The sequence below is a fragment of the Aequorivita viscosa genome (assembly GCF_900106795.1).
Taxonomy (GTDB): Bacteria; Bacteroidota; Bacteroidia; order Flavobacteriales; family Flavobacteriaceae; genus Aequorivita; species Aequorivita viscosa.
The window spans coordinates 57,672-103,102 of record NZ_FNNS01000012.1 but is presented as its reverse complement, the minus strand read 5'-3'; the positions used below and the strand labels follow the sequence as shown (position 1 = coordinate 103,102).

30 protein-coding genes, 1 tRNA gene and 1 pseudogene (1 of these 32 only partly in view) are annotated in these 45,431 nt (G+C 37.0%); 14 read left to right on the top strand and 18 right to left on the bottom strand.

What is annotated here, in order from left to right; all coding sequences use genetic code 11:
- The 3 genes and pseudogenes from BLW28_RS08815 to BLW28_RS08805 form a co-directional block, all read right to left on the bottom strand.
- Positions 1-250: pseudogene (locus tag BLW28_RS08815) on the bottom strand (IS982 family transposase); the annotation flags it as partial.
- A gap of 102 nt (positions 251-352) precedes the next feature.
- Entirely contained in the window at positions 353-3,805 is a 3,453-nt protein-coding gene (locus BLW28_RS08810) for a pyruvate carboxylase (RefSeq protein ID WP_073217969.1), read from the bottom strand.
- A gap of 196 nt (positions 3,806-4,001) precedes the next feature.
- Positions 4,002-5,084, bottom strand: coding sequence for a hypothetical protein (locus BLW28_RS08805; RefSeq protein WP_073217966.1), 1,083 nt, complete (start codon positions 5,082-5,084; stop codon positions 4,002-4,004).
- A 241-nt stretch (positions 5,085-5,325) separates the two neighbouring features.
- Between BLW28_RS08805 and pyrH the strand changes: the two genes are divergently transcribed.
- From pyrH to BLW28_RS08790, 3 genes are all read left to right on the top strand, one after another.
- Entirely contained in the window at positions 5,326-6,033 is a 708-nt protein-coding gene (gene pyrH, locus BLW28_RS08800; RefSeq protein ID WP_073217963.1) for a UMP kinase, read from the top strand.
- 101 nt (positions 6,034-6,134) lie between these two features.
- Positions 6,135-6,689: a ribosome recycling factor gene (gene frr / locus BLW28_RS08795; protein ID WP_073217962.1), complete on the top strand. Its 555-nt coding sequence runs from the start codon at positions 6,135-6,137 to the stop codon at positions 6,687-6,689.
- 87 nt (positions 6,690-6,776) lie between these two features.
- Positions 6,777-8,039: a hypothetical protein gene (locus tag BLW28_RS08790; RefSeq protein ID WP_073217959.1), complete on the top strand. Its 1,263-nt coding sequence runs from the start codon at positions 6,777-6,779 to the stop codon at positions 8,037-8,039.
- 16 nt (positions 8,040-8,055) lie between these two features.
- On the opposite strand, the gene BLW28_RS08785 is transcribed toward BLW28_RS08790, so the two are convergent.
- From BLW28_RS08785 to BLW28_RS08755, 7 genes are all read right to left on the bottom strand, one after another.
- Positions 8,056-9,273: a bifunctional folylpolyglutamate synthase/dihydrofolate synthase gene (locus tag BLW28_RS08785; protein ID WP_073217956.1), complete on the bottom strand. Its 1,218-nt coding sequence runs from the start codon at positions 9,271-9,273 to the stop codon at positions 8,056-8,058.
- Between the two features lie 27 nt (positions 9,274-9,300).
- Positions 9,301-10,128, bottom strand: coding sequence for an energy transducer TonB (locus BLW28_RS08780; RefSeq protein WP_073217953.1), 828 nt, complete (start codon positions 10,126-10,128; stop codon positions 9,301-9,303).
- 71 nt (positions 10,129-10,199) lie between these two features.
- Complete coding sequence (locus BLW28_RS08775) at positions 10,200-10,592, bottom strand: ExbD/TolR family protein (RefSeq protein WP_073217950.1); 393 nt, start codon at positions 10,590-10,592, stop codon at positions 10,200-10,202.
- Positions 10,592-11,290 (bottom strand): MotA/TolQ/ExbB proton channel family protein, encoded by a 699-nt coding sequence (locus tag BLW28_RS08770; protein WP_073217948.1) that lies wholly within the window; start codon positions 11,288-11,290, stop codon positions 10,592-10,594. Before BLW28_RS08770 ends, BLW28_RS08775 begins: the two co-directional genes overlap by 1 nt.
- Positions 11,291-11,337: 47 nt before the next feature.
- Entirely contained in the window at positions 11,338-12,717 is a 1,380-nt protein-coding gene (nhaD, locus tag BLW28_RS08765) for a sodium:proton antiporter NhaD (protein ID WP_073217944.1), read from the bottom strand.
- Between the two features lie 17 nt (positions 12,718-12,734).
- The gene (locus BLW28_RS08760; RefSeq protein ID WP_073217940.1) at positions 12,735-13,961 is read right to left on the bottom strand and encodes a Glu/Leu/Phe/Val dehydrogenase dimerization domain-containing protein; all 1,227 of its coding nucleotides are present in this window, start codon (positions 13,959-13,961) and stop codon (positions 12,735-12,737) included.
- Between the two features lie 127 nt (positions 13,962-14,088).
- Positions 14,089-15,150, bottom strand: a complete 1,062-nt coding sequence (locus tag BLW28_RS08755) for an anhydro-N-acetylmuramic acid kinase (RefSeq protein ID WP_073217936.1) — start codon at positions 15,148-15,150, stop codon at positions 14,089-14,091.
- A 180-nt stretch (positions 15,151-15,330) separates the two neighbouring features.
- Here BLW28_RS08755 and BLW28_RS08750 point away from each other — a divergent pair, with 180 nt between their 5' ends.
- Both BLW28_RS08750 and BLW28_RS08745 read left to right on the top strand, forming a co-directional pair.
- Positions 15,331-16,473, top strand: a complete 1,143-nt coding sequence (locus BLW28_RS08750) for an acyl-CoA dehydrogenase (protein ID WP_073217933.1) — start codon at positions 15,331-15,333, stop codon at positions 16,471-16,473.
- A 315-nt stretch (positions 16,474-16,788) separates the two neighbouring features.
- Complete coding sequence (locus tag BLW28_RS08745; RefSeq protein WP_073217930.1) at positions 16,789-17,094, top strand: monooxygenase; 306 nt, start codon at positions 16,789-16,791, stop codon at positions 17,092-17,094.
- A 174-nt stretch (positions 17,095-17,268) separates the two neighbouring features.
- On the opposite strand, the gene BLW28_RS08740 is transcribed toward BLW28_RS08745, so the two are convergent.
- The gene (locus BLW28_RS08740) at positions 17,269-18,453 is read right to left on the bottom strand and encodes a porin family protein (RefSeq protein WP_073217927.1); all 1,185 of its coding nucleotides are present in this window, start codon (positions 18,451-18,453) and stop codon (positions 17,269-17,271) included.
- Between the two features lie 167 nt (positions 18,454-18,620).
- Positions 18,621-20,504 carry a putative porin gene (locus BLW28_RS08735; RefSeq protein ID WP_073217924.1) on the bottom strand — a complete coding sequence of 628 codons (1,884 nt, stop codon included), beginning with the start codon at positions 20,502-20,504 and terminating at the stop codon, positions 18,621-18,623.
- 151 nt (positions 20,505-20,655) lie between these two features.
- Between BLW28_RS08735 and BLW28_RS08730 the strand changes: the two genes are divergently transcribed.
- The 5 genes from BLW28_RS08730 (at position 20,656) to BLW28_RS08710 (ending at position 28,117) form a co-directional block, all read left to right on the top strand.
- On the top strand, positions 20,656-21,237 hold the full coding sequence (locus BLW28_RS08730; protein WP_073217921.1) for a ribonuclease HII: 582 nt from the start codon (positions 20,656-20,658) through the stop codon (positions 21,235-21,237).
- A gap of 131 nt (positions 21,238-21,368) precedes the next feature.
- Complete coding sequence (locus BLW28_RS08725) at positions 21,369-23,807, top strand: NHL repeat-containing protein (protein ID WP_073217918.1); 2,439 nt, start codon at positions 21,369-21,371, stop codon at positions 23,805-23,807.
- Between the two features lie 103 nt (positions 23,808-23,910).
- Positions 23,911-25,059: an alpha/beta hydrolase gene (locus BLW28_RS08720; protein WP_073217917.1), complete on the top strand. Its 1,149-nt coding sequence runs from the start codon at positions 23,911-23,913 to the stop codon at positions 25,057-25,059.
- Positions 25,060-25,259: 200 nt separating this feature from the next.
- Positions 25,260-26,630, top strand: a complete 1,371-nt coding sequence (radA, locus tag BLW28_RS08715; RefSeq protein WP_073217914.1) for a DNA repair protein RadA — start codon at positions 25,260-25,262, stop codon at positions 26,628-26,630.
- 122 nt (positions 26,631-26,752) lie between these two features.
- The gene (locus BLW28_RS08710; RefSeq protein WP_073217911.1) at positions 26,753-28,117 is read left to right on the top strand and encodes an acyl-CoA dehydrogenase family protein; all 1,365 of its coding nucleotides are present in this window, start codon (positions 26,753-26,755) and stop codon (positions 28,115-28,117) included.
- 115 nt (positions 28,118-28,232) lie between these two features.
- On the opposite strand, the gene hflX is transcribed toward BLW28_RS08710, so the two are convergent.
- Positions 28,233-29,444, bottom strand: a complete 1,212-nt coding sequence (hflX, locus tag BLW28_RS08705) for a GTPase HflX (protein WP_073217909.1) — start codon at positions 29,442-29,444, stop codon at positions 28,233-28,235.
- Between the two features lie 351 nt (positions 29,445-29,795).
- On the opposite strand from hflX, the gene BLW28_RS08700 reads away from it, so the two are divergent.
- Genes BLW28_RS08700 through BLW28_RS08690 form a run of 3 tightly spaced genes read left to right on the top strand, consistent with a single transcriptional unit; the run spans position 29,796 to position 35,166 of the window.
- Entirely contained in the window at positions 29,796-32,294 is a 2,499-nt protein-coding gene (locus tag BLW28_RS08700) for a T9SS type B sorting domain-containing protein (RefSeq protein WP_073217906.1), read from the top strand.
- 38 nt (positions 32,295-32,332) lie between these two features.
- Positions 32,333-33,250 (top strand): PorP/SprF family type IX secretion system membrane protein, encoded by a 918-nt coding sequence (locus BLW28_RS08695; RefSeq protein WP_073217903.1) that lies wholly within the window; start codon positions 32,333-32,335, stop codon positions 33,248-33,250.
- A 23-nt stretch (positions 33,251-33,273) separates the two neighbouring features.
- Positions 33,274-35,166 carry an OmpA family protein gene (locus BLW28_RS08690; RefSeq protein WP_073217900.1) on the top strand — a complete coding sequence of 631 codons (1,893 nt, stop codon included), beginning with the start codon at positions 33,274-33,276 and terminating at the stop codon, positions 35,164-35,166.
- Positions 35,167-36,159: 993 nt separating this feature from the next.
- On the opposite strand, the gene BLW28_RS08685 is transcribed toward BLW28_RS08690, so the two are convergent.
- Both BLW28_RS08685 and BLW28_RS08680 read right to left on the bottom strand, forming a co-directional pair.
- Complete coding sequence (locus BLW28_RS08685; RefSeq protein ID WP_083540709.1) at positions 36,160-37,536, bottom strand: DUF5689 domain-containing protein; 1,377 nt, start codon at positions 37,534-37,536, stop codon at positions 36,160-36,162.
- 120 nt (positions 37,537-37,656) lie between these two features.
- Complete coding sequence (locus BLW28_RS08680) at positions 37,657-40,416, bottom strand: TonB-dependent receptor (RefSeq protein ID WP_073217893.1); 2,760 nt, start codon at positions 40,414-40,416, stop codon at positions 37,657-37,659.
- Between the two features lie 123 nt (positions 40,417-40,539).
- On the opposite strand from BLW28_RS08680, the gene BLW28_RS08675 reads away from it, so the two are divergent.
- Positions 40,540-41,580: an endonuclease/exonuclease/phosphatase family protein gene (locus tag BLW28_RS08675; protein ID WP_073217889.1), complete on the top strand. Its 1,041-nt coding sequence runs from the start codon at positions 40,540-40,542 to the stop codon at positions 41,578-41,580.
- 801 nt (positions 41,581-42,381) lie between these two features.
- On the opposite strand, the gene BLW28_RS08670 is transcribed toward BLW28_RS08675, so the two are convergent.
- From BLW28_RS08670 to BLW28_RS08660, 3 genes are all read right to left on the bottom strand, one after another.
- A tRNA-Ala gene (locus BLW28_RS08670) sits at positions 42,382-42,455 on the bottom strand.
- 82 nt (positions 42,456-42,537) lie between these two features.
- Positions 42,538-43,377, bottom strand: coding sequence for an alpha/beta hydrolase family protein (locus BLW28_RS08665; protein ID WP_073217884.1), 840 nt, complete (start codon positions 43,375-43,377; stop codon positions 42,538-42,540).
- Positions 43,374-45,431: the 3' portion of a PD-(D/E)XK nuclease family protein gene (locus BLW28_RS08660; RefSeq protein WP_073217880.1), read on the bottom strand. The gene runs 672 nt beyond the window's last position; only the last 2,058 of its 2,730 coding nucleotides appear in the window; its start codon lies beyond the right edge, outside the window; the stop codon is at positions 43,374-43,376. The genes BLW28_RS08665 and BLW28_RS08660 overlap by 4 nt, the downstream gene beginning before the upstream one ends.

The window sequence follows — 45,431 nt, the reverse complement described above, 5'->3', positions numbered from 1 at the left end:
GCTCATTGGCGAGCCTTCGCCTTCGCCTGTTGTATACACTTCGCTCAATTTTTGTATATATCATTTCGGGAAGTTTTCTGAAAAGATCGTTTTCACTATCTCTGCCCATAAACTCAGCCGTTAAACTCAAACTTATCAGTTCCAAGTCACAGAGCTTTGGTTCTCGCCTTTGATAGGGTAAAAGTTGATCTTTTGATATTTTTCTTAAAACTTCCAATATTCTTTCGTAATTTGCACTTAAGTTGTTCATATATAATGTTTTATAGCTAAAACAAGATACTGATTATCAGTAATATGGACAACTTTTTTCTTTTAAATCATAATGCACAACGGGTTAGTTAAAATATAATTTCTATTCTAAGGTGACCACTAAATCCCCTTTCATTACCATAGAACCAGGTTTTAGCGACACAGATTTTACCTTTCCATCTTTATTTGCAGTTATCGTGGTTTCCATTTTCATGGCTTCAATAATAAAAAGGTGATCGTTCTTTTTAACCTTCTGCCCTTTTTTCACTAGGACCTTATAAAGACTTCCCTGCAGCGGAGTTCCGTATTGATTCGAATCCTGTTCATCGGCTTTTACGTTTATTTCTTTACTTACAATAATGGATTTATCTTTAATTTCCACAAATCGGTTTTCTCCATTTACTGAAAAGAATACAATTCTAATTCCGTCTTCGTTTGGAATTCCAACAGAAAGAAGCTTAACAAGTATGGACTTGCCCGGCTCCAATTCAATCGTAGCTTCTTCTTGAAGTTTCATTCCATAAAAGAAATTTTCTGTAGACAGAATAGTTGTATTTCCGTAAAGTTTATATTTCTCGTGGGCATCTTCAAAAACCCTTGGATACAGTATGTAAGAAAGGAAGTCTTCAAACTCGAGAGATCTTGAAAATCCTTTCTGAAACTTTTTCTTAAAAGCATTAAATTCTACATCAAAATCTATCGGATCTAAATGCGCATTAGGCCTTTCGGTGTACGCTGACGTGTTTTTAAGAATTATGTTTTGAAGTTCTTTTGGAAATCCGCCAATGGGTTGCCCTAAATCGCCTTTAAAAAAGCTAATTACCGATTCTGGAAAAGAGAGCGATTCGCCCCGTTCCATAACATTTTCTGGCTGAAGGTTATTCGTTACCATGAAAATAGCCATGTCTCCCACCACCTTTGAACTCGGTGTAACCTTGATAAGGTTTCCGAACATTTCATTAACCTTTTCGTACATTTTTTTCACCTCATCAAAACGATCTCCTAGCCCTAAAGCTTCAGATTGCGGTCGAAGGTTTGAATATTGTCCGCCAGGAATTTCGTGTTGATACACTTCTGCAGTTCCCGATTTAAGGCCAGATTCAAAAGGATAATACTTTTCACGAACGTCTTCCCAATAATTGGAAAACTGATTCAATTTATTAATTTCGAAATCGTGCTCACGCGGTTGGTTTCGCATCATCTCGACAATAGAGTTGAAGTTTGGTTGCGAAGTAAGACCCGACATTCCGCCCAAAGCAACATCAACAACGTCTACTCCTGCTTCAATTGCCTTTAAATAGGTTGCAGATTGAACAGAGGAGGTATCGTGCGTATGCAAGTGCACAGGAATATTCAAGATGTCTTTTAAAGCAGCGACCAGTTCACTTGCAGCGTATGGTTTTAGCAACCCTGCCATATCTTTAATACAAATAATGTGCGCGCCGGTATTTTCAAGGTCTTTTGCTAGTTGGGTATAGTACTTTAAAGTGTATTTTGTCTCTTTTGGATCTAAAATATCTCCTGTATAACTAATAGCAGCCTCGGCTAATCCGCCCGTTTTCTCTCGAACAAAATTAATACTAGGCTCCATAGCTTTTACCCAGTTTAGCGAATCGAATATTCTAAAAATGTCGATTCCGTTTTCCCAAGATTTCTCGATGAATTTTTCGATTAAATTATCTGGGTACGCTTTATAACCAACGGCATTTGAACCACGAAGCAGCATTTGGAATAATATATTCGGAATTCTCTGCCGTAATTCACGAAGTCGAGACCAAGGGCTTTCATTTAAAAACCGAAGGCATACATCGAAAGTAGCACCGCCCCACATTTCAATACTAAATGTGTTGGAATGGTTTTTAGCAAAACTTTCGGCTACCTCCAACATATCATAGGTGCGCATTCGCGTTGCCAATAAAGATTGGTGCGCATCGCGAAATGTAGTGTCGGTATAATGAATTTTCTTTTCGTCCATTAACCATTTGCTAAACTTTTCCGGACCCAATTCGGTTAACAAATCTTTCGTTCCTTTTGGGTAATCGCCCAAAATGTCAAATTTTGGGACTTTTGGTGTTCTAAAAACTCTGTTTTTATCAATTGTCTTCACGTCTGGATTGCCGTTTACAATTACTTCACCTAAATAATTAACAATTTTTGAAGTACGATCTTGCGGAAGTTTAATCTCAAACAAGGATGGGGTATTGGCTATAAAATTAACGGTAGCCTTTCCGTCTTTAAACGTTTCGTGTTGAATTACATTTTGAAGAAAATGGATATTTGTTTTAACTCCGCGAATACGGAATTCTTTTAAGGCCCGTATCATTTTTCGTACCGCTCCGTCTAAAGTTCTTCCGTGGGCCGAAACTTTTACCAACATGGAATCAAAAAACGGACTTACATTATAGGATTGATATATACTCCCAGCATCCAATCGAATTCCCATTCCAGAAGCACTTCTGTATGTGGTTATTGTGCCGTAATCTGGCGTAAAGTTGTTTGCTGGATCTTCAGTTGTAAGGCGACATTGCATTGCAAAACCATAAGTAGCAAGTGTTTCTTGATCGTATATTTTAATTTGTTTATCAGATAATTTATAACCTCCCGCAACGAATATTTGAGTTTTTATTAAATCAATACCAGTTACCATTTCTGTAACAGTATGCTCTACTTGAATTCGGGGATTAACCTCTATAAAAAAGACATTATCTTCTTTATCGACTAAAAATTCAACAGTACCTACGTTGTTGTATTTAACTTCGGTGGCGATTTTAACTGCATATTCGTAAATAGCATTCTTAACTTTTCCAGAAACATTAAAAGAAGGTGCAACCTCAACAACTTTTTGATGTCTACGTTGTACCGAACAATCACGTTCAAATAAATGTCGGATATTACCGTGGTTGTCAGCAACTATCTGAACTTCAAGATGCTTTGGGTCTTCTACATATTTTTCCAGAAACATGGTGTCGTCGCCAAATGCGTTTAACGACTCGCTTCGAGCAGAATCAAAATTATTGCTTAAATCATCATCATTTCTAACAACGCGCATTCCACGCCCGCCACCGCCAGAAGCAGCTTTCAACATTATAGGGTAACCAATGGTCTTAGCTTCTGAAAGGGCAACTTTTAAAGATGTAAGTTTTTTGGTATTGCTTTTTATGGTTGGAACATCACATTTTTCGGCTATTTTCTTAGCAGTAATTTTATCGCCCAATGCGTCCATTACTTCAGGATCGGGTCCTATGAAAATAATTCCGTTTTTTGCACAATTACGGGCAAATGCTGAGTTTTCGGATAGAAAACCATACCCAGGATGAATGGCATCTACATTTTTTGCTTTTGCTATTGCAATAATTGCATCCCCGTCTAAATAAGGCTTTAACGGCTCATTATTTTCACCAATTTGATACGATTCATCCGCCTTATATCTGTGCTGCGAATAGCGGTCTTCATGGGTGTATATTGCAACTGTGGTAAGGTTAATTTCGGTACAGGCACGTAAGATTCTGATAGCAATTTCGCCTCGATTGGCAACTAGAACTTTTTTAATTTTCATGAAGACTTTTATTAAGGTTTATAAGATAAAGTCGTAAAGATAGGGAACACAGACAAAGGCTTAATATAATTTTCCAAATTTTTAAAATAAATATGCTAGCATAGGTGTAATTTAGAATACCTATACTTACATAAATTAAAAATTTGGCAGTTTGTGTAGAGTATTGATAATTTCAATAAAAAAATTAACAATCTAATTATGAGCCTGTTCTGACTCTGCGTAAATGAGGGTTTTCATTTTTATAGTTTCGAATTACAAAATCTAAAGCACTAGTAAGTACTTCACCCATATTGGTAGATTTTTTAAAATTCACATCGCCCGTTAGTTTAAACAAATCCATTTTTAATTGTTTTACTTTTTGAGGAGAAGAAACGCTATCGTTTCGTAAGCAGTTCATTAATCGTTTTAATCGTTTCCGCTCGCTTACCGCACGTTTTGCCAATAACGACCTTTCTTCATTTTCGTATTGATCAATGGATGCCTTTTGAAGTAAGCTCAAAGTCATTTCTACAAGTTTAAAGTTTTCTTTAAGAAATTGTGGTTTATATACTTTTACGTTTCCCTCATAACATTGTTGGTCGAAATCGATGGCGCGAATTCGATATTGTATTCGGTCAAAATCGTGGGTAAGTACTACAACATAGTTATAAGATCGCATATCGCCTAATAGCCGCACAAAACAACGTTCATTGAATTTCACAAATTCCTTGGCGATTTCCATTTTATCTCTTTCGTTACAATTATCCAAATAGTTCTCGATAAAATCGTCTCCCGGGATGCCTATAATATGTTCTTCGATTAATGTGTTTTTGTGTACGAGAAAATTAATGTTGTTTGGAGAGAGGATGCTTTCTAGCTCTAACCCGTAAATACGAGAGGCATCGGCTGTTTTTATGTATAAATAAATGTAGTTGTCGTTAAGAACATTTCGGACTTTAACACGGAAAGGCTTTGAATTTCCGAAGGTGCAAAAATCTACACTGTCAATATTTAGGTAAGGCAGAATAGTATCGCTACCGTCGGATTGTAAAATGGAATATATCTTTTTTAAGCTGTGATTTATTTCCTCAGTTTCAAATTCAGAATAATACACACTAACCCACAGGGTGTCTTTTCCATTTTTGTCATAAATAGAAACAGAGCCTTGAAAACGAAGTAAATCGTCATAATAAACCGGAATTTGAATCGTCCGGCCGTGACGGTTAAGATATTTTGAAAGTGCTTCGGTAATGGGATACGTCGGCTTTTTTTTTGAAATGAGTTTGTTTGACTTGTCCATGAAATAATCAAATAAGCCCTAAAGATACAGATTTAGAGCACGGATGCAATTTTAGTTTAGGATAGCCGTACCTTATAAAAAAGTGGTTCAGCCGAAATGACCTTAGAAAACGTGAAAAACCCGCATCCAGAAATTATCCCGCAATAATGTTGAATATAGTTAAACGCTTCGAAGTTACTTTTTTCAATAACCCGCACCGCATCAAAATTTTTCTTTATTTTTGCCACAGCAAACCCAAAATATGCAATACAAAAGAATTCTTTTAAAACTATCTGGCGAAGCCTTAATGGGCAATCAGCAATATGGAATCGATCCTATTCGCCTTAAGGAATACGCCCAAGAAATAAAGCAAATTACAGATAAAGGTGTAGAAGTAGCCATTGTTATTGGTGGCGGTAACATTTTTAGAGGTTTAGCAGGAGCCAGCAGCGGTATGGATCGCGTACAAGGCGACAATATGGGAATGTTGGCAACCATTATCAACGGTCTAGCATTACAAAGCGCCTTAGAAAACGAGGAAGTACCTACTCGTTTGCAAACTGCAATTAACATTAACGAAGTAGCAGAACCTTTTATTCGTCGCAAAGCAATACGTCATTTAGAAAAAGGTCGTGTGGTAATTTTTGGTGGCGGAACTGGAAATCCTTATTTTACTACAGACTCGGCTGCCGTTTTAAGGGCTATTGAAATAAATGCCGACGTTATCCTAAAAGGAACCCGTGTAGATGGCATTTACACTAGCGATCCAGAAAAGGACAAAATGGCGACAAAATTTGATTTTATAAGTTTTGAAGATGTTCTGCAAAAAGGTCTTAAAGTAATGGACACAACAGCCTTTACACTAAGTCAAGAAAACGAATTACCAATAATTGTGTTCGATATGAATACGAAAGGAAATCTTTTGAAAGTAGTTTGTGGAGAACGTATTGGAACCAAAGTTAATTTGTAATAAAATACTATTTTTCCCGAGTATTTAATGATTTTTACTCGCGATAAAATTATATTAAACTTGTAACCTTAAGCGAAGACGAAGCTTGAATTTTTAACCTTATGGAAGACGAAATAGATTTTATAATTGACGGTACCCGTGAAGCAATGGGTAATGCTCTTAAGCATTTGGAAAAACAATTTGCGAACATACGTGCAGGTAAAGCATCACCAGCAATGGTGGGCAGTGTAATGGTAGATTATTACGGCAACCCTACTCCGTTGAGCCAAGTGGCAAACGTAAGTACTCCTGACGGCATGACTATTAGTATTCAGCCTTGGGAAAGAGGAATGATTAACGAAATTGAACGCGGAATCCACCTTGCAAACCTCGGATTTAACCCAATGAACAATGGCGAAAGCGTAATCATTAATGTACCACCACTTACCGAAGAACGCAGAAGAGATTTGGCAAAACAAGCAAAAGCTGCCGCAGAAGAAGCCAAAATTGGTGTCCGTAATGATCGAAAAAATGCAAATAATGACCTAAAAGGACTCGATATTTCTGAAGATCTTAAAAAGAATTTAGAAGATGATATCCAGAAAATGACCGATAAGCACATCAAAAAAATTGATGACTTCTTGGCTGTAAAGGAAAAAGAAATAATGACGGTGTAAGCTATGCTTCCGTTAAACTTATTACAATAAAGCGGCTATTATGCCGCTTTGTTTTTACCTTTAAAAACACACTCCCTACGTTCCAATATGCAAAAAACCCTCTTTTTTGTTTTCTCGCTCATCGGACTACTTGCTTATGCTCAAACTCCAGCCATAAAGACAAGTGATACGATTATTAATGTTGAAAATAAGAAAGAACACCCGCTTTCAACAGGTTATTTCCCAATAGGGTTTTTCGATATTGACCTCAAAACACTTGTAAAATACAACAATTACGAAGGGGTACGATTGGGCATAGGAGGTCTTACGAACGACAAACTTTTTGAAAATTATAAACTAGGTGGATATGTAGCGTACGGGTTTATCGATGCCAAAGTAAAGTACGGATTGGGAGCCAGTGTGCGAGTCAATAAAGAAAAAAAAACCTGGATTAAACTCTTTTATGCCGATGATATTAAAGAAATTGGCACATTCGATTTTCTTACCGATGCCCGCGTATATTCCATCTTCGAACCACGTTTGATAAATATTATTCAATTTTATAAATATCGGGAATACTACGCCAACATTACAAGCGAGCTCTCCCCGAAACTACTTTCCGAATTCCGTATAGCACATAGTAATGTTGAAAATATAGAAAACTATTTTTTTATAGATAATAGCAGATTTTATCACAATTACAAACTATCGGAAGCGTCCTTTTCTTTTCGGTATAGCCCAAAAACAAACTTCTTTACCAATGAAGATGGGACTCGTGAGTATTTTGACGGTCTTCCAAAAATTAGTGGACAAGTTACTCAGGGATTTAAAGGGGTTGGTGAAAGTGATTTTAATTATACCAAAATCGGACTTAAATTCGATTATTTCATAAAACGAAAAGATCTTTCTTCAACAAATATTCTCTTAGAAGGATTATTGGCAATTGGCGATGTTCCGCTTACCCATCTCTTTCATTCATACCCTAACCAACCTAATAAATTAGATTGGACAGGGCGTTTTTCTGTTGCAGGGGTGCAGAGTTTTGAGACGATGCATTTTGGCGAATTCTATTCAGATAAGTTATCGATGCTACAAATAAAACACAGCTTACGCCGTTTTAAACTCACTGAAAAATGGAAGCCTGAACTCGTTATTATCACGCGACACGCAATGGGTGATATAAGCAAAATCGATAAGCATTTTGGTATTCCTTTTAAGTCTTTAAAGCACGTTTATAACGAATCTGGCGTTGAATTAAATAAAATTATTTTTGGCTTCGGACTGAGTTTCGCATACAGATACGGGTATTACCATTTGCCTTCCTTTGAAGAAAATGTATCGTTTAAATTCACTTTTAATTTGAAGGTATAAAGAACGAATTTTTTACTTAGACAACCTCAGCAACAACAAAGGTGCTTCCTCCAATGTATATAAAGTCGTCATAAGAAGCCGCCGCTAAAGCAGACTTATACGCTTTTTGAACCGAGATATATTCCTCTCCCTTTAGCCCAAATTCCAATGCTCGAACCGTTAATAATGATGCGTCTAGTCCGCGAGGAACATCTGGCTTACAGAAATAATAAACAGCTTCTTTCGGGAAAAAAGGCAAGATAGAAGCAAGGTTTTTATCATTTACAACTCCAAGAACAATGTGTAGTTGTTTGTAGGTTTCCTTTTTAAGTTGATTCATTACAATACGCAATCCGACTTCGTTGTGCGCAGTGTCGCAAACCACTTTCGGATTCTCATTTAAAATCTGCCAACGCCCCATTAAACCTGTATTTTCAATACTTTTTAACAAGCCATTCTGTATGTTTTCTTCAGATATATTCCATCCATTTTGCTGTAAAACTCGTATTGAAGTCAAAACAGTACGGATGTTTTTTTGCTGATAAACTCCTTTTAAATCTGAAGGATAATTTGGAGTATCATCTTTTTCGGCAAAAGCTATCGGCGCATTTTGTTCTAAGGCTTTACGCTCAAAAACAGGTTTTGTTTCGGGAAGGGTTTCTCCAATGATTACTGGCACTTCTTTTTTGATGATTCCAGCCTTTTCAGCCGCAATTTGACTTAGGGTGTTTCCCAAAAACTGTGTATGGTCTAAACCGATGTTTGTAATTATTGAAATTTCGGGAGTAACAATATTTGTGCTATCTAACCTACCACCCATTCCTGTTTCTATGATTACAATATCCACTTTTTCACTTCTGAAATAATCAAAAGCAAGTCCTATTGTCATTTCAAAAAAGGAAAGTTGATTGCGCTCTAGATATGGTTTATGTTTTTCAACAAATTCGCAAACAGTCTGTTCGGGAATCATTTTTCCGTTAATTTTTATCCGTTCACGAAAATCCTTTAAGTGAGGCGAAGTGTAAAGCCCAGTTTTATAACCTGCTTCTTGATAAATTGAAGCCAATAGATGGCTCGTACTTCCCTTGCCATTAGTGCCGGCAACATGCACACTTTTAAAGCTTTTTTCAGGATTGTTTAAATAACGGGCAAGATTAATCGTTGCTGATAAATCGGCTTTGTAGGCAGATTGCCCCACCCTTTGGTACATTGGGAGTTGCGCAAAAAGCCACTGTATTGTTTTGGAATATTTGATGAGAATAGAATTAGAGCTACAACAAAATTACTCTGAAAGGCTGAATCTATAAACTATTTTACCGATTTGTTTTGCTGGTGCTTTATCGTCGGGATTAAATTTTGTTGCCATAGCAGCACGTTTTGCTGGCTCGGTAAGACATTTAGAGTTGTTTGTAGTTCCACGAACTCCTGGAGTAGCACTGGTTACGTTTCCGTTTCTATCCACTTCAATACTAACTACCACAATACCAGCTTCGTTACATTCTTGCACAAATTTTTCCTTGTTCAGTGCTTTTCTTCCACCTAACTGATAGTTACCATCGCCATCCAAACCTTTGCCTGTACCGTAGTAAGCACTTGCGTTAGGGTCGCCATCTGGATCTCCTTTATCTCCAGGCTTACCGTCATTTCCTTCTCCCCCTTTTGCCGTTCCATCGCTCTTAGGACCATTCAAAAAACTGGAAAGCGCATCTGTGGTAGATTGATCTGGCTTTGGATCTGGTTTTTTTTCTTCCTTTTTAGGTTCTTCTTTTACAGGCTTTACAGGAGTTTCAGTTTGTTCCTTTTTAGGTTTTTCTTTTTTAATTACAGGAACATCTTCAGCATCCTGAGTCACAACTTCTTCTTTAATTTCAGATTTTGGTTGTGAAACTGGTTGCGAAGTAGTTTTTTGAGGTGCTGATTGTATTTTTTCGGTTGGCTGAATTTTTCCACTACCTACGTCAGACGTTCCAAAATTAACCGCAATCCCCTGCTCTATTGGAGGGTCGAGATATCTCATTCCAACAAAAAACAACAAAATAAGAAGAATGACGTGCACGATTACCGTGATGGTCATACTTTTTCGTTTATGTTCTGTGTCTAAAAGTTTCAAAGGTTTGCGGTTTGTGGTTTGAAAGAAACGGGGTTAATGGTACTGCGATAAACGACTTTACTTTATCAACTTTATTTGGGCCTAACGGCTAGTACTACTTTAAACTTATTTTTATTTGCAATATCCATTACAAAAACAGCGTCTTCAATTGGTACGCCTTCTTCGGCACGCAAAATAATTGTGGGATCATCTTGGCCTGCTAAAATACGTTTTAGCTCCTTTTCTATATTGTATTCGCTTGTTCTTTCGTTGTCTACGTAAAAAGCGCGATCTTTTGTAATACTCACCGAAGCTTTCTGTACACTTGAAGTCTTTCCGCTTGCTTTTGGAAGTATTAAATCCAAAGCATTTGGCGTTATTGTTGGCGAAGTAAGTAAGAAAAACACCAGTAACAGAAAAACAATGTCTGTCATGGAGCTCATACTAAACTCGGCACTTACTTTATTTCTCCCTCGTAAATTCATTAACTAGGCTCGTTTAACATATCAAGAAAATCAACTGCGGTAGCTTCCATTTGGTGCACTACTTTATCAGTTTTAACTACTAAATGGTTGTAGCCCATATAGGCAATAATCCCGACGATTAGACCCGCTACTGTTGTGGTCATTGCAGTATAAATACCTTCTGCCAGTCCGCCCATTTCAGCTTGTCCGCTACTTGTTGCTAGTTCGTGGAAAGCCAAAACCATACCAATTACGGTTCCCAGGAAACCAATCATTGGAGCTGCTCCTGCAATAGTTGCAAGAACGCTCACATTTTTCTCCAGCTTATACACCTCAAGACGTCCTGCGTTTTCAATTGCTGTATTAATATCTTCTAAGGGGCTGCCAATTCGGGAAAGTCCTTTTTCTGTTAGATGCGACACAGGAGTGTTGTTTTGCGAACATAGCATTTTTGCTGCTTGCAGATTACCTTTAGACACGTGATCGTGAATCTGGTTCATAAAATTAGAATCCATTTTACTTGCAGCTTTTATGGCAAATAATCTTTCAAAATAAATATAAACCGCAACAAAAAGTAACACAAACAGTATTGCGATTATAATCTGTCCCGCGATTCCCCCGGTCATTAGGAGATCCATTATTGATAGGGTTTTTTCTTCGACAATTGGTTCAAGGTCTTGTGCTACTTCAGCACCATCCTGAATTAAGAAGTTCAACATAAATACATTTTGTTTAAGTGAATAACGAGATTGATTTTTAAAAATTGTTATACGTGATGAAATATGACTCTTTCAACCAGTAAAAATACTCCTGCTCCTGCAATAAACCCAACAAATGCGAGCCAAGTAATGTTTTTTAGATACCAGATAAAGTCGATGCGCTCCATTCCCATGGCTGCTACACCTGCTGCCGAACCAATAATGAGCATACTTCCTCCTGTTCCTGCAGCATAGGCTATAAAATGCCACAAAACAGAATCTACTGGCGAATCGTACATTCCCATTGAAGCCGCAACCAAAGGTACGTTATCAATAATTGCAGACAACATTCCTAGAAGTATTATAACGACGTCTTGATTTGGAATAGTTCTCTGCAAAACTTCTGCCATATATCGAAGTGTTCCTACTTCTTCACCTTTTACAACACCATATACCAAAGCTTCTAGACCTGCAACAGCCATTAAAATTCCGAGGAAAAACAAAATACTTGAAATTTCTATTCTGGCCAACGCTTTATGAGTTGAGTAAAGTTCTCTTCTTTCCCTGCTAAAATCCTCTTCTGGATGGATGTATTCCGAGACTAACCAAACCACTCCCAAAGCGAGCATCATCCCCATATATGGAGGCAAATGAGTTAAAGTTTTAAACACAGGTACCGAAACAATCATTCCAAGCCCTAAAAACAACATTGTTTTACTGCTTAATAGTTTTGTGGCTTTGCTGCTTTCTTGCGGCTCTACCTCCAACGTTCCTTTAAAGACGGGCAGATAACTTGCAATTAAGAATGGAATAACAAACGAAACAATAGAAGGAAGCACAACAAACTCAATTAAACCTCCGGCTGTAAGTTTCTTTGCAATCCATAACATAGTTGTGGTTACGTCTCCAATTGGAGACCAAGCTCCACCTGAATTTGCTGCAATAACTATAAGGGCAGCATACCACAACCGATCTTCTCGTCTGTGAATTAACTTTCTAAGGAGTGTAATAAGTACAATAGTTGCCGTTAGGTTGTCTATAATAGCTGAAAGAAAAAATGCTAAAATTCCAATTATCCAAAGTAGCTTTCGTTTGCTTCGAGTATGGACCACGTTTTTTAGAACTTCGAAACCTTGATGAAGGTCTATTATTTCTACAATCGTCATTGCGCCGATCAAGAAAATAAGTATTTCACAAGTTTTTCCAAAGTGATGAAGCAAGGTTCCTTCAAAACCTTCTAAGGCGTGTTCGCCACCCGATAGAAAGTTAAACACCTGCCCTTCAGTATTTATGATATTAAACCAACCATTGGTGAATCCAATAGCTAAAACAGCCCAAATAAGTGAAGCCATTACGAGTGCTGGAACAGTTTTATCCAGTCTTAAGGGGTGTTCTAGTGTTATTGATAAGTACCCGAGAACAAAAATTAAAATGATGATCGATTCCATTTACTCCTAAATATGCTTTATAGCAATTGTTTCAACGCGATCTCGAATGAGGTTTTGCTGATATCTGTTTTACTGTTGTTTCTATCGAAGGTGCTCTGAATTGCATCTTTTATAGTCGAAGAAGTATCCTTAAAAATTGCCTCATCTGTCAATTCAGCTTTACCCTCCATTAAATAAGCAAAAACCCTTGCCATTCCGCAGTTACTTATAAAATCTGGAATTAAGCTTATATGTTCGTCGGTGTATTCCATAATGGGACCGAAGAAAATTTCTTTATCTGCAAAAGGAACATTTGCGCCACAGCTAATTACTTCAAGTCCGGTTTCAATCATTTGAGAAACTTGTTCTTTAGTAACGAGCCTTGAAGCTGCGCACGGAGCAAATATTTCGGTTTCGAGCTTCCAAATTTGATTGTTTATTTCTTCAAACGACATCATATTATCAGCTACAAGTTCATTTCCGTTTTTATTCAGAAAAAGTTGTTTTACTTCTTCAAACGAAAAACCTTCTTTGTTTATAATTCCTCCATTTCGGTCTATTATTCCAACTATTTTAGCACCCATTTGGGCGAGATAGAAAGCGGCTGCCGAGCCTACATTTCCAAAACCCTGAACAACGGCACGTTTTCCTTTTACACTACCTCCGTAAATATCGTAATAATGCTTCACAGCTTCAGCTACGCCAAAACCGGTAACCATATCGGCAACTTTTAAATTTTGGCTAACATCTGGACTATATGTCGCACTTTCCAAAGTTTTTCCAACTCCATCTCTCAATTGCCCAATACGCTGAACTTTATCTGCTTCCGATGGGTTAAAATGACCATTAAAAACACCTTCTTGTGGGTGCCTAATGCCGCATTTTTCAATAAAAGGAATCACTTCTAGTCGTTGATCCACGTTCATATCGCCACCAGTGCCATAATAATTTTTAAGTAACGGGGAAACAGCTTTAAACCAACGTTCCAAAACACCTCTTTTTCGAGGGTCGGCAGGGTCAAAATTTATACCGCTTTTTGCACCGCCAATTGGAGGGCCCGCAACGGTAAATTTAACTTCCATGGTTTTAGCTAAGGAAAGCACTTCGTTTTTATCAAGTCCTTTTCGCATTCTTGTTCCGCCACCAGCAGCTCCTCCTCGTAAGGAATTGATTACTGTCCAGCCTTCAGCCTCGGTTTCAGGGTCGGTCCAATGGAATACTATTTCGGGGGCTTTTTCTTCGTACTTTTTGAGTAAGTCTTTCATTGATATGATTAGTTAATCTCTAAATATCCAAAGCTTTGGAGAATGATGAGTTCTTCGCTAACAGCTTCAAATTTGCTTGGCAAATATAGAAAACTTAGAAGGGGATTTGTTTTATTTTTAAGAAAAATTACGGCGAGAAAACAATCCCTGAAGAATGGTTAGACTTTGCTCCTGTGACACTTGCCAAGCAATTTACTTCGCCCCGCATCTTTAAAATACCTAAAAGTCCGAAAATCAACGCTTCTTTATACTCAATTAATTTAGAAGATGGAACAATTACCGTTACCGCACTAAGGTTTTTTAGTCTTTCAATTAAAAAAGAGTTATAAACACCACCACCCGTTATTAATACTGAAGCGCCTTCGGAAAATTGGTTTGCCAGTTGCATTGCAATATGTTCTGTAAAAGTTCGTAAAATATCTTTGGAAGAACTATTGACATCGTCTAGTATGGGAAAGATGTTTTTATTTACCCACTCCAAGCCTAGCGATTTTGGAGGTGTTTCAGAATAAAAAGGAAGTGCGTTCAACTTTTCTAGCAATTTAGAATTGACTGATCCGCTTCTCGCCCAATTTCCATCTTCGTCAAAATCCTTCCCAAGTTTTTCGGCATATCGATTTAACACGATATTTACAGGACAGATATCATAAGCAATTCTGTTTCCATTTACTTCTGAAGAAACATTCGCGAAACCTCCGAGATTTAAACAGTAATCAAATTCTGAAAAAAGTAGTCTGTCACCAATCGGAACCAACGGCGCTCCTTGTCCGCCCAAGTTAACATCTTGCGTTCTAAAATCGCAAACAACGGTTCGAAAAACCAATTTAGCCAATCGCGGCAGATTTCCAATTTGAAGTGTAAATCCTTTTTCTGGTTGATGCAAAATGGTGTGACCGTGACTGCAAATAGCATCTATTTCCTGAATATTATTTCTTCTTATAAAACCTAAGATTTCTTCAGATAGCTTTTCGGTATATTTAAAATCAAGTCGCTCTAATTGTTCTTGTGAATAGTTGATTGCTTCTCGAAGTTCGTTTTTCCAATATGAAGAATACGGAATCGTTCGGGCTTTAAGGATTTTAAAATTCCATTTCCCTTCAGAATAATTAAAGGTAGCCTCTGCCAAATCGATACCATCTAGGGAGGTGCCACTCATTACTCCGATAATATGATAATTGTCTTTTTTCAAATTTATATAATTGGATTTGGATTAAAGATAGTTAGGAAGATTTGAAATAAAACGAAAACAAGAATCAAATTTTAAAATCTGATTGCGGATTTTGGGATTTTAAATTGGTGCTTTGGGATTTACTTTAATTTTAAAGTACATTTGCAATTCTTAAAAACGATATTTTCAAAAACAAAGCCTATGGATTTCAGTCTATCCGAAGAACAGATAATGATACGCGACGCTGCTCGCGATTTTGCACGTACCGAATTACTTCCGGGCGTAATTGAGCGTGACAACCTGCAACAATTCCCTGCCGAACAAGTCAAGAAAATGGGCGAACTCGGATTTTTAGGAATGATGGTAGATCCAAAATACGGCGGTGGCGGTATGGATGCAGTTTCCTACGCTTTAGTCATGGAAGAGCTTAGCAAGGTAGATGCATCTTGTTCAGTAATTGTTTCTGTAAACAACTCCTTAGTCTGCTATGGTCTCGAGGCTTACGGAACTGAAGAACAAAAACAAAAATACCTAACTAAATTGGCTACTGGTGAAAAGCTTGGTGCATTTTGTTTAAGTGAACCAGAGGCGGGAAGTGATGCTACTTCGCAAAAAACGACCGCGATTGAAGATGGTGATCATTATATCCTAAACGGAACAAAAAACTGGATTACCAATGGCGGTACCGCTGATTATTACTTGGTAATTGCTCAAACCCATAAAGAGAAAAAACACAAAGGAATTAACGCCTTTATAGTTGAAAAAGGCTGGGAAGGCTTTGAAATTGGCCCAAAAGAAGATAAATTGGGAATACGCGGAAGCGACACTCATTCTTTAATTTTCAATGACGTAAGGGTTCCAAAAGAAAACAGAATTGGCGAAGATGGCTTTGGATTTACTTTTGCTATGAAAACGCTATCTGGTGGCCGTATTGGTATCGCGGCTCAAGCTTTAGGAATTGCTGCAGGAGCTTACGATTTAGCTCGCGAATATTCAAAAGTGCGTAAAGCGTTTGGAACAGAAATCTGTAACCACCAAGCTATCGCATTTAAACTTGCCGACATGCACACGAGCATTGAAGCTGCGAGACATATGGTATTAAAAGCAGCGTGGGACAAAGACCAAGGCAACAATTACGATATGAGCGGCGCAATGGCTAAACTATATGCTAGCCAAGTAGCAATGGACGTAACAGTTGAAGCAGTTCAAGTACACGGCGGAAACGGTTTCGTAAAAGAATACCACGTTGAACGTTTAATGCGTGATGCCAAAATTACCCAGATTTACGAAGGAACTTCAGAGATTCAAAAAATTGTAATTTCCAGAGGACTTTTAAGAGACTAGTCTTGGTATAATTCTTTTTTGCCAAAGCAAATAGGAATCACTCGACTACCATTAATTGTGCGGTCATTTAACAGTTCGCATTTTGTGAAGTGAATATCACTTCAGAATATTCACATTGAATCTCTATAAACACTAAGCAAGGCTGATAATGGTCTTGCTTTTTTGTTTTAGAGGGAAATTATCTCTTAATAAATGACTAAGTAGTTATTTAGAACAATAAAAAGGCTTCAAAATTAATAGTTTCTTGCAGGAAACTGATTACTAAAAAGCAACTGCGAATGACTAACTTTACACTTAATTTTCAAACTAAATAATATGGCTGTAATAATACACGTAGATTTTCCACACAACGATGTTTGGGGAAAAGAAATGGCAGTTCAAATGAATGAATTGGCTCAAAGCATTAACAACGAACCTGGTTTTATCTGGAAGTTTTGGACAGAAAGTAAAAAAGATGAAATGGCAGGTGGTGTTTATATGTTCGATTCAAGGGAAAATGCAGAAAAATACCTCAAAATGCATTCTGAAAGATTGGCGCAATTTGGATATTCAAATATTAGAGGAAAAGTTTTTGAAATAAATGAAGAGCTTTCTGCTATTTGTAAAGCACCCCTGCAGTAATTCAATTTTTAAAAACCGAAATCGCAGGCTATTTCGTTTGGAATTGTAATAGTTACGAATTTTTAAAGAAACTTCAATAAAGCCACAAACAGCGGCTTGAGTAGATTGTATTTAAATTATTGAATCATTTATCATTCTATTTAATTACATGAATTGTTATTCTTAAAATGGATTTTAGAACAATGTATACCCCAATAAAACAGCCACCGATTTATATTCTGAATCATAGTTTACATACGATTCTATAATATTTCTATTTGTAAAATACCTCAACTCCAAACTATATCTATCATTAAACTTGTAACCTAATCCAAAAGCAAAATTAAGATTGGATTTTATATTAACATCGGGCATTGTTTCAAACTCGATTTTTGAGTTGCTTATATCAAAAACCAAGGATGCATTAACAAAAACTTTCGACTTTGGGCTTATAAAGAAATAGTGCCTTCCTCCTATGGGTATTTCCAACGATTTATAATCCAACTTAAGAGTTTGATATCTCGACTCGCCCTCTGCTTTATAATATTGGTAAGTAGGCTCCAATAAAATTGCCCATTTATTTTTATTGAAAGGTAAAATAAACTCTGCCTCGAGACCGATGGTAAAACCAACCTGACTTCCAAAATCTGCATTTCTAGAGCTTAAAATATTGTTTTCTAAAGAATAACTAGAGCTTCTTATACCTGGACGAATACTTAAATTTAAAAACTTCGTTTTTCGTTTCTCTCTAAAATCGGTATACGCAGCATTACTACATTTGTTGTATTCAATAAAAAATCGAGAGAGATCTGACTCTCTGTAATTTAAATTTTCAATCTTTTTTACATTAATGCTCGAACATTGTAAATCATTATGTAACTGTTGTTTATATTGATTGTTTTTACCCACTTGATTTAATGGCGCTCTGTAACTTTTAAAAACCAACTGTTCGATATCCGAATTATCAACAGTGTAAAAATATCGAACCAAACCCGTGTCTACATATTCATATAAACTCGCTTTTCCTTCTACCAAAACTTTTAAAAAGAGCCTTTCTTCTTGAAACTCTGGGTTTTTGTTGTAGGTTAAATTTCGAATTCCTTCTGCTGACCTATCAATATCTACTGTTTTTCGCACAAACTTACCAATATTGTATAAACCGAATTCTTTAATCAAATTGATAGTCCCTTTTTGGGTAGGACCATCTTCGGAAGTTTTATAAACGAATTCAGTTGGCGTACCACCCCAATCCATGTTTTTAATTAAACACTCTACTTTTTGATTGGCATTATCTATAAAGTAGCCCTTTTCAAAAGTTATTTGAGAATACCCCTGATGACCTAGAATAATCGTTAAAATAATGAATATAAATCTTTTCATTTCTTTCAGTTTTAGTTTGCGAAAAAGCTAAATAATACGGGGTTTGCTGTATTTTTTTAGCTGTAAAATCAAATGTAATAAATAATATAATCTCAACAAAAGTAAAAGCTATAATAAATAAGTGTTGCTAGAAACAACCGTATAAAGGTACTTTTAAAAGCTAGTTACTACAAAAAGAAATTCCAAACCAATCCAAACCGCAAAACATTGTCGCGGTACGGATAACCCGGTGCTGCGAAGTATTCATTTTTACTACTGAAAAGCGCAGTGAAATTTTCGTAAACAAAATAGATTCGGGTCTGCCTGATTTTTGCGTTAAAGAAGAGGTCTACCAACGGGAAACCACCTAATTCCTGATTGTTCTGTACGTAAAACTCGGCTAAAACTGGATCGTAGGCATTCATATTATACTTGGTGAAGTATTTAAAAGTTACTCCCGTTTGTAAAAACAAAGCTTTCTTAAATAGATGGTTTTGATAATAAAGTGAATTTCTGGTAATAAGCTGTGGCACATTAAACACATTTTCCCCGCTTAAAACCTGTTGGTACATTATGGTATTTTCTAATGCAAACTGTCCGTAGGTAAATTCCTTTTCGGCTTTTATCTTTAAATAATCCACTCGTTCCGAAGCTTGTAATGGCGATGGAGTGCTTTCATTTGCTTTTATTCCGAAGTAGGTGTAATCGTCAATACCTGTATAACTAACCGAAGCATTTCCAAATTTTTTTGTGTCGATTTCAAACTTGAGTTCTTGGCTTTTTACATTGTTCAAATTGGTTTTCCAATTGTAGTTTTTGTAATCGCTTTGGTTTAGTTGAAAATTAAAGTTGGGCGCCACAGAATGAATCGTTACAGAGGCTTTTGCTGCCAAATCATCATTCAAATTGTACGAGGCCGCTCCTTGGAGGTAGTTACCGTCAAAATCGCCAGCTACGTTAACAGCTCCCTTCCCCGAAAGTTCAAATCCGCGATATTGCTTTTCGTACGCAGCTCCCACTTCAACCATATTGCCAATAATTCGGTCAGGAATTATACTATTGTCCAGAATAAGCACAGAATTATAGCCGTAATTTAAATCGGTATATCCTGCCCAACCCGTGATTTTTCCTAAAAGCGAATTGTTATAATCTACAAACCCCTTCACGTTAAAATCTTCAAGTTTTGTTCTGGTAGATAAGTCCGTTGCCACATAAGAAGGCCCAAAATCCTCGAACGCTGTTGTCTGATTGTAGCGATAATCTTTGTGTTCAAAAGAAATGACATTTCCAACGGTCAAGACCGTATAGGCCGTACTATCGCGTTCACTAATTAACTCGTAATAATGATCCCCGTAAAACCGCAGCCCTTCCAGTTTATTGTCAGCATCTTCAAATAGAACATCCATTCTACCGCGATCCCTAAATTCGGAATCGTTATTTATAAAAAGTGCCAAGGAAGATTCGTTCAATCCACCATTTTCTTGATTCATTATGTCCTGCGCCGCCACATGGGTGCGTATAGCATAACGATTATTCTTAGTGTGATAATTTGCCGTAAAAAGGAAGTTTCCTGTACTGGTTAATATATGCTGATATTTCCCTAAAGAGCGAACGCCTTTATAACCGATCGAAAAATTGAGTTGTGGAGACGTGTTTACCGTAAAAAACGCATCCATTTGCTGTCCTTGCTCATAGGCAGTTTTAAAATACAGCTCAGTAAGCGGCGTGGGGACCCTAAAATAATTTACATCTTCAATTTCTTTGTAATTAAAATGATGCGATTGCGCGGCAAACAACGGTTTTAAGTGTAATCGATCAAAAGAATAGGCTAACGAATTATAAGTCTGACCTACGTTTGAAAACTGTAAAAGTTCAAAATTATCTTTCCGAAGGTAGTTGAATTTGTATTTTTTACGAATTGAAAGTGTCGTGTCTACAAAGGTCGTGTCGCGATCAAATGAGATTATCCTATAATCGGTAATCGGTGGTTTTTCTTTTTTCGAAGAAGGAGCTTGCGAAAACACAGTTGCAGTGACCAACGAAACCAACAATAGCAAAAGTATTTTCTTCATACTGAAATAGCTTTTCGGCAAAGATAATTTATTTTTAAGTTTAATGCAGGATTACCTATTGAATTGGGCATTTGATTAGTTGTACTGAATCAATTATTATTCGTTATTTGAATTGGGTTCTTGCATTTTTATATGGAGTTTTGCATCTATTATGTTGAAATTAAAAATAAATCCGAATCTACTAGAATGTGGCACCGATGAAGCGGGTCGTGGATGTTTAGCAGGCCCTGTTACGGCTGCTGCTGTAATACTTCCCAACAATTTCAAGCATCCCTTTTTAACGGATAGCAAACAACTTTCAGAAAAAAAGCGAAACAAACTTCGTGAAATAATTGAAAAAGAAGCAATTTGTTATCACGTGGTACACGTAATGATGCACGAGATAGACAAAATCAACATTTTAAACGCATCTATTTTGGGCATGCATCGCGCCATTGAAGGACTTTCACAAACACCCGAATTTATAGCCATAGATGGTAACCGTTTTAAACCTTTACATCAAATTCCGTTTGAATGTGTGGTGAAAGGAGATAGCAAATACTTGCATATAGCCGCAGCTTCTATTTTAGCAAAAACCTATCGCGACGAATATATGGCGGCACTTCACCAAAAATTTCCGGCATACAATTGGAAACGAAATAAAGGCTATCCTACTAAAGAACATCGGGAAGCTATCCGTAATTTTGGAAGTACTGATTTTCATAGAAAGAGTTTTAATCTAGTGCCTGTTTAATTCACAAGCAGCTTTTAACAGCTCAATACACACTTATTGGCAATGATTAATTCGGAATCTGTTGAAAACCCGTCAATAAACATTTTTAAAACTGCTTGAAACCAACGCCTTTCCTTGCTACATTTGTCTATATGGAAAAAATTTCGGGAAAACTGATTTTGCTTTTACTTTTCGTCTCCTTTTTGAGTTGTGAACAAACAACCCAGAAAACAGGAACGTTAATGGACTTTGTACCAGAAAATGCAGCTGTGGTTCTAAAAATATCAAATTGGGAAGGCCTGCAGGCAGATATTAAAAACAATTCCCTGCTTTCAGAATTTGATAAAACCATACCGTACCTATTCTTTTCAGAAGAAGCACCACTTCTTAAAAATTTGCACCCCAATTCACCAAGTTTATTGAGCATCAACAAAGTAAACGATTCGCTTTCGGCTTATACTTTTATATCAAAACAAGCTGCTACCCTTTTTCAACCAGATTCTATTAAAAACAAAACAGTTGAAACTTTACAAATAGACAAACAGTCCATACAACGAATTACAATCGGTAAAAAAACAGCTTTTGCGACCGTAGTAGATAGCATATTTGTCGCTTCTTCTTCGCAACAAATTTTGATGGATATTTTAAAAGGAAAAACCGAAAAACAAGAAGCTTTTAAAAAAGTATTTCAACTGCCAAATACTAGTGAATTTACAGCCTTACTCCGCGGAAATAAAGTTGCCATAACCGATTCTTCAAATGTTGATTTTACTTCGTGGAGCGCTTTAGACATTTCGATTAAACCTGAGTCGTTCGTAGCAACTGGAATTACGTTAGCTACAGATAGCATTCCGCAGTTGCTCAACATTTTTGAAGGACAAGTGCCACAACAGAATAATCTTGCAGCATTAGCACCAATGGATGCTATTGGAGCCATGAGTTTTACTTTTGACGATGCCGAAAACTTACAAAACAAGCTTCGTGGATTTCGCGGGGAAAAAGCAGGAGCAAAAACCACTGGTATTTTCGATTCTACAAGCGAAATTGGCACCATCGACCTTAAAAGTGGCTCTGCAATTTTCATAAAAAGCATTGATGCATCTTTAACAAGCGATGCATTGGCGCGTTATGTTACAACAGAAAATTCATTTCGCGATGTAGAAATAAAAAGTTTTAGTGAGCCCGTATTATTCCAAAAAACATTTTCCCCACTTATCAATTCACAAAAAGCAAACTATGTTTTTCAACTTGAAAATTTCTTTGTTTTTACAGACACTGAAGCTTCTGCCCAAGAAATAATTGTTTCATTTCAAAACAATACAACTTTAATAAACACAACCTTTTTTGAAAATACCGCTTCAAATTTAAGCGCGGCATCTTCGCTGTTGGTTTTAAAAATGAGGGGCAATTTTGCGAAAACGATCGCAGGCTTTTTTAATGCAAATTCGCGAAATAGCTTTAATAATATTTCATTGACAAACTACCCTTTAGCAGCACTTCAATTTAGTTTCGACAGAAATTTTGCCCACGTTACGCTAAGCTGTAAAGAAGGTAAAACTGAAACTAAAAGTATTTCTAGCGCGGTTTCGGAAAAATTTAATACCAACCTTGAAAATACCGTTTTGGGTAATCCTCAAATAATTGGCGATGGCGGCAATGTAGCGGTTCAAGACGTTAGTAACAAACTGTATTACATATCTGAAAGCGGAAAAATTCTTTGGACTCGAAATCTCGATTCGCCTATTTTAGGTCAAATTATAGAAGTAGATATTGCAAACAACGGCAAAAAACAAATGGCTTTCGCTACCAAAAGCACAGTTTTTATAATTGATAGGAATGGAAAAGACGTGAAATCATTTCCAATAAATTTCAAGGACGAAATCACCAAACCGCTTGCTGTTTTCGATTACGATAACAACGGTAAGTATCGGTTTGTAGTGGTTCAAGGAAAAGAAGTATTACTTTATAACAAAGATGGAAAAATTGTAAAAGGCTTTAAATTCCCTAAGGCGAAAAGCAACATTGCCCAATCTCCCGTACACATTAGAATGGGAAATAAAGACTACATTCTAATTGCTGAAGAAAACGGCACATTAAATATTTTAAGCCGCATTGGAAAACCTAGGGTTTCCGTTTCAAAAAAGTTTAATTTCTCTGAAATTCCAGTAACAGCCGAAGACAATACTTTTGTTGTAATTACTAAAGAAAACACCAAAGAACGTATTGCTGAAGATGGAAAAGTTAGTTCGCAAAAACTAAATGTAGGAATTGGCTACTGGTTTGCTATTAACGGTAACACAAAAGCAACGTTAGACAATAATTTATTACGAATTGATGGAAAATTAGCCGAACTCCCTATCGGACTATACAGCAAGCCCAAATTATTTGAAATAAATCGAAAAGTCTACGTAACCACTACCGAAACCCAAGAAAACAAAGTCTATGTTTTTGACACGAATGCAAATTTGATAAATGGATTTCCAGTATACGGAACTTCAGAAGCATCTATGGGCAAAAGTAGCTCTCGAAATGGATTTAATTTAAGTGTAAAAGGCGATTCTAAAGACGTAATCGTGTACGATGTGAATTAGGAATTGAGACTTACTTCACACTTTTGGTTTTTTTATTACTATTGCCTGAAAAATTATTTCATTAGAAATTTCACTATCTTTCGGTAATTTAAAAGGACTAGATATGAAAAAATACGTACTACTCGTCTTAATAATTCTATTTAACTACACCTCACAGTCTCAAGTTATTTATGAAGAAATTAATTCAAAGAAAATAGGTGCCACACAACGGATAAAAATCCAACTTCCAAGAAATTACGAAACCAATAAAGACAAAAGATACCCCATCGTTTTGGTGCTAGATGGTGATTATCTGTTCGAACCAGTAGCTGGAAATGTTGATTATTATAGCTATTGGGAAGACATGCCAGAATCTATTGTTGTTGGAATTATTCAAGGTGAGAATCGTTATTTAGATTGTTCGTATGACAATATAAACTATTTACCCGATGAGGATGGTTCGAAGTTTTTCGAGTTTATTGGCTTAGAACTAATCCCGCACATAGACAAAGAATACCGCACGGCAAAATTCATTATTGGCGTAGGCCACGATTTTACAGCAAATTTTATAAATTATTATCTCTTTAAAAGCCCGCCTTTATTAAACGGATACATCAACTTAAGCCCAGATTTTGCACCTATGATGGAGCAGAGAATAGCCGATAGACTGGCTGCCATTCCGGGGAGGATATTTTATTATGTTGCTACTGGAACAGATGATATTAAAGGACTAAGAGAGTCTGCCGAAAGTTTAAACAATCAATTAAAAGAAATAAAGAGCCCTACATTAAATTATTATTTCGACAATTTTGAAGGTGCCACGCATTACACATTAGTTGGTAGAGGAATCCCACATGCTTTGGAAAAAATATTTTCTGTGTATAGACCAATCAGCAAACAAGAATTTAACGATGTATTGCTAAAAATGGAAACGCCAATTTCTGAATATCTTCTAGATAAATATAAAGTCATCGAAGAGCTTTTCGGAATAACCAACAATATTCGTGTTAATGATTTTCTAGCAACCCTTGCAGCTTCAGAAAAGACTAAGCAATGGGAATCTGTGCGAGATATCGCTGCTCTTGCCCAAAAACAATATCCAAAATCGGTTTTAGGCGATTATTATATGGGACGCTATTATGAGGAGTCAGGCAATGCACGAAAGGCAATGCGAATTTATCAAAGCGCCTTCGATAAGGAAGAAGTGGATTTTATAACCGTTGATGTTATGTTAGACCGAGCAGCTAAAATAAAAAACGATTTTGGGTATTAATTCCGTTAATTTTCAAAGCCTTTACTGAAGTAAATATCGACACTTAAATTCCATTTCTATTGAATTGTTCTAGCTGATTAAATTGAATCGGATAATGCTATTTATAAAATCAATTTTTAATTAAAAGAAACCCGTATTCAAAAGCCTATTCGTTAAAAAGAAGGTGCTATTTTCGCAGAACAAAGATTAAAACAAAACCATTGGCTAAAACTAAAACAACCTTTTTCTGTCAGAACTGTGGCGCTCAATTTGCCAAATGGCAAGGACAATGTACTTCTTGTAAAGAATGGAATACCATTGCCGAAGAAGTAATTCAAAAAGCTGAAAAGGTAAGCTGGGAAAACCAGGATTCATCAACATATGGACGGAATAGAACCGCCAAACCGCAACGAATCTCGGAAATCTCGACTCAAGCCGAAGCTCGATTAAACACCCAAAACAACGAATTAAACCGAGTTTTGGGCGGCGGATTAGTGCCAGGGTCTTTAACGCTTTTGGGAGGAGAACCAGGAATTGGAAAAAGTACGTTAATGCTGCAAATAGCACTTCAGCTTCCCTATAAAACCTTATATGTTTCGGGCGAAGAAAGCGTACAGCAAATAAAAATGCGGGCAGAGCGCATTCAGCCCATTTCAGAAAACTGTTATATTCTTACAGAAACAAAAACTCAAAATATTTTTAAAGCTATAGCAGATCTCGACCCCGATATAGTTGTGATCGATTCTATACAAACCCTTCATACAGATTATATTGAAAGCAGCGCAGGAAGTATTTCCCAAATTCGCGAAACCACAGCAGAATTGATAAAATTTGCAAAAGAAACCGCAACACCTGTTATTCTTATTGGCCATATTACCAAAGACGGAAATATTGCTGGCCCTAAAATCTTAGAGCATATGGTCGACACGGTTTTGCAATTTGAAGGCGACCGAAACCATATTTACAGAATTCTACGCGCCAATAAAAACAGGTTTGGTAGCACGAATGAACTCGGAATATACGAAATGCAAGGAAGTGGTTTACGTGAAGTGTCAAATCCTTCAGAAATACTTATTTCGAAAAATGATGAAGATTTAAGCGGAACCGCAATTTCTGCCACGCTTGAAGGCATGCGCCCATTGATGATCGAAATACAAGCGCTGGTTAGCACAGCGGTATATGGAACACCGCAACGAAGCGCCACTGGTTACAACGCCAAACGCCTAAATATGATACTCGCCGTTCTGGAAAAAAGAGCCGGATTTAAATTGGGTTCTAAAGACGTCTTCTTGAATATAACGGGCGGAATAACAGTAGACGATCCGGCTATCGATTTGGCCGTTGTTGCTGCAGTACTTTCTTCAAATATTGATATTGCAATAGACAAACGAATGTGTTTTGCAGCCGAAGTTGGACTTGCAGGCGAAATAAGACCCGTGACCCGAGTTGAGCAACGTATTCTCGAAGCCGAAAAACTTGGATTCACTTCTATTATTGTATCAAAATACTGCAAGATTCCAAAAGACACTTTCAGCATTAACATTATAAAAGTAGCCAAGGTTCACGATGTTGTACATCATTTATTTGGATAGGCAGAACACTTCAATGGACTAATTCACTAGTAGTCATTGTAATTTATGCAAATTAACTTTTTTTTGGCCAATTACAAATCAGCTTAACGGTATCTTTAGGATTCACTTCTAAAAATACCCGTATGTCCATCTTCTCAAAAATAAAGCAAACGTTTCGTCTAATGAAAGACATTGACCTCGATGCGTTGGGCGAACTTTCGCAAAAGGTAGATCTTTCTGAAATAATGAAAACTGTAGGCGAACTCGACGATCGCCAATTGCAAGGGCTGATGAAAATGCTAAAACACAAAAGCGGAAAAAAAGGTCAGCATAAACTACCTCCCATCGATGGTGATTTTTACGACCTGAGTTTAAAACTAACACCACAACAAAGAGAACTACAGCTAAAAGTTCGAAATTTTATGGAAGATGAAATTCGACCTATTGCCAATGAATACTGGAATAAAGCTGAATTTCCATTTGAAATCATTCCCAAAATGGCAGCGCTAAATATTTGCGGACTCACTATTGAAGGGTATGAAACACCAAATGAAAGCTCCGTTATGGAAGGAATCATCGCTATGGAAATGGCAAGGGTAGATGTTTCTATTTCCACATTTTTTGGAGTACATAGTGGTTTGGCAATGAGCTCTATAAATATTTGCGGAAGTGAAGCACAGAAGCAGGAATGGCTTCCAAAAATGGCTCGAATGGAAGTAATTGGCGCCTTCGGACTTACAGAGCCAGATGTGGGTTCTGCTGTTGCTGGAGGAATGGGAACCACTTGCAGACGAGAAGGCGACGAATGGATTTTAAACGGACAGAAAAAATGGATTGGAAACGCCACTTTTGCCGATGTAACCGTTATTTGGGCGAATGATGAAGAAACTAATCGAGTAAAAGGTTTTTTAGTAAGAAAAGGAAACCCAGGATTTAAAGCTGAAAAAATTGAAGGTAAAATGGCTTTACGAACAGTTCAAAATGCATTGATTACCTTAACAAATTGCCGCGTTCCTGAAAGTGATCGACTTCAAAAATGTGATTCATTTAAAGATACTGCAAAGGTTTTAAAGGTAACCCGGGCTGCCGTGGCTTGGCAAGCAGTAGGTTGTGCGCGGGGAGCTTATGAAAGCGCTCTTAAATATACTAAAAAACGTGAGCAATTTGGCAAACCGATAGCCTCTTTCCAACTGGTACAGAATCATTTAGTCGAAATGCTGGCCAATTTAACCGCAATGCAAACCATGTGTTTCAGGCTTTCCGAACTGCAAGACGAAGATTTATTGACTGATGAACACGCTTCATTAGCAAAAGTTTTCTGCAGTCTTCGCACCCGAGACGTTGTGCGTAGTGCCCGTGAAGTAATGGGCGGTAACGGAATTTTATTAGAGTACGATGTAGCCCGATTTGTTGCCGACGCCGAAGCAATTTACAGCTACGAAGGCACCAAGGAAATTAACACACTAATTGTAGGAAGGGCAATTACAGGATACGGTGCTTTTGTTTAGAAAGATATTTTCCACAGAAAACCTCCTTATTAAACCATTCTTAATGTCACTTAAAAAAACTGCTTCCAAAAGGTTGCATTTTTGGAAACAGTTAACAATTGTACCGTATTAAATTTTACTCTTCTCCGTCGTATTCGGAATAAAGAAAATCATTGTAAGGAAAGCGTGTAGTATGTATTTCCTTAACTTTTTCATAGACCATTTTTCGGAACTCATCAAAGTTTTCTTTGTTTAGGGCAGAAATAAAAATGGCATCACCGTTTACTTTTGCCATCCAGGTCTGTTTCCATTCTTCTAATGTATAATGAGCCGTGGTCTTTTCGGTCATTAAATCGTCTTCATCAATTTCTTCAGGTTTATAAGCGTCAATTTTATTAAAAACCATAACTGTTGGTTTATCTGCGCTTCCTATTTCTTCTAAAACTTTATTCACCGAGTCTATATGATGCTCAAATGAAGGGTGTGAGATATCGACTACGTGCAACAACAAATCCGATTCTCTAACCTCGTCTAATGTTCCTTTAAAAGACTCAACAAGTTGGGTAGGTAATTTTCTGATAAACCCTACCGTATCGGTCAATAAAAATGGAAGGTTACCAATTACAACCTTACGCACTGTAGTATCTAGCGTGGCAAAAAGTTTATTTTCGGCAAAAACTTCACTTTTACTAATGGCATTCATTAATGTAGATTTTCCAACATTTGTATACCCTACCAAAGCAACACGAACTAACGATCCGCGATTGCCGCGTTGAACATCCATTTGGCGGTCAATTTTTTTCAATTTATCCTTTAGTAAAGATATTCTGTCGCGTACAATTCGTCTATCTGTTTCAATTTCTCGCTCACCAGGCCCACGCATTCCAATACCACCACGCTGTCGTTCTAAGTGAGTCCACATTCCTACCAATCTTGGTAACAAATATTCGTATTGTGCCAATTCTACCTGCGTTCGTGCATAACTGGTTTGTGCTCTTTGGGCAAAAATGTCTAATATTAAATTAGTTCTATCAATAATTTTGCATTGTAGGATGCGTTCAATATTTTTTTGTTGGGCTGGTGAAAGTTCATCATCAAAAATGGCGACTCCAATTTCGTGTTCTTCTACATATTGCCTAACCTCTTCCAATTTTCCAGTTCCAATAAAAGTTTTAGGATTGGGCACTTCCATTTTTTGAGTAAACCGCTTTAACACCTCACCACCTGCCGTAAAAGCGAGAAACTCTAGCTCGTCTAAGTATTCATCACTCATCTCCTCATTTTGGTATTGTGTAATTAGTCCAATAAGTATTGTTCTTTCGTAGGAAATATCTGTTTGATCTATCATAAGCTTAATATACGTTATATATAGGACAAATGTACAAAACCCTGAGGAAGGTATTTCTGTTGTTTACAGCATTTGAATATATTTAACTAAAACAACCCATTCACTATTAATCATTAAAAAGCAATCAATGATAATGTTAATTTAAGAGGTTTTTAACACCACTCTCAGGATATTTAGTCTTTTATCATTCAATAAATCGCGTCTTGATATTATTTTAAAAATCGTGAGCAACCTGATTATCAACAAAAATTAAAAGTTAACACACAATTCCTAGCGATGATTACTATAAATTTATTATATTCGGCTGTTAAAAATTTTAACTTAAATACGATAATTTTCAACCAATGCTTTATGAAGAAAAAATTACCCCCTTGTTTACGAAGTTGCCTCAATTTTCTTAAGGTGAACTTTGCAAGAAACACTTTCTTGCTATTCAGTTTCGTTGCGATATCTCTACAGGCGCTTGCTCAAGGGCCAGGGCATCCAAATGTAGATGCAGGAGAAGATATTGAGATACCTTGTAATGAAGACTGTACCGAACTTAACGCCAGCTACCTATATACTGGTGACACTAGTGACTATGCAGTTTCATCTATTCCCTACGCACCACCGTTCCCTTTTACAGGAGGAACGCCGGTTTCTGTGAATATTGATGACAGATGGTCATCTGCAATCACCTTGCCATTTGATTTTTGCTTTTACGGTGAAACTTATACAGAAATGGTTATTGGTTCAAACGCAGTTGTTTCTTTCGACTTGGCACAAAACACTCCTGGTGGTTTTTGCGATTGGTCTTTTGACGAATCAATTCCAGACCCTAACCTATTCCACACCGCTATTTTTGGACCTTATATGGATGTGAATCCAGCAGTTGGAGGCTCAGGAAATATAAATTGGACAGTTTTTGGTGATGCACCAGACCGAACTATGGTTGTAAACTTCCCTGGCATTCCTTATTTCGGTAGTGCTTGTTCTGGTTCAAGCCTTACTTCACAAATAGTAATGTATGAAACAACCAACGTTATTGAAGTATACATTCAAGACAGACCAGGAGGTTGTACTTGGAACGATGGAAATGCTGTAATAGGTATTCAAAACCAAGATGGTACTATAGGAGAAACCGCACCTGGTAGAAACACAGGTAACTGGTCTGCCACAAACGAAGCATGGAGATTTACTCCAAATGGCCCACCAAATGTTGTGTTTTCCTGGTTAGATGCTGATGGAAACGAGATAAGCACAAACCCAACCATTACTGTTTGTCCAACAGATCCGGTTACTGTTTACACAGCACAAGCTGTTTACACAAACTGTAATGGTGATGTTGTTACTGTAACCGATGACGTTCAAGTTTCTTTAGATGGAGATTTTGATTTAACTCTTGATTTAGGTCCAGACTTAGCACTATGTGATGTTCCTTCATACGAAATAGTTCCTACTATTACTGGAGATATTACTGGCGCAACCTATTTATGGAGTCCAGGAGGAGAAACAACCCCTACAATAACTGTTACCGATTCAGGAATATATACGCTAGAAGTTACAAAAGGTGATTGTAGTATAATAGACAGTGTTGAATTATCTTTTGGCGAAACAGTTGATCTTTCAAATGATTTGCCTACTGAGCTTCAAATCTGTTCAATAGACCCAATACCGGTTCTAGACGCTACTCCAACGACCCCAGGAATCGACCTTACTTTAGTAACTTATGAATGGACAGATTCTTCTGGAACAGTAGTTTCAACTGATGCCACTTTTACTCCAACCGTAGGAGGCACCTATAATGTTACTGTAACCTACGCTCCTTGTAGTCAAGAAACTTTTACTATAGATATTATTATTTCAAACCAACCTATCTTAGACTTGGGTCCAGATAAAGTTGTTTGTGCTGGTGGTACTTTCGAAATTGTTCCTACTATACCAGGCGGAACAACAGGTGTAACATTTTTATGGAGTACTGGAGAAACCACACCTACAATTACTGTAAGTGAAACTGGAACCTACACCTTAGATATTTCAATTGGTAGTTGTACTGCTACAGATAGTATTGTGGTAACATTTACCGAACCAATTGTTGTGAGTTTAGGAGATGACTTCGAAAGTTGTTTTGAAGCTAATACCACAATTACTGCAACTGTAAATGATGCTTCAAACATGACTTTTGAATGGTTTATGAATGGTGTATTACTAGCTGGTGAAACAAATCAAACTTTAGAGATCTTTGAAGTAGGCGAATATTCAGTAATTGTAACAGATGCGAATGGCTGTACAGGTGAAGACTCTATAATTGTTAGCGGCCGTGATGATCTTGAAGTTACACTTGGCGCCGATTTCCAAACGTGTCCTAATGAAACTCAAACCATAACAGCTACTACTTCAGAAGAAGGTGTAACTTACCAATGGTTATTAAATGGTAATGTAATAGCAGGTGAAACAAACAGTACTTTAGATATATCTCTAGACGCTGGTTTAATGGGAACTCAAACCTACAGCGTTATTATTTCTACAGGCGGTTGTACCGGTGAAGACTCTATCGACGTTACCCTTTACCCTGTTGGAAACTGTGTTATTTCTCAAGGAATTTCACCAAACGGAGATGGGTTTAATGATGTTCTAGACCTTACTTTCCTTAATGACAGAACTGGAATTAAAAAACTACAGATTTTTAACCGTTACGGTGCTATAGTTTTTGAGCAAGTTAACTACACAAATCAATGGAAAGGTCAATCTAAAAATGGAAATGATTTGCCAACGGGAACGTATTTCTACGTAATCGACCTTGCAGGGAACGATAGTGTCTATGGCCAACAAGCTACAGGTTGGATCTATCTTAACCAAAAGGCTAACTAAAAATCATGAGACACTTTTTAACTACCAAAAAGATAAAAATGAAAAAACATATATATATCCTAACAGTGTTAGTAACGGTTCTGCTCTTTCAGGAGTCGCAAGCGCAACAAGATCCGCAATACACTCAGTACATGTACAATATGAACGTAATTAACCCTGCTTATGCGGGGTCGAAGGAAAGCCTTTCCCTTACAGCACTATACCGTAACCAGTGGAGTGGCATGGACGACAGTCCAGTAACCTTCACTTTTGCAGCACATACTCCAATTAGTGAAAAAATAGGTATCGGTTTATCTGCTATTAGAGATGAGTTAGGTCCTGTAACAGAAACAAATGTTTTTGCAGACTTCTCGTATACATTACAAATGTCAAGCAGTATTAAATTGGCTTTAGGTATTCAAGCGGGAGCGACATTTCACGATGTAGGGCTTTCTAATTTGGATTTACAAGATCCAAATGACCCGTTTTTTGCAGAAAACATTAATAATACCTATCCTAACATTGGAGCTGGAGCTTTTCTTTACGGAGATAAGTTTTACGTAGGTATCTCGGTTCCAAATATGTTAAAGTCTGTTCACCTTGATGAAAACGGAATGAAATTAGGTTCTGAAACCAATCACTTTTTCGGAACAGCTGGATATGTATTTCAAGTTACAGACAATTTTAAGTTGAAGCCTTCTGTAATGGTAAAATCTGCGTTTGATGCACCAGTTTCTTTTGACGGAAACTTGAATGCACTATTCTATGATAAGTTTGAACTTGGTGCGTCTTATAGAGTAGACGACTCCTTTAGTGGTTTGGTTGGATTTCAAGTAACTCCCAACGTGCGTATTGGATATGCATACGACCACGTAACGTCGGATATTAAGACTGTTGGACCAGCTTCACACGAAGTAGTACTTACTTTTGATGTGTTCTTTAAGCCACGTATTTTACGTTCACCAAGATTCTTCTAATAACCTAATTAATTTCATTTAAGATGAAGAAAATATATACTATACTACTAATCCTCGCGGTCGGTACCACAATGGTTACCGCTCAAAATAGTAAAACCAAAAAGGCCGATCAATATTACGATCGCCTTCAATATACTGACGCCGCAGAGGCATATCAAAAATTGTTAAAGAAAGGTGAAGCTAGTGCCTACGTCTATGAACGTTTAGGCAATAGCTATTACTTTGTAAATGACACAAAACAAGCCGAGACCTACTACAAAAGAGTTGTAAAAGGGAAAAACGTTGATCCTGAAATAGTCTATAACTATGCACAAACATTAAAAGCTAATGGCAAGTTTAGCGACTATAATACTTATATGAAGCAATTCTCTGAAATGAAGCCATCAGACTCTAGAGCCATTGCTTTCATGAAGAACCCAGATTATTTACCAAAAATTATTGATGAAAGTGCACAAAAATTTACTGCGACAAACCTTGAGGCTATAAACACGGAGTACTCCGAATTTGGCGGAACAGTTGCTGGAAATGACTTTTACTTTGCATCAGGTAGAAATACCAATCGTAAATCTTCAGGATGGAACGATGAGCGTTATTTTGAAATCTACCAAGCTTCTATAATTGGTGGTGTTGAAAAAGACGCTGAGCTTTTAAAGGGTGATGTAAACACAAAATATCACGAAAGTACACCAGCCATTACTCCAGATGGAAAGCGTATGTATTTTGACAGAAGCGGTCTATACAAAGGGAAACTTCAAAAAGATAAAGAAGGTGTAAGCCAATTAAACATCTATTACGCAGAGAACATTAACGGAAAATGGACAAATATTCAAGCAGTACCTTTCAATAATGAAGAGTACTCTACGAGCCATCCTGCTTTAAGCCCAGACGGTAGCACTTTGTATTTTACGAGTGATCGTCCAGGAGGTCAAGGAATGGCCGATATCTATAAAGTTTCTATTTCATCTAATGGCACTTTTGGAAAGCCTGAAAACTTAGGAGATAAAATCAACACCGAAGGAAAAGAAGGCTTCCCTTATGTTGATTCAGACGGAACATTATACTTCAGTAGTGACGGACACTTAGGAATGGGTGGCTTAGACGTGTTTTCTGCTGAAGCTAAAGGATCTGGGTTTGGAAAAGTAACCAACTTAGGGCTTGGAGTAAATAGCAGTGCAGATGATTTTGCATTCCGTTACAATCCAACTACAGGAGAAGGATATGTATCTTCAGACCGTAAAGGTGGAAAAGGAAGCGATGACATTTACAAAATAAAGAGAATTGAATCTTGTGAAGTTAACCTTATTGCTCTAGTTGTTGATGCTAATACCAACAAGCCTATTTCTGGCGCACGTTTAGACTTATTTGACAATATGGAGAATAAGCTAAAATCGAAAAGCACTAACGCGAGCGGAAATGGAAACTTCGAACTTTCTTGCGACCAAGCTCACGTAGTACAAGCATTTAAGGAAGGATATGAAAGCAATGCAGCATCGATTGGTGCTTCTAAGAAAGGTGATAAAAACATCACTATAGCTTTACGTCCAATTGAAGAACTTATTGTTGATGAGAAGGTTGTCTTAAATCCAATTTTGTATGATTATGACAAATCTAATGTTAAGCCTCAAGCTGCTTTCGAATTGGATAAACTGGTAGAATTAATGAAGCGAAACCCTTCAATGGTTGTTAAAATTGAAGCACATACAGATAGCCGTGGTAACCACACTTACAACAAAGCGCTTTCTGAAAGACGTGCACAAAGTGCTGTACAATACATAATGACCAAAGGAATTGCGGGAGACAGAATCAGTGGCGAAGGCTTCGGATCTACTAAACCTGCTGTGGACTGTGGTGGAAAATGTACAGACGCTCAACACCAACAGAACAGACGTTCAGAATTTATAATTATTCAAAGATAGTCAGTTTTAAAAACTGCTAATCAACCAAGAAAGCCCTCGCTTTTCCAAAATGGAAGTAGCGGGGGTTTTTGATTATAATAAGGACGATTTTAAACAAACAATAAAAAGTAAACCCTCTACATACATAGCAATAGTTTTTGACCCTCAAGGAGCTTTTAAATACATAATATTAAAGTTGCTTTGACTACGCTTCGGATTATATAAATTGAGGCTAAAAAGCTTTCTAAACGCCTTAAGCATCATACTTCCATTTTTGGTTTATAGGGAGATTTACTTCAATAGTAGTTTTATAGAATAGAAAACTCTAAGAAATGCTCTTGAAAACATTGAGAGCAGACTGTGAGCTATTCTGAAACTAAACCCCAAGGGTCTTAAAGACCTTTAAGGTTTCTTATAATTACAATCAGTATTGTCCGAGAAAAGAAACAAGACCCGCCCGTACCGACCGTTTGAACGTATTCATTCAGGTTGGAATTGGCGTCTTTGAACGGGCCGCTATCGCTATAAGAACCAAGCCAGCCTGTCGTAGAAGCGCGAGCCAAGACTAGATTGTACAATACTGAAAATGTATCTCTTAGTATTTAAAGATAGAAAAGATTGAAATATTTCGGTTTTGATACTGAACAAAATGAAAACGAAGGTCATATGTAAGAAGCTTCCCGAAAGTCTATGTTGACTTGATTTATAAGAGATCATAGAATCTTAATCGGACAACAATGAATTACGATTCAAAAAAGGTCAATTTCAACTAAAGTAAATTCTTAGCAGAAAACAAAGCGACTTTCAACTATCAAAATAACATCAGAAAACCATACTAAACTACCACGTTATATATAATTGCAAAAGCACCTTAGGTTTGCCTTTTAAGAAAGGGTGCATTCATATAAAGGACTATAGGCAGTTGTAAAAACAAGCTTGCTATTTCATTAATAACCTAAAAAAAAACCGCCTCACAAGGGAAGCGGTTTCAATATAACAGTAATGAACCTGTATTTATTCTACTACAGATACATTATCAATTTGATAAGTAGTTGTTGTACCGTTTGAGGCACCAACATAATGATAAGCTACATAAACAACTTGTCCAGCGTATGCAGAAAGGTCGATGTCTCCAGAAGGAACAAAACTATCACCATATCCACTAGTGTTGCCTGTAGAGATAGTAGCGTTTAGCGGGCTCCAAGTAGCAGCAGTTACATCGCCAGTAAAATCTGTTGAAATTTTAATTGTAAGCGCGTTTCCATTATTAAAACCATCTTTAGTTCCAAACGAAAGTTTTGGAGATGTACCTTCGGGCAATATTAAACCTGGAGTTACTAACCAAGTTTCGTATGGGTTTTCGTTAGAGCTAAATGCCGAAGTTTGAGCATATTTATTACCGTCAAATTCTCTCACTTCCCAAACGCGTGTTCCTCCATTAACGTTTACGTTAGTCCATCCTTCAATGCTTACAGCACTTCCAGTACCAGAGGCTTGTCCTTCGAAATCTTGTGAAAATGGTAATGCCAAAGCATCTCCAGGACCATCACCACCACCGCAACGTTCACCGTTCATTTGAACATCATCGGTATTGCGTAAAAACAACTGGATATCGCTATTAAATATGCTTAAGATAGCTGTTACGCTTCCGTTACCTGAAGGCAAAGTCATATTTTTAAAATCGGAATATCCACTTGTACGCATCATTATAACGCTTCCGTTACAATCTTCGATAGGTCTGTTAACTCCGAAATTATTGTCTAGGTTACCATACGCCTCAACACCAGCAAGACCATTTGGAAACTGAACATCTTCAAATTTCACTAATGTACTTAAACGTGCAGGGTTACTAGCTTCAGAAATAGACATAACTCTAGGAACCAGCTCTTCGCTTACTGTAGATCTTAAAATACGCTCTTCAAAATCTTCAACACCAATTCGCCCTATTTCGTCGCCTTGTTGCACACCGATCGTTGGCAAACCTGCATATTCACCAATGTAAAGTCCGTCCACACGTAAATAAATTTTACGACCTGGCTCTAACTTCGCATATAAGTCTGTAGCGTTTGTAGAAATTGAAACTCCAGCGGTTGGGTTTTCAGGAGAATCTTGTACAAAAAGTTGCTTATAGATATTTCCAGACTCGTCGCTAGAAATAACATATGCCTCTAAATACATTTCATTAGTTGAACCATCGCCTGCTTCAATTTTAACAGGATTAAATCCATCGTACATTGCTTTTACAGAAGCGATACTAGTATTAACATTTACGTTTGGTTCTTCAACTATAATCTCTGGCACACTAAAGTCGTCGTCGTGTACACAAGAAGTGGCTATCATTCCTAAAAAGAATAGGAAGCTTAAAAGTTTAATGTTTTTTAATTTTTTCATCTGGATATAATATTTGTTTTTTTATTGGAAGATGGAATGCTTGTTTATGCTTCGTCGCCTTTTTTCAGATTATTCAAAGGCATTTCATCTTTATATAAAATTAATTCTTTTTTTTCTTAATTAAAATCGAACGTAAACATTCAGGTAATATGCAGCACCATATCCGTACCAGTACTTAGGTCCAAATACGCGAGTGTCTTTAGAAGCATCGGCAGATAATGTTCTGTAGTTAGCATTTCTACCTTGCTCAAATCCACCAGTCTTGTATTGCTTGTCGAAAACGTTACTAATTGTAGCAAAAAATCCAACATAGTAATCTCCAACTCTCCAGGATTTACCACCTACTACGTTCACAAGCATATAATCATCAAACTTTTCTTGCTTTAACAATTCTCGTGCAACTTCTGGGTCATAGTCGTTAAATGGAACTCCATCGTTGTCTGTATAAAAGTTTTTCGATCTAGCCAATGGTGAAACATCAACATAGGCATTCGAGAAGTAGTTTGCAGTAGCACCAAACCACCAGAAGTTTGGATCACGATATTCGAATCCAAGCTGATACGCCTGTTGTGGCCCTCCTGCTACTTTATAATCTTTCATATATGATTTTCCAAAAAACTGTGGGTCAACAAAATCATCTGAAGTAATGTATAAATCAGGATTGTTATCATAAGTGTTTTGACCATAAGCGGCAGCACCTTTCAACTTGATTGTTGGTGTTACTTGCGCTTCTATACCAAGTTCTCCTCCAATGTTTCTTTTATCAACATTTGTAAGCACTTCCTGAACGAAAGCAGTTGTTGCGCTTCTTCCTTGTACTGAAATACCATCGGCATAAAAGAATCCAATTTCTGAAGCATCTTGTAACAGTGTATAATACCCTGTTAATCTCGCCTTAACTTTTGATGTACGGAAGATATAACTAGCATCTACATTCATTGTTTTTTCTTCGGTCAACCCAATTACAGTGGCATTAGTTTGACGTGAGTTAGAGAATGAATTTCGCAAAGATGGAGGATCGGTAAAGTAAGATCCGTTAATTTCTAATGCGTGCTTACCAGAAATTTTATAAGTAGCTCCGGCCTTAGCACCATAGGTTGTGAAATCTAATTTTTCACTTTTCCCAAAAGATTCGTTGTCATTAGCATACGATCCGTTTCTGTACAATCCATTTCGTTGATACGTCATTTTCCCAGCCTTTCCAGCTAAATAGAAATCGACCGCTGCATACGAAAATTGAGCTTGTACAAATCCGCCGTATTCAGTGGCGTCAAATTCGTAGTTGTATTTAAAAGTGTCTCCTTTACCTACTACTCTATCAGGATTGTTCAAATCGTTTTGCGCTGCATCTCCTTGGTTGAAAGAATCAACATCCAAGTATCCATTTCCTCCAAGCAAATCTATCATATTTGCGTAGTTATGAGAGTTTAGATTCTTATAATCTAGGGAGGCAGTAAGTGAAATGCGATCGGTCAACCTTGCATTCAAAATGGTATTAGCCATTAACTGATTGTCGTCATTACGATCTTCGTATAAATAATACCTTGAAGTTCCTCCGTAAAAAATATTCGTTTCATAAATATCTTGCCAGTTAATCTGACCGTCGTTTACAAAAGATGAGTATGCTTTGTATGCGCCTGCGTAGTCTGGTCCATTTGGATCAGACAAAAAGAAGCTAGGTAGTTTTTGGTAATAAGATGGGTCAGGGTTTGGAGCATTATCGTACCCTAAACGGCTGTTTCCTACTTTTCCAAACTGGTACCCTACGTTAGTATTCAATTCTAAATTTTGAGAAATGTCCCAATAGTGGTTCAGCATAATTACTGGTTCTTCCACTTCTTTAATACGCGAGTTACGCATTTCGCCATCTTGGTCTCCCCAATATGAATTATAACGAGTTCCTTTTAGGTCGTACACTTCTTGCGTATTAGCAGAAGATTTACCTCTTCTATTAGGAGTGTAGAAAGCAGTAAGGTTAAGACTGTGCTTTTCGTTCAATCGTTTTTCTACAGAAGCAAAGAATGAATTGGCATCGTATAACGTTCCTTCATTAAATCCTTCGTCGGCAAAACGTCTAGATACTAAAACAGAATATGCCCAGCCACTGGCTAAAAGTCCACTGTTATAAGATCCCATAACTCTTCCTCGGTAGCTCCGGTTACTACTCGCGTATGACACTCTACCACCTTTACGGTATTTAGAAGCTCTCATAATAATGTTAGTTGTACCTGCAAGATCTCCAAAGTTGTATTCGTTTGCCGAAATTCCCATAGAGAACATTTGGTTACGCATTACATCATTTAAACCTCCCCAGTTACTCCATTGTGGTCTACCGTTGTAAAGCTTGTTCATTTCCAAGCCGTTAATCAACACTTTTCCATCTTCGGAGTCGTAACCTCTTGGCCTGAAAAACGTCGCGCTAAAGTCGTATGAAGCAGCATTCAGAAAAACATCTTTGGAAGCTTGAAGCAAACCAGAAACGTTGTCGGAAGTACCTTCATCTTCATCCAATTGATCGTCGGACAGACTAATTACACCAATTTGAGATTCCATATCGGCAACATCCACTTTAAAAAGCACAGGAGCTACTTCAGTATGCTCACCGTTTTGAATAGTTACTGGAATTCTTTGCGTAACATATCCTGTTTTCGAAAAAATCAGAATTTGGTCTCCTTCAGGTAGTTTATTACCAGAAATAGTAAAAACACCATCACCGCCTGTTAAGGCATTAAATTTACTTCCCTGAAGATTAACCTCAACTCCGGGAATGGGTTCGCTGGAATAAGTATCGAGTACCTTTCCTTTTACAGCAGTATTTTGAGCAACAGTCGTAAAACCAGCCAAAAACACTGTGAAAATCACTAAAATGAATTTGTTCATTCTCTTCTTAAAAATTTATATGATAAAATTGTTTAAAATTGCAGGGCAAAACTACATGTTTTAAATGAAAGAAGTACTTTTGAACAAGAATTTGTTAAACGTAACCCAATTATTCCCTCCGAAATGAGATTTACAAGACTGTCATTATTCTTTATTATATTTTCAAGCTCAATTGTTGTTGCACAAAAGCAATACAAAATAAACACAATTGCTTTCTACAACGTGGAAAATCTATTCGACTACGAAAAAGACCCAATTACTTTTGACGAGGATTGGACTCCTGAAGGCAAAAACGGCTGGACAAAAGAGTTTTATGAAGATAAACTCTCTAAACTAGCCCGCGTAATGTCAGAAATAGGATCAGACATGGCAGGCACTTCTCCAGCTATAATTGGAGTTTGTGAAGTTGAAAACCGTCGCGTATTGGAAGACCTAGTAAACGAAAAGCAATTAGTAAATCACGATTACGGTATTGTACAGGTTGATAGTCCTGATCGTCGTGGTATTGACGTAGCTTTACTATATAAAAAGAAACTCTTTACACCTACAAGCTATAAGAATTATGAGTTAATTCTATACGACAGCCAAGACAGAACTAAGCGAATTTATACCCGTGATCAATTGTTGGTTAGCGGTATGCTTGATGGAGAAAAAATTCATATAATAGTAAACCATTGGCCATCTCGTTATGGTGGGGAAGAACGAAGCAGACCAAACCGTATGAAGGCTGCTGAGCTAAATAAAAAAATAATGGATTCGTTGTTTAGTGAAGATCCGTACGCAAAAATCTTGACTATGGGCGACTTTAACGATGACCCATCAAGCCCAAGCATAAAAGATGTTTTACAGACTAAAAAAAGTCGAGAAAACATGAAAATGAAGGAGCTTTTCAATCCTATGGAAGAAATGCACAAAAAAGGAATGGGGACTTTAGCCTATCGTGATGCTTGGAATTTATTCGATCAAATTATTATTTCCTCAGAACTAGCAAAAAAAGACTATTCTTCATATCGCTTATATAAAGCGGGGATTTTCAACAAAAGTTACCTGCAAAATCCAAGAGGACAATACAAAGGCTATCCGTTTAGAATGTTTGCCAATGGGTATACAGGTGGTTATAGCGATCACTTTCCAGTATATGTCTATCTAATTAAGGAAAAGTAGAAGACAAATAATCGTATCAACATTTTTGTAGTATTAAAAAACCGAAGCGAAAGCTTTGGTTTTTTTTATTGCTAAGAATTCTACTCAGAACCATTTTTAGGCTATGAATTTAAACTTACAAATTATTAGGGTTAGCCTTTAGGCTGCGCTAGGACAAACACAATGTTTTAGTTTCAGCCCTATTTCGGAACGTTCTTAAAAACAATGGATTATTTAAAAATGAGAAAACCTTGAAACAATGATTTTGACGTTCTAAGCCCTCCATTAGCAATGGTTTAATCAACTTTAATCCCAACAGCAATCTAGAAGCGTCCAAAAGTTGTGCGCACCAGATATTAGCAACTTGACTTCAATCGATTATTGAACTTTAAAGTGAAGGAGAGAATCGGTAATATTACAGCGGAATAATAGGTTACCAATGGTGTAACGTAGAAGTATCTATGGAGTATAGTCGGCATTGAGTCGGCATTGAGTCGGCATTGAGTCGGCATTGAGTCGGCATTGAGTCGGCATTGAGTCGGCATTGAGTCGGCTTTAGGTCGGCTTTGAGAAGAAATAAAGGAGTGTTTTACTTAAGGTATTTGAGCAACTAGCTTAACCTTAACACTCTTATTGTTAGTCTATAACAGAGTTCTAATATACAACATTTAGAAGGTGAAATCAAGTGAATTTGAAAAATTTAGGATTTTTCTGCATAAACGCAATAATTGTTCTTGATCCTTATTTTCGAGTGATTTATTCTTAATTCAGGTTCAATTATTGAGCATAAAAAAACCACCGAGTTTTCGGTGGTTTGGGATGTGGAGAATATCGGAGTCGAACCGATGACCTCCTGCGTGCAAGGCAGGCGCTCTAGCCAGCTGAGCTAATCCCCCAGAATTAATCCTTTTCTCGAAGTTTCAGTTGAAACCCTAAAGATTAGGACGGCAAAAATAATAAATTTTTAGATACCACGGTCTATTTTAAAAAATCTATTGTTATTGCTACAACATCAGCTAAACTATCGGGAAGCGAATCTTCCAACCAAGGATGACTTGCTCCAAATACGTGGTCTCCATTTGGAATAATTACCAATTTGCTTTTAGGATTCCACGAATGTAGCGCCTTTGCTTCTTTAATATCGACTGTTGGATCATTATCGCCGTGAATTATTAATAATGGAACATTTAGATTTTTCGTCGCACGGCTAATAGTAAACCGTGTTTCATTAGCTTTAAAATCTTCATAAAACTGAAAATTATGAGGAAGTTGCTGTTTGGTTCGGGCGTTTTCAATATAAATTACACCGCTTTTCTTCCACTCTTCAAATTCACTCGTGTTTTCTTGAAACCTTGCTTTAAAATCGCAAACGCCAGCCCAAGTTACCACCTTTTTTACGCGTAAATCTTCTTCCGCTTTTATTAAAACAGTTCCGCCACCTCGGCTATGCCCAATCAAGGAAATTGTTGAAATTTGTTGATTCAGATTTTCATTTCCTGCTTCAATGCTATTCAAAACCCGATTTAAATCATCGAGTTCTAAACTGAAATTGTTTTCGGCAAAAGCTTCTAAATCTGGAAAATCAATTGGCTGATCGACAGTTCCGCCGTTATGTGAAAAATTGAATTTCAAGAAACAAAACCCAGCTTCTGCAAAGGCCTTTGCAACTAAATGCCAAGCACCCCAATCTTTAAACCCTTTGTAACCGTGACAAAAAACAACTAACGGAATTGGCGACCCAAATTTTTTATAATAGAGATCGTATAAAATTGGTTTTTTACTTTCGGCTTCTAAGATTACGTTTTTCTTTATAATCATCTTTCTATTTCTTTTTCAATAAATGGCGTGTTTTGATCACAGATTTCCAAAATAAGTCTTTTCAATTCAATAAAAAAAGTTGAAAGCACTTCTTGCGAAATATTAGTATCCTTTGCACCTCTCGACGAAGCTTTTGTGGCAAACTTCAAAAACCCATTATTTAAGTTTTTAAACGAAATTATTCCTCCCTCAGCAGTATCAAGCGGAACCTCCTTAGAAATCATGGCAGCATATGCAAGAACTTGGAAAGCTTTACTATACTTATAATCTTGAGTTAACGATTCCCATTCGATTATCTCTAAGTCTGTTTGTTGCACGCTTCCTGTTTTATAATCAATTATTCTGAGTTTTCCATTATATCGATCTACCCGGTCTACTATTCCACCAATATTTACCTCAAAATCCAATTCAGGGATGGGAATATTAAGCGTAAGTTTAGTTTCAATTTGTTCAATTTTTATTTGATTGCCAGCTTTTACATCAGCTATTTCAAGAGTAATAAAATTTAGGATGTAGCGTTTAGCAACTTCAAAAACTATAAGGTTTTTACCCTTTGAAAATGTACCACCCCGAAACGTTTTTTGAAACTGCTTGGTTACTTCTAGCGGAATATTGCCCTTCATTTCTTCTAAGTGGGCAATACTGAGGAGCTGCCCTTCCAAAGGCTTGTAAAACGCTTCTAAAGTGTCGTGAACAATGGTTCCTAAGGTATTTGCTGCAATATTTTCTTCAACTTCCTCATACTCGCTAAGTTTTAAAATCTTCTGAAAATAGAAGTCTATCGGGTTTCGTATATAGGACGTGAGCGCAGAAGGGGAAAATCCTTTTTTAGCGATTTCTTTTAGTCGGGTTAAAACCTGTTCTGTTTTTTGGATTTCTTTCAGAGCAGTCGACTTAATCGTGACGGAAGGTGAAAGAATTATTTTTTCATAATTGTGATTTGGGTTATTTTCAAATTCCAATTGTCTGACAAATCGGCTTTTTTCTCCAGAATTTATACCATCGGAATGAGCATTATACAACAGGGTTACGGTTTTTGCGCGCTGTAACATACGATAGAAGTGATAGGTGTATATTGCGTCCTTTTCAGTATAAAGCGGCAGCTGGAACTCTTGTTTTAAATCGTATGTAATGAATGATGTATTCGATTTACCTGAAGGAAAAACCCCTTCATTAACTGATGTAATAACCAGGTGTTCAAAATCGAGAACACGAGTTTCTAGCACTCCCATTATTTGGGGGCCGTTGTAGGCATTTCCTTCAAAATCTAAGGTGCTTGTGTTGGCCAATTCAGAAAACAAGTTTAAAACTGTTTTTACAGAATTTAAATAAGGGTATTTTTCAGCCAATGCACTTATGTTTCCAAAAACCTCCATTAGTTTTTGAATAACTAAGTGTTCTATTTTATCTGTTTTGATCCTGATATTGAGTTGCTTAAGAATTTTCAAGCAATTATCCATTGCTTTAATACCGTCATCATTCCAGTTTTCAAAAAGAAGTTTGACAGGGTCGTTTTCATTTGTTTTGGAAAATGAAAAAAGAATCTCGGGAGTAGGGTGCGTGATATTTTCGGAAGTTAATTTGTTCGATATATCCTTCGCTTTTTCTACCAGAATGCTACCAATAGGGTGACTTAGCAACGACAAAACATCTTTGTAGTAGATTGATCCTTTGGAGCGCAGTTGTAAATTGAATAATAACTCAAAAAATACGGTTGCGGGAAAGTTCTTTAAAGGCACGCCCATCGTCACGTTTATACCGTTAACATTTGAAGGCAATGAATTCAATACAGGAACCAATAAATTTTCATCTCCTAGAACAATTGCGGTTTTATTGAGTTTGTCATCCGAAAAATTAGTCAGTAGTTCGCCAACATATTTAGCTTGTCCTACATTTTTCTGAACCTCAACTATTTTAAAATCTTTCTCACTGGTAAAATTAGCTGGAAATTGTGGCTTTTCTTTCCCTTCATAATAGCTCCATTCCCGAATATATTTCCGGATAAAGTAAGATGCACTGTGCTTGGAATCTTCATAAAAATGTTGGTCGGTATC

What these genes read in the sequence shown, in the direction of transcription:
- BLW28_RS08695 (WP_073217903.1), top strand. Translation starts at nt 32,333, where the DNA reads ATGAAAAAACATATATATATCCTAACAGTGTTAGTAACGGTTCTGCTC.
- BLW28_RS08700 (WP_073217906.1), top strand. Translation starts at nt 29,796, where the DNA reads ATGAAGAAAAAATTACCCCCTTGTTTACGAAGTTGCCTCAATTTTCTT.
- BLW28_RS08690 (WP_073217900.1), top strand. Translation starts at nt 33,274, where the DNA reads ATGAAGAAAATATATACTATACTACTAATCCTCGCGGTCGGTACCACA.
- BLW28_RS08760 (WP_073217940.1), bottom strand. Translation starts at nt 13,961, where the DNA reads ATGAAAGACTTACTCAAAAAGTACGAAGAAAAAGCCCCCGAAATAGTA.
- BLW28_RS08770 (WP_073217948.1), bottom strand. Translation starts at nt 11,290, where the DNA reads ATGTTGAACTTCTTAATTCAGGATGGTGCTGAAGTAGCACAAGACCTT.
- BLW28_RS08720 (WP_073217917.1), top strand. Translation starts at nt 23,911, where the DNA reads ATGAAAAAATACGTACTACTCGTCTTAATAATTCTATTTAACTACACC.
- BLW28_RS08725 (WP_073217918.1), top strand. Translation starts at nt 21,369, where the DNA reads ATGGAAAAAATTTCGGGAAAACTGATTTTGCTTTTACTTTTCGTCTCC.
- BLW28_RS08675 (WP_073217889.1), top strand. Translation starts at nt 40,540, where the DNA reads ATGAGATTTACAAGACTGTCATTATTCTTTATTATATTTTCAAGCTCA.
- nhaD (WP_073217944.1), bottom strand. Translation starts at nt 12,717, where the DNA reads ATGGAATCGATCATCATTTTAATTTTTGTTCTCGGGTACTTATCAATA.
- BLW28_RS08805 (WP_073217966.1), bottom strand. Translation starts at nt 5,084, where the DNA reads ATGGACAAGTCAAACAAACTCATTTCAAAAAAAAAGCCGACGTATCCC.
- BLW28_RS08745 (WP_073217930.1), top strand. Translation starts at nt 16,789, where the DNA reads ATGGCTGTAATAATACACGTAGATTTTCCACACAACGATGTTTGGGGA.
- BLW28_RS08775 (WP_073217950.1), bottom strand. Translation starts at nt 10,592, where the DNA reads ATGAATTTACGAGGGAGAAATAAAGTAAGTGCCGAGTTTAGTATGAGC.
- BLW28_RS08735 (WP_073217924.1), bottom strand. Translation starts at nt 20,504, where the DNA reads ATGAAGAAAATACTTTTGCTATTGTTGGTTTCGTTGGTCACTGCAACT.
- BLW28_RS08810 (WP_073217969.1), bottom strand. Translation starts at nt 3,805, where the DNA reads ATGAAAATTAAAAAAGTTCTAGTTGCCAATCGAGGCGAAATTGCTATC.
- BLW28_RS08790 (WP_073217959.1), top strand. Translation starts at nt 6,777, where the DNA reads ATGCAAAAAACCCTCTTTTTTGTTTTCTCGCTCATCGGACTACTTGCT.
- BLW28_RS08740 (WP_073217927.1), bottom strand. Translation starts at nt 18,453, where the DNA reads ATGAAAAGATTTATATTCATTATTTTAACGATTATTCTAGGTCATCAG.
- BLW28_RS08730 (WP_073217921.1), top strand. Translation starts at nt 20,656, where the DNA reads ATGTTGAAATTAAAAATAAATCCGAATCTACTAGAATGTGGCACCGAT.
- hflX (WP_073217909.1), bottom strand. Translation starts at nt 29,444, where the DNA reads ATGATAGATCAAACAGATATTTCCTACGAAAGAACAATACTTATTGGA.
- BLW28_RS08750 (WP_073217933.1), top strand. Translation starts at nt 15,331, where the DNA reads ATGGATTTCAGTCTATCCGAAGAACAGATAATGATACGCGACGCTGCT.
- frr (WP_073217962.1), top strand. Translation starts at nt 6,135, where the DNA reads ATGGAAGACGAAATAGATTTTATAATTGACGGTACCCGTGAAGCAATG.
- BLW28_RS08665 (WP_073217884.1), bottom strand. Translation starts at nt 43,377, where the DNA reads ATGATTATAAAGAAAAACGTAATCTTAGAAGCCGAAAGTAAAAAACCA.
- BLW28_RS08685 (WP_083540709.1), bottom strand. Translation starts at nt 37,536, where the DNA reads ATGAAAAAATTAAAAAACATTAAACTTTTAAGCTTCCTATTCTTTTTA.
- BLW28_RS08680 (WP_073217893.1), bottom strand. Translation starts at nt 40,416, where the DNA reads ATGAACAAATTCATTTTAGTGATTTTCACAGTGTTTTTGGCTGGTTTT.
- BLW28_RS08710 (WP_073217911.1), top strand. Translation starts at nt 26,753, where the DNA reads ATGTCCATCTTCTCAAAAATAAAGCAAACGTTTCGTCTAATGAAAGAC.
- pyrH (WP_073217963.1), top strand. Translation starts at nt 5,326, where the DNA reads ATGCAATACAAAAGAATTCTTTTAAAACTATCTGGCGAAGCCTTAATG.